The sequence below is a fragment of the Micromonospora sp. NPDC049282 genome, from assembly GCF_043197045.1.
Lineage (GTDB): Bacteria > Actinomycetota > Actinomycetes > Mycobacteriales > Micromonosporaceae > Micromonospora.
Genome location: NZ_JBICSL010000016.1, coordinates 9,077 through 65,507, shown reverse-complemented (window position 1 = coordinate 65,507; position 56,431 = coordinate 9,077). Strand labels below are relative to the sequence as shown.

52 protein-coding genes and 2 pseudogenes (1 of these 54 only partly in view) are annotated in these 56,431 nt (G+C 73.6%); 24 read left to right on the top strand and 30 right to left on the bottom strand.

Annotation, left to right across the window (positions count from 1 at the left end):
• A protein-coding gene (locus ACGFI2_RS23785) for an ATP-binding protein (RefSeq protein WP_393520785.1) crosses the window boundary here: on the bottom strand, positions 1-564 show its 5' end (the start). The gene continues 1,176 nt to the left of window position 1, outside the view; only the first 564 of its 1,740 coding nucleotides appear in the window; it begins with the start codon at positions 562-564; its stop codon lies off the left edge, out of view.
• A 22-nt stretch (positions 565-586) separates the two neighbouring features.
• Positions 587-1,825, bottom strand: a complete 1,239-nt coding sequence (locus ACGFI2_RS23780; RefSeq protein WP_393520783.1) for a PP2C family protein-serine/threonine phosphatase — start codon at positions 1,823-1,825, stop codon at positions 587-589.
• A gap of 264 nt (positions 1,826-2,089) precedes the next feature.
• Between ACGFI2_RS23780 and ACGFI2_RS23775 the strand changes: the two genes are divergently transcribed.
• The 3 genes from ACGFI2_RS23775 (at position 2,090) to ACGFI2_RS23765 (ending at position 5,867) form a co-directional block, all read left to right on the top strand.
• Positions 2,090-4,468 (top strand): M28 family peptidase, encoded by a 2,379-nt coding sequence (locus ACGFI2_RS23775; RefSeq protein WP_393520782.1) that lies wholly within the window; start codon positions 2,090-2,092, stop codon positions 4,466-4,468.
• Between the two features lie 79 nt (positions 4,469-4,547).
• Positions 4,548-5,018, top strand: coding sequence for a dihydrofolate reductase family protein (locus tag ACGFI2_RS23770; RefSeq protein ID WP_393520780.1), 471 nt, complete (start codon positions 4,548-4,550; stop codon positions 5,016-5,018).
• Between the two features lie 114 nt (positions 5,019-5,132).
• On the top strand, positions 5,133-5,867 hold the full coding sequence (locus ACGFI2_RS23765) for a hypothetical protein (protein WP_393520778.1): 735 nt from the start codon (positions 5,133-5,135) through the stop codon (positions 5,865-5,867).
• A gap of 247 nt (positions 5,868-6,114) precedes the next feature.
• On the opposite strand, the pseudogene ACGFI2_RS23760 reads toward ACGFI2_RS23765, so the two are convergent.
• Positions 6,115-6,356: pseudogene (locus tag ACGFI2_RS23760) on the bottom strand (type II toxin-antitoxin system RelE/ParE family toxin).
• Positions 6,353-6,652, bottom strand: coding sequence for a type II toxin-antitoxin system Phd/YefM family antitoxin (locus ACGFI2_RS23755; protein ID WP_393520776.1), 300 nt, complete (start codon positions 6,650-6,652; stop codon positions 6,353-6,355). The pseudogene ACGFI2_RS23760 and the gene ACGFI2_RS23755 overlap by 4 nt, the downstream one beginning before the upstream one ends.
• A 104-nt stretch (positions 6,653-6,756) precedes the next feature.
• On the opposite strand from ACGFI2_RS23755, the gene ACGFI2_RS23750 reads away from it, so the two are divergent.
• Positions 6,757-7,206, top strand: a complete 450-nt coding sequence (locus ACGFI2_RS23750) for a GNAT family N-acetyltransferase (RefSeq protein ID WP_393520774.1) — start codon at positions 6,757-6,759, stop codon at positions 7,204-7,206.
• A gap of 146 nt (positions 7,207-7,352) precedes the next feature.
• On the opposite strand, the gene ACGFI2_RS23745 is transcribed toward ACGFI2_RS23750, so the two are convergent.
• The 3 genes from ACGFI2_RS23745 to ACGFI2_RS23735 all read right to left on the bottom strand — a co-directional run bounded on the left by ACGFI2_RS23745 (position 7,353) and on the right by ACGFI2_RS23735 (position 8,883).
• Entirely contained in the window at positions 7,353-7,607 is a 255-nt protein-coding gene (locus ACGFI2_RS23745) for a Smr/MutS family protein (protein WP_013288724.1), read from the bottom strand.
• Between the two features lie 56 nt (positions 7,608-7,663).
• Positions 7,664-8,026 (bottom strand): M48 family metallopeptidase, encoded by a 363-nt coding sequence (locus ACGFI2_RS23740; protein WP_091065485.1) that lies wholly within the window; start codon positions 8,024-8,026, stop codon positions 7,664-7,666.
• A gap of 86 nt (positions 8,027-8,112) precedes the next feature.
• Complete coding sequence (locus tag ACGFI2_RS23735) at positions 8,113-8,883, bottom strand: ROK family protein (RefSeq protein ID WP_393520772.1); 771 nt, start codon at positions 8,881-8,883, stop codon at positions 8,113-8,115.
• Positions 8,884-8,968: 85 nt separating this feature from the next.
• Between ACGFI2_RS23735 and ACGFI2_RS23730 the strand changes: the two genes are divergently transcribed.
• The 3 genes from ACGFI2_RS23730 to ACGFI2_RS23720 all read left to right on the top strand — a co-directional run bounded on the left by ACGFI2_RS23730 (position 8,969) and on the right by ACGFI2_RS23720 (position 11,955).
• Positions 8,969-10,606 (top strand): ABC-F family ATP-binding cassette domain-containing protein, encoded by a 1,638-nt coding sequence (locus tag ACGFI2_RS23730; RefSeq protein WP_393520770.1) that lies wholly within the window; start codon positions 8,969-8,971, stop codon positions 10,604-10,606.
• Between the two features lie 38 nt (positions 10,607-10,644).
• Positions 10,645-10,953 (top strand): hypothetical protein, encoded by a 309-nt coding sequence (locus ACGFI2_RS23725; RefSeq protein ID WP_393520768.1) that lies wholly within the window; start codon positions 10,645-10,647, stop codon positions 10,951-10,953.
• 276 nt (positions 10,954-11,229) lie between these two features.
• Positions 11,230-11,955 carry a methyltransferase domain-containing protein gene (locus ACGFI2_RS23720; RefSeq protein ID WP_393520766.1) on the top strand — a complete coding sequence of 242 codons (726 nt, stop codon included), beginning with the start codon at positions 11,230-11,232 and terminating at the stop codon, positions 11,953-11,955.
• Between the two features lie 106 nt (positions 11,956-12,061).
• On the opposite strand, the gene ACGFI2_RS23715 is transcribed toward ACGFI2_RS23720, so the two are convergent.
• Positions 12,062-13,063, bottom strand: a complete 1,002-nt coding sequence (locus tag ACGFI2_RS23715; protein ID WP_393520764.1) for a LacI family DNA-binding transcriptional regulator — start codon at positions 13,061-13,063, stop codon at positions 12,062-12,064.
• Positions 13,064-13,215: 152 nt separating this feature from the next.
• Here ACGFI2_RS23715 and ACGFI2_RS23710 point away from each other — a divergent pair, with 152 nt between their 5' ends.
• The 5 genes from ACGFI2_RS23710 to ACGFI2_RS23690 are packed head-to-tail and all read left to right on the top strand — an operon-like array spanning position 13,216 to position 18,932.
• Entirely contained in the window at positions 13,216-14,727 is a 1,512-nt protein-coding gene (locus ACGFI2_RS23710) for an alpha-N-arabinofuranosidase (RefSeq protein WP_393520762.1), read from the top strand.
• Positions 14,728-14,765: 38 nt separating this feature from the next.
• Positions 14,766-16,100: an ABC transporter substrate-binding protein gene (locus ACGFI2_RS23705; protein ID WP_393520760.1), complete on the top strand. Its 1,335-nt coding sequence runs from the start codon at positions 14,766-14,768 to the stop codon at positions 16,098-16,100.
• 6 nt (positions 16,101-16,106) lie between these two features.
• Positions 16,107-17,069 carry a carbohydrate ABC transporter permease gene (locus ACGFI2_RS23700; RefSeq protein ID WP_393520758.1) on the top strand — a complete coding sequence of 321 codons (963 nt, stop codon included), beginning with the start codon at positions 16,107-16,109 and terminating at the stop codon, positions 17,067-17,069.
• A 10-nt stretch (positions 17,070-17,079) separates the two neighbouring features.
• Entirely contained in the window at positions 17,080-17,904 is an 825-nt protein-coding gene (locus ACGFI2_RS23695; RefSeq protein WP_393520756.1) for a carbohydrate ABC transporter permease, read from the top strand.
• Positions 17,901-18,932, top strand: coding sequence for a glycoside hydrolase family 43 protein (locus ACGFI2_RS23690; protein ID WP_393520754.1), 1,032 nt, complete (start codon positions 17,901-17,903; stop codon positions 18,930-18,932). The genes ACGFI2_RS23695 and ACGFI2_RS23690 overlap by 4 nt, the downstream gene beginning before the upstream one ends.
• 90 nt (positions 18,933-19,022) lie before the next feature.
• Here the strand turns inward: ACGFI2_RS23690 and ACGFI2_RS23685 are convergent, their stop codons facing one another.
• Complete coding sequence (locus tag ACGFI2_RS23685) at positions 19,023-20,531, bottom strand: amino acid permease (RefSeq protein ID WP_393520752.1); 1,509 nt, start codon at positions 20,529-20,531, stop codon at positions 19,023-19,025.
• A gap of 244 nt (positions 20,532-20,775) precedes the next feature.
• Between ACGFI2_RS23685 and ACGFI2_RS23680 the strand changes: the two genes are divergently transcribed.
• Positions 20,776-22,434 carry a glycoside hydrolase family 10 protein gene (locus tag ACGFI2_RS23680; protein WP_393520750.1) on the top strand — a complete coding sequence of 553 codons (1,659 nt, stop codon included), beginning with the start codon at positions 20,776-20,778 and terminating at the stop codon, positions 22,432-22,434.
• Between the two features lie 50 nt (positions 22,435-22,484).
• On the opposite strand, the gene ACGFI2_RS23675 is transcribed toward ACGFI2_RS23680, so the two are convergent.
• A complete protein-coding gene (locus tag ACGFI2_RS23675) occupies positions 22,485-23,171 on the bottom strand; it encodes a class I SAM-dependent methyltransferase (RefSeq protein ID WP_393520748.1) in 687 nt (228 codons plus the stop codon).
• A 163-nt stretch (positions 23,172-23,334) separates the two neighbouring features.
• Positions 23,335-23,982: a PadR family transcriptional regulator gene (locus ACGFI2_RS23670; protein ID WP_393520746.1), complete on the bottom strand. Its 648-nt coding sequence runs from the start codon at positions 23,980-23,982 to the stop codon at positions 23,335-23,337.
• Between the two features lie 196 nt (positions 23,983-24,178).
• Here ACGFI2_RS23670 and ACGFI2_RS23665 point away from each other — a divergent pair, with 196 nt between their 5' ends.
• A complete protein-coding gene (locus ACGFI2_RS23665) occupies positions 24,179-24,721 on the top strand; it encodes a phospholipase (RefSeq protein WP_393520744.1) in 543 nt (180 codons plus the stop codon).
• 96 nt (positions 24,722-24,817) lie between these two features.
• Here the strand turns inward: ACGFI2_RS23665 and ACGFI2_RS23660 are convergent, their stop codons facing one another.
• Both ACGFI2_RS23660 and ACGFI2_RS23655 read right to left on the bottom strand, forming a co-directional pair.
• Positions 24,818-27,628: an ATP-binding protein gene (locus ACGFI2_RS23660; RefSeq protein WP_393520742.1), complete on the bottom strand. Its 2,811-nt coding sequence runs from the start codon at positions 27,626-27,628 to the stop codon at positions 24,818-24,820.
• Between the two features lie 128 nt (positions 27,629-27,756).
• Positions 27,757-27,978 (bottom strand): zinc ribbon domain-containing protein, encoded by a 222-nt coding sequence (locus ACGFI2_RS23655; RefSeq protein ID WP_393520740.1) that lies wholly within the window; start codon positions 27,976-27,978, stop codon positions 27,757-27,759.
• A 56-nt stretch (positions 27,979-28,034) separates the two neighbouring features.
• Here ACGFI2_RS23655 and ACGFI2_RS23650 point away from each other — a divergent pair, with 56 nt between their 5' ends.
• The 3 genes from ACGFI2_RS23650 to ACGFI2_RS23640 all read left to right on the top strand — a co-directional run bounded on the left by ACGFI2_RS23650 (position 28,035) and on the right by ACGFI2_RS23640 (position 33,876).
• The gene (locus ACGFI2_RS23650; RefSeq protein ID WP_393520901.1) at positions 28,035-29,420 is read left to right on the top strand and encodes a lytic murein transglycosylase; all 1,386 of its coding nucleotides are present in this window, start codon (positions 28,035-28,037) and stop codon (positions 29,418-29,420) included.
• Between the two features lie 72 nt (positions 29,421-29,492).
• On the top strand, positions 29,493-30,509 hold the full coding sequence (locus ACGFI2_RS23645) for a GNAT family N-acetyltransferase (RefSeq protein WP_393520899.1): 1,017 nt from the start codon (positions 29,493-29,495) through the stop codon (positions 30,507-30,509).
• A 94-nt stretch (positions 30,510-30,603) separates the two neighbouring features.
• The gene (locus ACGFI2_RS23640) at positions 30,604-33,876 is read left to right on the top strand and encodes a lamin tail domain-containing protein (protein ID WP_393520739.1); all 3,273 of its coding nucleotides are present in this window, start codon (positions 30,604-30,606) and stop codon (positions 33,874-33,876) included.
• Positions 33,877-33,908: 32 nt separating this feature from the next.
• On the opposite strand, the gene ACGFI2_RS23635 is transcribed toward ACGFI2_RS23640, so the two are convergent.
• Positions 33,909-34,520, bottom strand: a complete 612-nt coding sequence (locus tag ACGFI2_RS23635; protein ID WP_393520737.1) for a helix-turn-helix transcriptional regulator — start codon at positions 34,518-34,520, stop codon at positions 33,909-33,911.
• Positions 34,521-34,843: 323 nt separating this feature from the next.
• On the opposite strand from ACGFI2_RS23635, the gene ACGFI2_RS23630 reads away from it, so the two are divergent.
• On the top strand, positions 34,844-35,152 hold the full coding sequence (locus ACGFI2_RS23630) for an NADPH-dependent FMN reductase (protein WP_393520735.1): 309 nt from the start codon (positions 34,844-34,846) through the stop codon (positions 35,150-35,152).
• On the opposite strand, the gene hemB is transcribed toward ACGFI2_RS23630, so the two are convergent.
• From hemB to ACGFI2_RS23605, 5 genes are read right to left on the bottom strand one after another with little or no spacing between them, the layout of a single operon-like run.
• Positions 35,146-36,129, bottom strand: coding sequence for a porphobilinogen synthase (hemB, locus tag ACGFI2_RS23625; RefSeq protein WP_393520733.1), 984 nt, complete (start codon positions 36,127-36,129; stop codon positions 35,146-35,148). The genes ACGFI2_RS23630 and hemB overlap by 7 nt on opposite strands.
• A 13-nt stretch (positions 36,130-36,142) precedes the next feature.
• Complete coding sequence (locus ACGFI2_RS23620) at positions 36,143-37,723, bottom strand: uroporphyrinogen-III synthase (RefSeq protein WP_393520731.1); 1,581 nt, start codon at positions 37,721-37,723, stop codon at positions 36,143-36,145.
• Positions 37,720-38,688 (bottom strand): hydroxymethylbilane synthase, encoded by a 969-nt coding sequence (gene hemC / locus ACGFI2_RS23615; protein WP_393520729.1) that lies wholly within the window; start codon positions 38,686-38,688, stop codon positions 37,720-37,722. The genes ACGFI2_RS23620 and hemC overlap by 4 nt, the downstream gene beginning before the upstream one ends.
• Positions 38,685-40,058: a glutamyl-tRNA reductase gene (locus ACGFI2_RS23610; protein ID WP_393520727.1), complete on the bottom strand. Its 1,374-nt coding sequence runs from the start codon at positions 40,056-40,058 to the stop codon at positions 38,685-38,687. Before ACGFI2_RS23610 ends, hemC begins: the two co-directional genes overlap by 4 nt.
• Positions 40,055-40,825: a redox-sensing transcriptional repressor Rex gene (locus tag ACGFI2_RS23605; protein WP_393520725.1), complete on the bottom strand. Its 771-nt coding sequence runs from the start codon at positions 40,823-40,825 to the stop codon at positions 40,055-40,057. The genes ACGFI2_RS23610 and ACGFI2_RS23605 overlap by 4 nt, the downstream gene beginning before the upstream one ends.
• A 391-nt stretch (positions 40,826-41,216) precedes the next feature.
• Here ACGFI2_RS23605 and ACGFI2_RS23600 point away from each other — a divergent pair, with 391 nt between their 5' ends.
• Positions 41,217-42,506, top strand: a complete 1,290-nt coding sequence (locus ACGFI2_RS23600) for a sensor histidine kinase (protein ID WP_393520723.1) — start codon at positions 41,217-41,219, stop codon at positions 42,504-42,506.
• 83 nt (positions 42,507-42,589) lie between these two features.
• Positions 42,590-43,246 (top strand): response regulator, encoded by a 657-nt coding sequence (locus ACGFI2_RS23595; protein WP_393520897.1) that lies wholly within the window; start codon positions 42,590-42,592, stop codon positions 43,244-43,246.
• 9 nt (positions 43,247-43,255) lie between these two features.
• On the opposite strand, the gene ACGFI2_RS23590 is transcribed toward ACGFI2_RS23595, so the two are convergent.
• From ACGFI2_RS23590 to ACGFI2_RS23580, 3 genes are read right to left on the bottom strand one after another with little or no spacing between them, the layout of a single operon-like run.
• Positions 43,256-43,906, bottom strand: a complete 651-nt coding sequence (locus ACGFI2_RS23590) for an HAD family hydrolase (protein WP_393520721.1) — start codon at positions 43,904-43,906, stop codon at positions 43,256-43,258.
• Positions 43,907-43,919: 13 nt separating this feature from the next.
• Positions 43,920-44,174: a glutaredoxin family protein gene (locus tag ACGFI2_RS23585; RefSeq protein ID WP_091065377.1), complete on the bottom strand. Its 255-nt coding sequence runs from the start codon at positions 44,172-44,174 to the stop codon at positions 43,920-43,922.
• Complete coding sequence (locus tag ACGFI2_RS23580) at positions 44,164-44,478, bottom strand: hypothetical protein (RefSeq protein WP_393520718.1); 315 nt, start codon at positions 44,476-44,478, stop codon at positions 44,164-44,166. The genes ACGFI2_RS23585 and ACGFI2_RS23580 overlap by 11 nt, the downstream gene beginning before the upstream one ends.
• Positions 44,479-45,026: 548 nt before the next feature.
• On the opposite strand from ACGFI2_RS23580, the gene ACGFI2_RS23575 reads away from it, so the two are divergent.
• From ACGFI2_RS23575 to ACGFI2_RS23565, 3 genes are all read left to right on the top strand, one after another.
• Positions 45,027-45,998 (top strand): ECF subfamily RNA polymerase sigma factor, BldN family, encoded by a 972-nt coding sequence (locus ACGFI2_RS23575; RefSeq protein ID WP_393520716.1) that lies wholly within the window; start codon positions 45,027-45,029, stop codon positions 45,996-45,998.
• A gap of 292 nt (positions 45,999-46,290) precedes the next feature.
• Positions 46,291-47,133: a DUF5667 domain-containing protein gene (locus ACGFI2_RS23570; protein ID WP_393520714.1), complete on the top strand. Its 843-nt coding sequence runs from the start codon at positions 46,291-46,293 to the stop codon at positions 47,131-47,133.
• A gap of 44 nt (positions 47,134-47,177) precedes the next feature.
• Positions 47,178-48,110 carry an HAD family hydrolase gene (locus ACGFI2_RS23565; protein WP_393520712.1) on the top strand — a complete coding sequence of 311 codons (933 nt, stop codon included), beginning with the start codon at positions 47,178-47,180 and terminating at the stop codon, positions 48,108-48,110.
• A 33-nt stretch (positions 48,111-48,143) separates the two neighbouring features.
• Here ACGFI2_RS23565 and ACGFI2_RS23560 read toward each other — a convergent pair whose 3' ends face one another.
• The 8 genes from ACGFI2_RS23560 to ACGFI2_RS23525 form a co-directional block, all read right to left on the bottom strand.
• On the bottom strand, positions 48,144-49,001 hold the full coding sequence (locus ACGFI2_RS23560; protein WP_393520895.1) for a lysophospholipid acyltransferase family protein: 858 nt from the start codon (positions 48,999-49,001) through the stop codon (positions 48,144-48,146).
• A 311-nt stretch (positions 49,002-49,312) separates the two neighbouring features.
• On the bottom strand, positions 49,313-50,386 hold the full coding sequence (locus ACGFI2_RS23555) for an NAD-dependent epimerase/dehydratase family protein (protein WP_393520710.1): 1,074 nt from the start codon (positions 50,384-50,386) through the stop codon (positions 49,313-49,315).
• 119 nt (positions 50,387-50,505) lie between these two features.
• Positions 50,506-50,607, bottom strand: coding sequence for a 30S ribosomal protein bS22 (locus ACGFI2_RS23550; protein ID WP_007465623.1), 102 nt, complete (start codon positions 50,605-50,607; stop codon positions 50,506-50,508).
• Positions 50,608-50,827: 220 nt separating this feature from the next.
• Positions 50,828-51,037: a helix-turn-helix domain-containing protein gene (locus ACGFI2_RS23545; protein ID WP_013288759.1), complete on the bottom strand. Its 210-nt coding sequence runs from the start codon at positions 51,035-51,037 to the stop codon at positions 50,828-50,830.
• Between the two features lie 215 nt (positions 51,038-51,252).
• Positions 51,253-52,437: an ABC transporter permease gene (locus tag ACGFI2_RS23540; protein WP_393520708.1), complete on the bottom strand. Its 1,185-nt coding sequence runs from the start codon at positions 52,435-52,437 to the stop codon at positions 51,253-51,255.
• Positions 52,434-53,288, bottom strand: coding sequence for an ABC transporter ATP-binding protein (locus ACGFI2_RS23535; protein ID WP_393520706.1), 855 nt, complete (start codon positions 53,286-53,288; stop codon positions 52,434-52,436). The genes ACGFI2_RS23540 and ACGFI2_RS23535 overlap by 4 nt, the downstream gene beginning before the upstream one ends.
• Complete coding sequence (locus ACGFI2_RS23530) at positions 53,285-54,682, bottom strand: efflux RND transporter periplasmic adaptor subunit (RefSeq protein ID WP_393520704.1); 1,398 nt, start codon at positions 54,680-54,682, stop codon at positions 53,285-53,287. The genes ACGFI2_RS23535 and ACGFI2_RS23530 overlap by 4 nt, the downstream gene beginning before the upstream one ends.
• A 62-nt stretch (positions 54,683-54,744) precedes the next feature.
• Positions 54,745-56,061 (bottom strand): hypothetical protein, encoded by a 1,317-nt coding sequence (locus tag ACGFI2_RS23525; RefSeq protein ID WP_393520702.1) that lies wholly within the window; start codon positions 56,059-56,061, stop codon positions 54,745-54,747.
• A gap of 106 nt (positions 56,062-56,167) precedes the next feature.
• On the opposite strand from ACGFI2_RS23525, the pseudogene ACGFI2_RS23520 reads away from it, so the two are divergent.
• Positions 56,168-56,431 (top strand): annotated as a pseudogene (locus tag ACGFI2_RS23520) (hypothetical protein); the annotation flags it as partial.

Genomic DNA, 56,431 nt, shown 5'->3' with positions numbered 1-56,431 from the left:
CAGCGTGTTGCTCGTCGAGTTGACCCGGTCGGCGGTCTGCTTCCGGACGGTGAGGACCTCGTCCTGGAGGGTGGTGATGGAGGCTCTTATCCCGTCGAACTGCTGGCGGGTCTGGTCGGTGATCAGCGCCTGGCCGGCCGTCGGGCCGCCACGGTCGGTGGCGGCGATCACCGGGTCGGCCACCTGGGCCCGCCACTGCGCGGTCTGCTGCTCGACCACGCCCAGCTCCCGACGTACGCCCGGGTAGTCGGCGGAGAGCCCGCGGATCGAGGCGATCAACGCCTGCTCGCGCTTCACGCCCTCCTGGTAGGGACCCAGGTCGTTGCGGTCGCCGTTCACCGCGTAGCCGCGCACCGCGGTCTCCTGGTCCAGCAGGACGCTCATCAGCTCCTGCGCCTGGACCCGCAGCGGACCGGTCTTGAGCAGCACCGCGTCGATGTTCTGCCGGTTCGTGGCGGCGACCGCCGCCTCCGCGGCGGCCAGCCCGAGCAGCAGCGCCAGGACCACGCCGAGCAGCACGACCACCCGCCGCCGCAGCGTCCACCCCTGCTGGTAAGCCTTCATCGCGCCTCTTCCGTTCGAGCCGTCACCGACCGCTGCCCCGCGTCACCAGGAGCATCGCCACGTCGTCGGCGAGCGGGCCGCCGTTGATCTGTTCGGCGCGGCCGACCAGCCAGGCGGGCAGCTCGGACAGCGGCACCGCGCGGTTGGCCGGCTCGGCGAGCAGGCCGGTCAGCCCGGGCACGTCGAGCCGGTCGTCGCCGCCGTCGACCCGACCCTCGATGAGGCCGTCGGTGTACATCAGCAGGGACCAGTCATCGGTGTCGAACTCCAGGTCGAAGGCAACGGAGCGGCGGGGCCGGACGCCGAGCAGCAGCCCGCCCTTGGCCGGTACCGGGGCGACCTTACCGCCGCTGAGCAGCAGCGGGGGCGGGTGACCGGCGAGTCGTACGGTGGCCCGGGCGGACGCCAGGTCGAGCCGGGCGGTGGCCACCGTCGCGAAGATCTCCTGAAGCCGGCGCTCGCTCATCAGCACCTGCTCCAGCGCGGGCAGCACCTCGTCGTCGGGCACCCCGGCCAGCACCAGCGCCCGCCAGGCGACGCGCAGCTCGACGCCGAGCGCGGCCTCGTCCACGCCGTGGCCGCAGACGTCGCCGACGATCAGGTCGATCCGGTCCGGCCGGGTCTGCACCACGTCGTAGAAGTCGCCGCCGATCAGCGCGGCGTGCCGGCCGGGCCGGTAGAACGTGTGCACCGACACCTCGTCGGTGGTCATCAGCGGCTGCGGCAGCAGGCCGCGTTCCAGGCGGGCCGACTCGGCCTGGCGCAGCTCCACCTCACGCAGCCGGCGGGCGTTCTCGTCGGCCCGCTTGCGTTCCACCGCGTAGCGCAGCGCCCGGGTCAGCAGGACGCCGTCGACCTGGCCCTTGACCAGGTAGTCCTGTGCGCCCTCGGCGACCGCCACGATGCCGAGGTGTTCGTCGGAGCGGCCGGTCAGCACGCAGACCGCGGCGCCGCTGGCCATCTCCAGCACCCGGCGGAGCCCGTCCAGGCCCTGCGCGTCGGGCAGGCCCAGGTCGAGCAGGACGCAGTCGACGCCCATCACCCGCTGGCGGGCCTCGCTGAGGCTGGTCGCGACCAGCAGGTCGATCATCGAGTTGGTCTCGGCGAGCAACTCGCCGACCAGGAAGGCGTCGCCCTCGTCGTCCTCGACCAGCAGCACCCGCAGCCGTTCACCGGGCGGGAGGCCGCCGTGCAGCCCCGAGCCGGCGCGGGGCACGGCACGGGGACCCGGCGCGTCGGTCCCCCGGTGCGGTCGGGCCACCGCCGCGAGTCGCGGGAGTTCGCTGGTGATGGCGGGGCTCCTTCCGAATGCCCTTGCTGATCCTGGCGGAGACAACGGTCGCACACAACACGGACCCCACCGTGGCGGCGGGGGCGACCCGTCCTCCCGGACAGCGACGCGGCCGACCCACGATGTTACGCGGGAGCGCTGCCAGCCCGGCAACGCACCGACGGGGAGTGCCGCCGTGCCCGGCGGGGGTGCAGGATGATGCCCACCCCCGTAGATCCACCCCGAGGAGTTCCCGTGGGCGCACCCCCCACCCGCCCCGCCGACCGCGCGTTCGCCAAGCCCCGCCGCCGGCTGCCCGCCGCCGTCGCGGCTCTGGTCGTGCTGCTCGCCGTCGGGGCGGGCGTCCTGGTCGGCCTCGCCACCCCGACGCCGCGCCCGGCGAGCGCGCCGGCCGGCGAGTTCAGCGCCGCCCGGGCGTACCGGAACGTCGAGGTGATCGCGGCCCGACCGCACGTCGCCGGCAGCGAGGCCAACGACCGGGTACGCGAACACCTGGTCGGCGCGCTGCGCGGGCTGGGCCTGGAAACCGAGGTGCAGGACGCGGTCGCGCCCGAGGCCGGTCAGCTCAGCGGCGCGGCCGGTGGGGCGACGCTGGCCCGGGTCCGCAACGTGGTGGCCCGGCTTCCCGGCACCGACCCGACCGGCAAGGTCTTCCTGGTCGCGCACTACGACTCGGTGCAGACCGGTCCGGGCGGCAACGACGACGCCGCCGGCACCGCCACCATCCTGGAGGTGGCCCGGGCGCTGAGCACCGGCCCGCGCCCCCGCAACGACGTGGTCTTCGTGCTCACCGACGCGGAGGAGGCGTGCCTGTGCGGCGCCGCCGGCTTCGCCGCCGACCACCCGCTCGCCGCCGACGGCGGGGTGGTGCTCAACCTGGAGGCGCGCGGCTCCACCGGTCCCGTGATCATGTTCGAGACGTCGCGGAACAACGCGAAGCTGGTGGACGTGTTCGGCCGGGCCGCGCCGCACCCGGTGGGCACCTCGTTCGCGGTGGAGATCTACCGGGCGCTGCCCAACGACACCGACTTCACCGCGTTCCTCGACCAGAAGTTCGTGGGCCTCAACTCGGCCTACATCGACGGCGGCGCGATCTACCACACCCCGCTGGACGTGCCGGCCCGGATGGACCGGGGCAGCTTGCAGATGCACGGCGACAACGCGCTCGGCCTGGCCCGCGAGTTCGGTCGCACCGACCTCGGCGACCTGCGGTCCGGCCACGACGACACCTACTTCCCGGTGCTCGGCGGGCTGGTCCGCTACCCCGGTGGGCTGACCCTGCCGCTGGCGGTGGCCGCGCTGCTCGCGGTGGGCGCGCTGGGCTGGCTGCTGCGTCGCCGGGGCCGGGCCACCGTCGGCACGCTCGCCGCCGGCTTCGGGCTGGCCCTGGCGCCGGTCGTCGTGGCCCCGCTGGGCGCGTGGCTGCTCTGGGCCGCGATCACCACGATCCGTCCCGGGTACGCCGAGCTGCTCGACCCGTACCGTCCGGTCTGGTACCGCCTCGCCGTGGTGGCGCTCGCCGCCGCGGTGCTCCTCTGCTGGTACGCGCTGTCCCGCCGCCGGGTCGGCCCGGCCGCGCTGGCGTTCGGCGGCCTGCTCTGGCTGGCCCTGTTCGGCGTGCTGCTCGCCGTGCTGGTGCCCGGCGGGGCGTACCTGACCACCCTGCCGGCGCTGGCCGGCGCGGTGGCCGGTCTCGCGGCGCTGGCCACCCGGCTGGACGGCCCGTGGCCGGTGGTCGCGGTGACGCTCGCCGGCGCGATGGCCGTGGTGGTTCTGCTGCCCCCGGTGGTGCTGCTCTTCCCGGCGCTCGGCATGGGCATGGGCGCGGTCGCCGCGCTGGTCGCGGTGCTGCTCGGCCTGGCCGTGCTGCCCGTGGTGGATCTGCTGCACCCGCGCGCGGGCGGCCAGCGCGGCCTGCTGGCGCTGCGCGCCCGCCGCCTCGGCGCGCTGCCCGCCGGGGCCGCCGCGCTCGCGGCGGTGGTGCTCGCCGGGGTCGGCCTGGCCGTCGACCGGTTCGACGCCGCGCACCCCGTGCCCACCCACTTGATGTACGCGCTGGACGCCGGCACCCGGAAGGCCGCCTGGCTCAGCCACGAGGACATTCCGCGGCCCTGGACCGACCACTACGTCGACCGGAACATCTCGGTGGCCGACGACTTTCCCGGCCTGGGCGACGGCGAGCTACGGGCCGGCCCGGCTGCGGCGGCTTCGTTGCCGGCCCCGAAGGTGGAGACGCTCTCCGACACCCGCGACGGCGACCAGCGGATGCTGCGGGTGCGGGTGACGCCGCAGCGACCGGTACGGCTGCTGACGCTGCACGTCGACACCGGCACCGCCACCGTGCGGGCCGCCTCGGTGGCCGGGCGGAACGTGCCGGTGAAGGCGCGCGCGGGCCGGTGGGGCTTCGGCATCGTGTTCCACGCCCCGCCGCCGGAGGGTGTCGAGGTGACGCTGACGCTGGTGCCGTCTTCCGACGCGGTGACCCTGCGCGCGATGGACGCCAGCGACGGCCTGTCCGGGCTGCCCGGCTTCCGGCCCCGGCCGGCGAACGTCGGCGTGGTCGGCTCGCACAGCTCGGAGATGTTGGCGGTGGCGCGCACGTACACGCTCTAGATTTTCTTCCCGGCGGATGTCGAGGGGATGCCGGACAGCTTCCACCCCCGGCTGAAAGGTGCCGACGGCGAACCCGGAGATGACGTTCCGGACCTCGGCGGCCAGCGCCGCGCACCTCCGCGCGCTGGTCGAGCGCACCGGGGCGCTCGTGGTCGGCCGCACGCTGTTCGACCTCACCAACGGCTGGGGCGGGCGGCACCCGCTGGACATGCCGGTGGTCGTGGTGACCCACCGCGTGCCGGAGGGCTGGGACGCCGAGGGCGAGTCGTTCGTCTTCGTCACCGACGGCATCGAGCGGGCGATCGAGCGGGCCCATGCTCTCGCCGGCGGGAAGCAGGTCGGGGTGAACGGCGGGACGATCGCGCGGCAGGTGCTGGAGGCCGGGTTGCTCGACGAGGTGCACGTGGACCTGGTGCCGGTGCTGCTCGGCGACGGGATCCCGTTCTTCTCCGGGCTGGGGATCGCGCCGGTGCAGTTGGAGGGGCCGTTCCGGGTGGTCGAGGGCAAGGAGGTCACCCACCTGGTCTACCGGGTGCCCCGCCGCGCCTGATCCACACCAGCTCGCCGAGGTGGCGGCATCCCGACCACTCGGACACCGCCACCTCGGCGAAGCGGAGTTGATCAAGAACCAGCGGGGTGGACCCCGTCCGCTACGGTCGCCTGCGTGATCGACGCGATCTCGGCCGCCGCGGTTCGGCATCGACGTACCGTCCTGATGGTGGGCCTGCTGGTGGCGACCGGGAACGCCGTCGCGATGGGATACGCGCCGGCCGTGGCGCGGGCGTTGTTCCTCCCACTCCTCCTTCTCACCCTGACCGCCCTGCTCCTGGCGATCATCAGCCTGGGGAGCCGGCCCGCCGTCCTGGTGGTGCTGCCGCAGACCCCGGCCTTCGCCCCGCCGGTCCCGGCGTGGCGTGTCCTCCTCACCCTGGGTCTCCTCGGACAGTCCTCCGCCACCGTCGGCGCATACCTGCGTTCCACCGAGACGGGCATCGCGACCACGTTCGACGCCGTCGTGGGCGTGCTCTGGCTCGGGGTGATCGCGCTGCTGGTCGCCGCGGCCTGGCGCGGGCACGACCTGTGGCTGAGCCCGGACGGCGTACGCACGATCGGGCTCCTCGGATCGCGGACGGTCCCGTGGGACGCCGGGCCGGACGTCGAGGCGCCCCGCGATGTCGACCGACCGCCGTTGCGGCTCCCGCTGACGGTCGCGAAGCCCGCGCTGGTGCGACGTCGTGGTCTGGTGGGCCGCGCCACCGTGCCCGTCGACAGCGTCGACGCCCGTTTCCTCGCCGCCGTGGTCAGCCACTACGTCGCCCACCCCCAGCACCGGGCCGCAGTCGGCACGCCGGACGAACACCGTCGACTGGTCGCCCACCTGCGCGGCGCGACCGGTTGAACCGACCGGCGCGGCGGGGTCATGGTCGACGGGACGAGGAGCTGACGAACGACTACGCCACCAGCACCGGAACCGCCGACTTCGCGATGGCGTGCGGATGCGGTTCGGCGCGGTGCCGCAGGCTGGTCACCGGCGACGACTGGCGGCTGGCGGACCTTCAGCACCGGTACGGGAACCACTGGGTCCCCGCTCTTCTAGCTCGGATTCAGGGGCCGCACACCGACAGCTCATTCAGGCCGGCGCGAACTCAGGAGTAGACGTCTTTCCGGTGCCCAACATCGTGGATGGTCAACTCGTCGCCGTCGAGGCGATAGAGCACCCGGTAGTCGCCGACGCGTAGTCGACGCCCAGATCCATCGCGCATCTCGGTGGAGTTCTGTGGCGCGGGGTCGAAACCAGGCCGAGGATCGCGCTCAGAACAGTGAGGAAGACGTTTCGCGGCTGTTTGTGCAGCCAGACCAGCACATCCCGATCGATCTGAACCTTCACGCCGCCTCACCGTTGGCCCGGTCGGCCAGCAGGGCCTCCACCTCCTTCGGATCGACCCCGAGCGACTCCAGGGCCGCCGACAGCGGTACGAACTGCCCATCGGCGCGGGACCGGGCGATCACCGCGGCGTCTCGGCGGTCTCGATATGCCTCGATCTCTTCCCACTCGTCGATGCCGATCAGCACGGCGACGGGCCGTTCGTACTTGGTGATGATGACCGGCTCGCCGGTGCGCTCGACCGCCTCCAGCACCCGGCCCGCGCCATCGCGAAACTCCCGCAGGGTCATCGTCGTCATGTACCGGACCGTACCGCACGGTACCGTTCGGCTGCTGGTGCGCCTGCAGAGACGGGAACTAACCTCCTCGCTTGGCCCCCCCCCCGCTCGCTACGCTGCGGCGCATGCGCCTAGAGAAGGTCACCCCGGACAACTACGAGCGGGCTCTCGCGCTGTCGGTGCGCCCCGACCAGGACGATCTGGTGGCACCGGTGGTCAAGTCGCTGGCCGAGGCGTACGTCTTCCCGGAGCACGCCTGGCCGAGGCTGATCTACGACGGTGACCGGCTCGTCGGCTTTCTCATGGCGTTCTTCGACATCCGGTGGGGCGACGACCCGGACGACGTGCGCGCCGGCATCTGGCGGCTGAACATCGCCGCCGACGCGCAGGGCCACGGCTACGGCCGCTTCGCCGTCGAGGCGGTGTGCGACGAGATCCGGACTCGGGGCGGCGACCTGGCGTACGTCACCTGGGAGCCCCGGCCGGGCGGGCCGGAACCGTTCTACCTGAAGCTGGGCTTCCGGCCGACCGGAGAGCGGAGCGAGGGCCAGACGGTAGCCGTGCTGGACCTGTAGGCGCCTCCCCGGTGTCGGTCCTCGCTGGCATGATCCATGCCGTGGCTTGATCGACACCAGTTCGAGGAGGTGGCTGGATCCGAGCGACCGGGATACCGCCACCTCGGCGTAGTGGAGTGGATCAAGCGCCGAACGGGCCGAGCGGGCTACTTCCAGCGGAAGTGGACGAAGAGGCGGCCGAAGTTCTTCGAGTCCTTCTCGACCCGGTGGTAGAGCTGCTTGACGTCCTTCTGGTCGAGGAAGCGCAGCACCTTCTTCTTGAGCGCGCCGGAGCCCTTGCCCGGGATGATCTCCACGAGCGTGGCCTTCTTCGCCACCGCCTCGTCCATGATCCCGCGCAGCGCGCGGTCGATGTCGTGGCCCTTGTTGTAGATGTCGTGGAGGTCGAGCTTGAGCTTCACGATCCCATCCTAGATACGGCGAAGGGCAGCCCACCCGGGCTGCCCTTCGACGGAACCTAACGACCGACCCGACCCTCCACCCGCTTGAGGGCGGTGGCGTAGTCGGTGTTGGTGGAGTGCATGGCCGCGGCGATGCGCAGGTGCCGCAGCGCGTCCGCCGGCCGGTTCATCCGCTCCAGCGTGCGACCGAGCACGTGGTGCGCGTAGTGGTCGCTCGGGTCCCGGTCGACCAGCTCACGCAGGTGCTCCTCGGCCCGGTTGAGCTGGGCCGACTGGAAGTAGGCCCGGGCCAGCAGCTGCCGCACCGAGGAGTTGTCGGGCTCCGCCTCGATGATCGGCTCGAGCAGCCGGGCCGCCCCGGTCGGGTCCCCGGAGTCGAAGAACATGGTCGCCCGCCGGTACTCCGCCAGAAGGTCCACTCGACCCACCTCCTCGTGTCGCGTCAGCCCTTTGTCCGACGCTGGCACAACACCGGAGGAACCGCGAGTGTTCCACCGGGTAAAGATCAGGGCGTGGGGTCGTACCGGTCACCCACCAGTTCCCAGGCGCGGACACCACCGACGATTCCGGCCGTGTTCGGGACGACCACGACGTCGTCCCCCATCCGGGCCACCTGCTCCGACCGGATCAGCCGCGAGTTGCCGCCGCCGAGGTAGAGCCGGTCCCAGCGGAACACCGGCCGCAGGCCGTCCACCACCTGCCGGATCCGCCGGGACCAGAACGCGTCGCCCAGGCGCCGCCGTTCCGGCTCCCCGACGTACGTGTCGTAGGTGGTGTTCCACCGCACCGGCGCGTGCGACAGCTCCAGGTGCGGGGCGAGCACCCCGCCGTCGAAGAGCGCGCTGCCCAGCCCGGTGCCGAGCGTCAGCACCAGTTCGCAGCCGGTGCCGGCGACCACGCCGGCGCCGTGCACCTCGGCGTCGTTGAGGACCAGCGCGGGCACGCCGAACGCCTCGGCCAGCGCGCCGCGCGCGTCGTACCCGGACCATTCCGCGACCAGGTCCGCATCGACGCGGCTGCGCGGCCCGGCGCGGGTCACGTAGTGCGGGGTGGCCACCACCACGCCGTGCCGGATCATGCCGGGCATGCCGACGGTGAGCCGGTCCGCCGCGGGCAGCCGGGTGGCGAGATCCCGCAGCGTGGCCACGAACAAGGACGGGGGCAGGGGGTACGGCGTGGGCACGCGCAACGGGCGGGCCCGCATGGTGCCGGCGGCGTCCAGCACGGAGGCCTTGATCCCACCGCCTCCGCAGTCGATCGCCAACGTGGTCACCACGGCTGTGAGTCTCCCTCAGAGGTGTACCTTCCCGAGCGCGGGTCACGGTAATCCGGATGCGCGCGCCGGTAGGCTCGGTGACCTGATGAGCGCCACGTTGATCGCCAAGGATCTCACCGCCGGCCACGGTGACCGCCTCCTCTTCTCCGACCTCGGCCTGGTCGTCGCGCCCGGCGACGTGGTCGGCCTGGTCGGGGTGAACGGCGCCGGCAAGTCCACGCTGCTGCGGACACTCGCCGGCCTCCAACCCCGGGAGCAGGGGTCGGTGGCGTTGAACCCGCCCACCGCCACGGTCGGCTACCTGCCCCAGGAGCCGGAACGCCGGCCGGGTGAGACGATCCGCGACTTCCTGGCCCGGCGTACCGGCGTGACCGCCGCGCAGGCCGCGCTGGACGCCGCCACCGAGGCGCTAACCGCCGGGGCGGCCGGCGCCGACGACGCGTACGCCATCGCCCTGGAACGGTGGTTGGACCTGGGCGGCGCGGACCTGGACGAGCGGGCCGAGCAGGTCGCCGCGGAGCTGGGCCTCGACGTGGGCCTGGACCACCCGACGGTGGGGCTGTCCGGCGGGCAGGCGGCCCGTGCCGGGCTGGCCTCGCTGCTGCTCAGCCGCTACGACATCTTCCTGCTCGACGAGCCCACGAACGACCTCGACCTGGCCGGGCTGGACCGGCTGGAGCGCTTCGTCACCGGGCTGCGCGCCGGCACCGTGCTGGTCAGCCACGACCGGGAGTTCCTCACCCGCACGGTCAACCGGATCGTCGAACTGGACCTGCACCAGCATCAGGTCAACCACTACGGCGGCGGCTACGCGGCCTACCTGGAGGAGCGCGCCGTGGCGCGCCGGCACGCCCGCGAGGAGTTCGAGGAGTACGCCGACACGAAGGCCGGCCTGGAGGCGCGCGCCCGGACCCAGCGGGCCTGGATGGAGAAGGGCGTGAAGAACGCCCGGCGCAAGGCCACCGACAACGACAAGATCGGCCGGAAGTTCCGGACCGAGTCGACCGAGAAGCAGGCGGCGAAGGCCAAGCAGACCGCCCGGCTGATCGAGCGGCTGGACGTGGTCGAGGAGCCGCGCAAGGAGTGGGAGCTGCGGATGGAGATCGCCGCCGCGCCCCGCGCCGGCGCCGTCGTGGCCTCGCTCCGAGGTGCCGTGGTACGCCGGGGCGGCTTCGCGCTCGGCCCGGTGGACCTGCAGGTCGACTGGGCCGACCGGGTGGCGATCACCGGGGCGAACGGCTCCGGCAAGAGCACCCTGCTGGCCGCGCTGCTGGGCCGGTTGCCCCTGGACGAGGGGCACGCCGCGCTCGGCCCGGGCGTGGTGGTGGGCGAGGTGGACCAGGCCCGCGGGCTCTTCCTCGGCGACCAGCCACTGCTCGACGCGTTCGCCGCCGCCGTACCCCAGCTCAACCCGGCGGACCTACGGACGCTGCTGGCCAAGTTCGGCCTGCGCGCCGACCACGTGCTGCGCCCGGCGGCGACGTTGTCCCCCGGCGAGCGGACCCGGGCCGCGCTGGCCCTGCTCCAGGGTCGTGGAGTCAACCTGCTGGTGCTCGACGAGCCGACCAACCACCTCGACCTGACCGCGATCGAGCAGCTGGAGTCGGCGCTGGCCGGCTACCCCGGCACGCTGCTGCTGGTGACCCACGACCGGCGGATGCTCGACGCGGTGAGCGTGAACCGGCGGCTGCGCGTGACGGACGGACGGATCGCCGAGGACTGATCCGTGCCGACCCGCCGGCCCGGGGTCACAATGACCTCATGCTCAAGTGGGAGTACGCGCTGCTGGTCCGCCGCCGCCAGCCCGCCGCCAACGACGCCGGCTGGGAGATCGTCTTCTCCTGGTACGGCCCGGACGGCTCCATGGTCGACGTCACGCCCTACGGCGACACCGCGCTGGCCCACCTGAACCGGGCCGGCGACCAGGGCTGGGAGCTGGTGGCGATGAGCGAGGACCCGTCCCTGGCCGGCAACAACGAGCTGCACCGCTATCACCTCAAGCGTCCGAAGCCGGCAGCCCCGCAGCCCCGCCAGCGTATGCGCCCCTCCCGCCGAACCCTCTCCACCTGAGTTCAGGGGCGCGGTGGAAACACCGCGTGCGCCCTCGGGCCCCGGGTCGACGCCGATGGCGCACCAGGGTTGATCCACACTTCTTCGCCGAGGTGGCGGCGTCAACCGCACTCGGATGTCTCCACCTCGGCGAGGTGGAGTCGATCAAGTCCGCACGCCCGCCCCCGACGCGACCCCTGGTCGGGATCGGCCGTCCCGGCCCTCAAGGACGGGTGGGCCGGGTGGGTGGGCGTGTATCGGGGCGGAATGGGGGTAACGCGCCGCCGGAGGTGGCGCATGGTGGCGATGGGGCAGGCCGCGCTCTCGGGTGAGCGGCTCCGGCAGGCCGACGGCTTCCTCGCCGAGGCGTGGGTCGACCTGGCGCGGCACGACGAGCGGCTGCGCGGCACGACCGTGGAGGTGCGCTTCGACCGGGGCGTGGCCCACCTGACCGGCGAGGTCGCCGACCCGGCGCAGCTCCGGCTGGTACGGGAGCTGATCGGCCGGTTGGCCGGGGTGCTCGGGGTCTGGTGCCGGGTGGGCGTGGCCGGTCGACCGCCGGTGGTGGTGGACCTGGGCTGCGGGGCGACCAAGCAGTGGCCGGGCAACCTGGGGCTGGACATCTATCCGGCGCCGGGGGTGGACGCGGTCGCCAACCTCTCCGGTTCACTGCCGCTGCGCGACGACTCGGTGGACGTCTTCTTCGCGGTGCACATCGTCGAGCACCTGATCGACTTCCTGACGCTGTTCGACGAGTGCCACCGGGTGCTGCGGCCCGGCGGGGTGCTGCACGTGATGAGCCCGTGGTGGCGGCATGTCAACGCGGTGGCCGACCCGACCCACGTCCGCCTGCTCGACGTGCAGACGTTCAAGGGCATCTGCGGTCAACGCCCGCCCGGCGCCCCGCGCTGGTATCCGCTGCACGTGGGCTGCGACGGCGCCTCCATCTTCGCCGACCTGACTCCGCTGCCCCCCGACGCCCCCGCCCCGCCCCCGTCCCACCTGGCCCGCTTCTTCGACTGACCCGCCGCCCACCTCGCCGGTCTTGCACTTTGGGCCCCGTCGGGGGACAGCCCCGCGATGTCGGGGCACCAACTGCAGGATCGCCGAGGACGGGGTGCGGGGTGGGTCAGGGGGCGGATTCGCGGAGGGAGAGGCGGTGCGGGGCGACCAGTTCGCGGGGTGGGGCGTCGCGGTCGGCGGTGAGGCGGCCGGCGAGCAGTTCCACGGCGAGGCGGGCGATGCGTTCCTTGTCCGGCGCGACCGTGCTCAGGGTGGGGATCGAGAAGCGGCCGTCCTCGATGTCGTCGAAGCCGGCCACCGCTACGTCCTCCGGCACGCGCAGGCCGGCCTCGTGCAGGGCCCGCAGCGCGCCGAGGGCGAGCGTGTCGTTGAAGCAGAAGACGGCGTCGGGGCGTACCCCGGAGGTGAGCAGGTGCCGCATGGCGGCCGCGCCGTCCGCGCGGTGCCAGGCCGGCGCGGGCGCCACCAGGCGTTCGTCGTACCCGATGCCGGCCTCGGCCAGCGCGGCGGCGTAGCCCGCCAGGCGCAGCCGGGCGCTGGCGCCCTCGGGGGTGCGCTGCGAGCCGATCGCGGCGATCCGGCGGCGGCCGAGCCCGACCAGGTGGGTGGTGACCTCCTGGGCGGCGGCCACATTGTCGATCATGACGTGGTCGGCGGGGCCGTGGTCGACCCGTTCGCCGAGCAACACCATGGGCAGGCCGGCGAGGCCGGCGAGGTCGTCGGCGGTGAGCGCGAGCGGGCTGAGGATCAAGCCGTCGATCATGTGGTCACCGATCCCGCTGGCGGCCTTGCGTTCCTGCTCGGGGCCGCCGCTGGTCTGGTCGATCAGCACCGTCCAGCCCTGGTCGGCGGCGGCGGTGACGACGTGCCGGGCCAGCTCGGCGAAGTAGGGAATGTCGAGTTCGGGGACGGCCAACGCGATCACGCCGGTGCGCCCCTTGCGCAGGTTGCGGGCCGACAGGTTGGGTCGGTAGTGGAGTTCGGCGATGGCCTCCTCGACCCGGGCCCGGGTGTCGGCGCGGACGTGCTGGTAGCCGTTGACGACGTTCGAGACGGTCTTCACCGACACGCCGGCCCGCTCCGCCACGTCCTTGAGCCTGTGCCGCACTGAACTTCCTCCCCGCCGAGCACTCCGGGCGCACTCTACCGCGTCACGACGACGTAACGACCTCTTTACAGCAACCGTTACAACGTTGTAGAAAACCAGGGACACGGTGACCACGGTCACCGGGAAGCGACCCCGAGGGAAAGGTGGCATCCGTGCCGAACGCGCAGCTCACGGTCGACCCGGCGTTTCGGGTCGGTGAGGCCGACCGTCGCATCTTCGGCTCCTTCGTCGAGCACATGGGGCGGTGCGTCTACGGCGGGATCTACGAACCCGGGCACCCGAGCGCCGACCCGCGCGGCTTCCGCCGCGACGTGCTGGACCTGACCCGCGAGATGGGCGTCTCGGTGGTCCGCTATCCCGGCGGCAACTTCGTCTCCGGCTACCGCTGGGAGGACGGCGTCGGCCCGGTCGGTGACCGGCCGCGCCGGCTCGACCTGGCCTGGAAGACCATCGAGACCAACGCCTTCGGGTTGGACGAGTTCATGACCTGGGCCGCCGAGGCCGGGGTCGAGCCGATGATGGCGGTCAACCTCGGCACCCGCGGCGTCACCGAGGCGCTCGACCTGCTGGAGTACGCCAACCACCCCGGCGGCACCCAGCTCTCCGACCTGCGCCGCAAGCACGGCGCCGAGCAGCCGTACGGGGTGCGGCTGTGGTGCCTCGGCAACGAGATGGACGGGCCGTGGCAGGTCGGGCACAAGACCGCCGACGAGTACGGCCGGCTGGCCGCCGAGACCGCCCGCGCCATGAAGATGACCGACCCGTCGATCAGCCTGGTCGCCTGCGGCAGCTCCGGCCGGGGGATGCCCACGTTCGCCTCGTGGGAGGCGACGGTGCTGGAGCACACCTACGAGCACGTCGACTACATCTCCGCCCACACCTACTACGACCCCTCCGACGGCGACCGGGCCAGTATCCTGGCCTCCGCGGTCGACATGGACGCCTTCATCACCGAGGTCGTCGCCACCGCCGACCACGTCGGCGCCAAGCTGCGGCAGAAGCGCAAGCTCAAGGTCTCCTTCGACGAGTGGAACGTCTGGTACCAGTCCCGCCTGCAGGCCGATCTGGACCGGCGCGGCTGGGTCGAGGCGCCGGCGTTGATCGAGGACGACTACACCGCGGACGACGCGGTGGTGGTCGGCGACCTGCTGATCACCCTGCTGCGGCACGCCGACCGGGTCGGGGTGGCCTGCCAGGCGCAGCTCGCCAACGTGATCGCCCCGATCCGCACCCGCAACGGCGGTCCCGCCTGGCGGCAGAGCATCTTCCACCCGTTCGCCCTCACCGCCCGGTACGCACGCGGCACCGTGCTGCGCACCGAGCCGGTCGGCCCCACGTACCCGACGAAGCGGTACGGCGACGTGCCGGTGCTGGACACCGTCGCCGTGCACGACGAGGAGACCGGCGGCCTGGCCGTCTTCGCGGTCAACCGGGGCCCGGACGACCTCCCGCTCGACCTGGACCTGCGTGGCCTGCGCGGGCTGCGCGGCGAGGCGCACACCACCCTCGCGGCCGGGGCCGACCCGTCCGCCACGAACACCGAGGCCGACCCGGAGCGGGTCGCGCCCCGGCAGCTCACCACCCCCACCCTCGACGGCGGCCGCTGCACCGTGGCGCTGCCCGCCACCTCCTGGAACCTGCTGCGCTTCGTACCTCAGCCGTGACCAGGCCATACTCCATTTCCGTCCCCCAAGGAGTTCGCATGATCCAGAACGAGATGAGCCGGCGGCGCCTGCTCGGCCTCGGCGTCGGCCTCGGCGCGGCGGCCTCGCTGACGCTGGCCGGATGCGGTGGCGGCAGCAGCAGCCCCGACAAGTCCGGCGCGGCCGGGAACGGCGGCAAGGACTACACCGGTCCGAAGGTCGACCTGAAGCTGTGGAACGGCTTCACCGGCGGCGACGGTGACATCTTCAAGACCCTGGTGCAGCAGTTCAACAGCGAGCACCAGAACATCGCGGTCAGCGTGGTCACCTACCAGTGGGAGGACTACTACAGCAAGCTCCCCGGCGCGGTCTCCAGCGGCAACGGCCCGGACATCGCGGTGATGCACATGGACCAGCTCGCCACGTTCGCCGCCCGGGGCACGATCAGCGAGCTGGACGACGTGGCCAAGAACCTGGAACTCAGCGAGGGCGACTTCGCCCCCACCGTGTGGAAGGGCGGCCTCTACCACGACAAGCGGTTCGGCATCCCGCTGGACATGCACCCGCTGGGCTTCTACTACAACAAGGCCGTCATGCAGAAGGCCGGCCTGGACCCGAACAAGCCGCCGGCGACGAAGGACGAGTACACCGCGGCGCTGACCGAGCTGAAGAAGTCGGGCGTGCAGGGCTTCTGGGTCAGCCCGTTCCAGTTCACCGGCGGCATGACGTTCTACAGCCTGCTGCACCAGTGGGGCGGGAAGCTCTTCGACGACGAGGTGGCGAAGGCGACCTTCAACTCCGACCCGGCGGTCGAGGCGTGCACCTGGCTGGTGGACCTGATCAAGCAGGGCCACTCGCCGGCCAACGTCGGCCAGGACGCCGACTACCTGGCGTTCAAGAGCGGCAAGAACGCCTTCAACTGGAACGGCATCTGGCAGATCAACGACCTGAAGAAGAGCGCGAACGTGCAGTGGGGCGTGGCGCCGCTGCCGCAGATCGGCAGCCAGCAGGCCGCCTGGGCGAACTCGCACAACTTCACCATCGTCAAGCAGCGCTCGTCGAACGAGAACAAGGTCTCCGGCGCGAAGGTCTTCATCAACTGGCTCAGCCAGCACTCCCTGGACTGGGCCAAGGGCGGCCAGGTGCCGGCCCGCAAGGCGGTCCGGGAGAGCGCCGAGTTCAAGGCCCTCACCGAGGTCAACGCGCTCGCCCCCGAGCTGGAGTACGCGGCGTTCCCGCCGGCCGCCCCGGGCCTCGGCGAGACCATGCTGACCTTCTACAGCGCCTTCAACGAGGCGGCGCTGGGCAAGAAGTCGCCGAAGCAGGCGCTTGACGACGGCGTGGCCAAGGCGAACAAGCAGCTCGAGGACAACCGCAAGAAGTACGGGAACTGATCCGTCGTGGCGGACGTGATCGAGGTCGGGGCGGCGCGTGACGGCGCGCCGCCCCCGGCGGGGCGTACCCGTCGCCGGGGCGCGACGGAACGCGGCCACCGGGCGACGCCGTACCTCTTCCTCGCGCCGTACCTGATCCTGTTCGGCGTCTTCGGTCTGGCGCCGATCGTGTTCGGGCTCTGGATCAGCCTGCACCAGTGGGACCTGCAGCTGCCCAACCGGCCGTTCATCGGGCTCGGCAACTACCAGGACCTGTTCTCCAGCGACTCGGCCATCTACGGCGACTGGTGGTCCAGCGTCCGGGCCACCGGCATCTTCACGCTGTTCTCGGTGCCGCTGCTGGTGGTCGTCCCGCTGGGGCTGGCGCTGCTGCTGAACCGTTCCTTCCCCGGCCGCACGTTCTTCCGGGCCGCGTTCTTCGCCCCGTACGTGCTGGGCGTGGCGGTGATCGGCCTGCTCTGGCGGTTCCTGCTGGACGCCAACCTGGGCCTGGTCAACCGGCTGCTCGGCGCCGCCGGGCTGCCCGCGGACACGCCGTGGGTCACCGACGTGCCGTGGGCCTACGTCTCGCTGGTCGGCGTGACCGTCTGGTGGACCTGCGGCTTCAACGCGGTGATCTACCTGGCCGGTTTGCAGGACATCCCGGCCGAGCTGTACGAGGCGGCGAAGGTCGACGGGGCCGGCGGGTGGGACCGGTTCCGCCACGTGACGATCCCCGGCCTGCGCCCGGTCATGCTCTTCGTCTTCACCACCACGATCCTCGCCTCGGCGAACGTCTTCGGGCAGGCATTCCTGATCACGCAGGGCGCGCCGGGCGAGCAGACCCGGACCGTGGTCTGGCGGATCGTCGACGAGGGCCTGCGCGACTACGACGCCGGTCGGGCCGCCGCGATGAGCGTGTTCTTCGCGCTGATGCTGGCGGTGGTGAGCATCGTCAACTTCCGGCTGTTCCGCTACCGGGAAGACTGAGGGGACGACCATGTCGAATGTGCGTCAGGTGGTGCGCTACGCCGTACTGCTCCTGATCACCGCGATCTTCGTGACGCCCCTGGTGTGGATGCTGCTGACGTCGGTGAAGACCTACGACGACGCCCAGCAGGATCCGCCGAGCTGGCTGCCGAACCCGTTCTCCACCTACGGCTACGACCAGATCGTCAACAACGCCGCCAACCCGGTGCTGCGCTGGTTCCTCAACAGCATGCTGGCGGCCAGCCTGCACACACTGCTGGTGCTGGTGACCGCGTCGATGGCCGCGTACGCCCTGGCCCGGATGCGGTTCCGTGGTCGTAAGGTGCTGTTCGCGCTGATCGTGGGCACGCTCTTCCTGCCGCCCACCTCGCTGATCATCCCGAACTTCCTGATCGCCGAGAAGCTGAGCTGGATCGACACGCTGACCGTGGTGATCGTGCCCGGCGCGGCGAGCGCGTTCGGGGTGTTCTTCCTGCGTCAGTTCTTCCTCTCCATCCCGGCCGAGCTGGAGGAGGCCGCGGTGCTGGACGGGGCGAACCAGTGGCAGATCTTCCGCCAGGTGCTGCTGCCACTGTCGAAGCCGGCCCTGGCCACCCTGGCGGTGCTGTCGTTCCTGACCAACTGGAACGACTTCCTCTGGCCGGTGTACGTGCTGTTCAGCCCGGAGCGGCTGACCCTGCCGGCGGGCCTGGGCCTGCTCCAGGGCGCGTACGTGACCGACTATCCGGTGATCATGGCGGGTGCGATGCTGGCCAGCGTGCCGGTGCTGATCCTGTTCGTGTTCGCCCAGCGCCACGTCATCCAGGGCGTCTCCCGCAGCGGCCTGAAGGGATGACCGGCCCGTTCACCAGGCGTCGCGGCGCGGTGGCCCTGGCCACCGCGCCGCTGCTCGCCGCGCTCATCGCCGGGTCGCTCGCCGGTTGCGCCAGCGGACCCGCCCCATCCAGTACGCCGGAGGACGCGCGCGTGTTCACCAACCCGGTGGTCCGGACCGACGCCCCCGACTCGCAGGCGATCCGGGTCGGCGACACCTGGTACCTGTTCCACACCAATGCCGGCGGCCAGAACGTCCCGGTGCTGACCTCACCCGATCTGGTCGAGTGGACGCCGGCCGGGGACGCGCTGCCGGAGTTGCCGGACTGGGCGGACGCGGGGAAGACCTGGGCGCCGGAGGCGATCCAGCTCGCCGCGGACCGCTTCGTCCTCTACTACACCGTCGCCGACCGCGCGTCCGGCCGGCAGTGCCTGGGCCGGGCGGTGGCCGACACCCCGCTGGGGCCGTACGCGGACGACTCCGACAAGCCGCTGGTCTGCCAGCCGGACCTGGGCGGCTCGATCGACGCCAGCCCGTTCCGGGACACCGACGGCAGCCTGTGGTTGCTGTGGAAGAACGACGGCAACGCGATCGGGGTGGACACCTGGCTCTGGTCGCAACGCCTCTCGCCGGACGGGCTGCGGTTGACCGGCCCGGCGACGAAGCTGCTGCGGCAGACCGAGCCGTGGGAGGGCACCCTGATCGAGGGCCCGTTCTTCCACCGGCACGACGGGAAGCTGTTCCTGTTCTTCGCCGCCAACGCCTACGACAAGGACACGTACGCCGAGGGCTACGCGGTCTGCGAGGGCCCGACCGGGCCGTGCGTGAAGGCGCCGGAGAACCCGATCCTGAAGAGCAACGACGTGGCCACCGGTCCGGGTCACGCCTCGATCGTCGAGCAGGACGGTCGCACCTGGCTGCTCTACCACGCCTGGCCGCCGGGCCAGGAGGGCACCACCGACCCGGGCCGCCAGGTGTGGCTGAACGAGCTGGTCTGGACCGACGGCAAGCCGTCCCTACGCGGCCCGCTCCGCGAGGTGCAGCGGTAAGGAGGGGCCCCTTCTTGACGCCTCCGGTATAGAAGGGGCCCCTCTCGACACCGAGTGTTGAGAGGGGGCCCTTCCTTCTGTCAGGCCGGGTCAGGGGGTGGGGGTGGGGGTGGGGGCGGGCTCGGGGGTGTCCTCGGCGTGCTCGCGGCGGGCCAGCCGGTTCTTGCGGTGCCCGTAGCCGAAGTAGATGATCCCGCCGAGCGCCATCCAGACCAGGAACCGCACCCAGGTCTCCACCGACAGGTTGAGGCTGAGGTAGAGGCAGGCCAGCGCGGTGAGGATCGGCAGCACCGGCGAGAACGGCACCTTGAACGGCCGCTCCAGGTCGGGGCGCTTCCTGCGCAGGATCGGCACCGCGATCGCGACCAGCATGAACGCGCAGAGCGCGCCGATGCTGACCAGGTCGGCCAGCGCGGACAATGGCAGGAAGCCGGCGAGCAGCGCCACCGCCACCGTCATGATCGCGGCGATCCGGTACGGGGTGCCCCAGCGCGGGTGCACCTTGGCGATCGACGGCGGGATGAGCCCGTCCCGGGCGATGGCGAAGCCGATCCGGCCCATGGCCACCAGGTCGACCAGGATCACGCTGGTCAGGCCGGCGACGGCGGCGATGGAGACGAGCGTCGCGGCCCAGCCGGCGCCGACCGCCCGGAACGCGGACGCGATCGGCGCGCCCTCGTCGATCTCGGTGTACTTGACCATGCCGACCACGACCAGCGAGACGCCGATGTAGAGCACGGTGGAGATGACGAGCGTGCCGAGCAGGCCCAGCGGCAGGTCGCGCTTGGGCTTGCGGGTCTCCTCACCCAGGTTCGCCACGGCCTCGAACCCGGTGTACGCGAAGAACACCACCGCGGCGGCGGTGAGCACCCCGACGAAGCCGAAGACGGAGGGCTCCAGCCCGAACAGGGCCTGGGTGACCGGCTGCTTGATGCCGTCGTCACCGGCGCCGGCCGGCTCGCTGGACGGGATGAACGGGGTGAGGTTGGCCGCCTTCACGAAGAACAGTCCGGCGATGACCACGAAGGCACAGATCGCCACCTTCACCAGCACCAGCACGTTTGTGACCCGGGCGGACTCGCGGATGCCGACGATGGCGACCACGCCGAGCAGCAGCACGATGCCGATCGCGCCGAGGTTGACGATGCTGCCCTCCTCGGCGAACCAGGCGCTGGGCAGGCCGAACAGGTCGGCGAGGTAGCCGGACCAGCCCCGGGCCACCACCGCCGCGCCGAGCGCGAACTCCAGCAGCAGGTCCCAGCCGATGATCCAGGCGACGATCTCGCCCATGGTGGCGTACGCGTAGGTGTAGGCGCTGCCGGCGGTCGGCACGCTGGAGGCCAGCTCGGCGTAGCAGAGCGCGGCGAGCAGCGCGACCACGCCGGCGATGCCGAAGGAGATCACCACGCCCGGGCCGGCGCTGTTCTTCGCCTCGACGCCGGTCAGCGTGAAGATCCCGGTGCCGATCACGATCCCGATGCCGAAGCCCATCAGGTCGACCGGGCCGAGCCGGCGCCGAAGCCCCGGCTTGCCGTCCTCGCCGTCGGCGTCGCCCTGGGCGAGTACGTCCTTGATCGGCTTGGTCCGCAGGACTGACATGGATCACCTCCGCCAACGGTGTGACCACCGCGTCGGCGGTCCGTGGTCGGCCAAGCTACCCACCCCTCCGCTTCCCCAATCCAGTACACCGGGTGTCGGAATGGTCACGATCCGGGGTGTGGCCCGGGGGGCTTGCGCCGGATCGGGATTGATGAAAGTTTCCTACCGGTGGCGTAATTATCGCGGCGAATGTTGCCGAAGACGCCACCGTCCGCCCCCGGACCCGACGAAGGGACCGCACCGCATGAAGGCAACTCCGCTCAGGGCAGCCGCGCTGGCCGTGGCGCTGCTCGGCGCGCTTGTCGCCGGCGCCCCGGCACAGGCCGCGCCGAACGCGACGACTACCACCGACACCACCGACTGCGTCACGAACCCGGCCATCCCCAAGCGGCAGTTCCGGGCCATGTGGATCGCCTCGGTGACGAACATCGACTGGCCCAGCAAGGACTCCTGGACCGCGCCGGACCAGGTGGCCAAGCAGAAGGCCGAATACCTGGGCTGGCTCGACCTGGCCCGGAAGCTCAACCACAACGCCGTCGTGGTCCAGGTCCGCCCGACCGCGGACGCGTTCTGGCCCTCGCCGTACGAGCCGTGGTCGGAGTACCTGACCGGCGTACGCGGCAAGGACCCGGGCTGGGACCCGCTGGCCTTCCTGGTCGCCGAGTCGCACAAGCGGAACCTGGAGTTCCACGCCTGGTTCAACCCGTACCGCGTCTCCATGCCGGCCCCCGGCGGCGCCGGCGCCGACCTGTCCCAGCTCGCGCCGGACAGCCCGGCCCGGGCGCACCCGGACTGGGTCTTCGCCTACCCGCCGGCCGGCGTCGCCGGCAGCCGGCTCTACTACAACCCCGGCATCCCGGCGGTCCGCGAGTTCGTCCAGACCGCGATGATGGACGCGGTCAACCGGTACGACGTGGACGGCGTGCACTTCGACGACTACTTCTACCCGTACCCGAGCGGCACCCACCAGGTGCCCGACGACGCCACCTTCGCCCAGTACAACCGGGGCTTCACGGACAAGGCCGACTGGCGGCGGGACAACATCAACCTGCTGATGCAGGAGATGAACACCAAGATCAAGGCGGCCAAGCCGTGGGTCAAGTTCGGGGCCAGCCCGTTCGGCATCTGGCGTAACGCGTCGGCCGACCCGAACGGCTCGGACACCACCGGCTCGCAGTCGTACGACATCATCTCCGCCGACACCCGCAAGTGGATCAAGGAGGAGTGGATCGACTACGTCGTGCCGCAGCTCTACTGGTACATCGGCCAGTACCCGGCCGCCGACTACGCCCGCCTGGTGCCGTGGTGGGCGGAGCAGGTGCGCGGCACCCGGGTCCAGCTCTACATCGGCCAGGCCGACTACAAGAGCGGCGACCCGGCGTACGGGTCGTACTGGATGAACCCGCAGGAGCTGTCGAACCACCTGACGTTGAACCGGTCGTACCCGGAGGTGCTCGGCAACGTGCACTTCTCGGCCGTGCAGGTACGGGCGAACCGGCTCGGCGCCACCGACATCTACGCGGCCGAGCACTACTCGCGGCCGGCGCTGGTGCCGACCATGACGCACCTGCCGCACAAGCCGCTGCTCTTCCCGGTGGTCACCAAGGCCCAGCGGGAGGCGGACGGGGTGCGGCTGAGCTGGCGGCAGCCCGCCGACGGCAAGGGCCCGCTCGGCACCGCCACCTCGTACGCGATCTACCGGTTCGACGGCCTCGGCCTGGCCGGACGCTGCGACTTCGCCGACGCGTCCCACCTGGTCGGCACCGTGCGGGCCACCGACGGCGCCACCCGGTCCTGGGTGGACAGCACGGCGGTCGCCGGTAACCGCTACACCTACTACGTGACGGCGCTGGACCGGCTGGCGAACGAGAGCCCGGCGAGCCCGCCGCGCTTCGTCCGCTGACCGGTGACGCCCGGGGCTCCCGCCGTGGAGCCCCGGGCGTTCCGCACGGCTCAGCCGGCCCGGGTGAGCCGGACCTCCAGGCCGATCCCCCCGTCCCGGTCCACCTCGGCGCCGCCGAACGCGCTCGCCCCGGCGAGCCGGGCGAAGGTGTCGGCGGTGACCGCCCGCCGGCGCAGCATCCGCAGCGCCGAGCGGGTCCAGAAGGCGTCCAGCCGACCCAACCCCATCCCGGCCACCTCCCGCTCGATGTCCGCCGCCGACACGTCGGCCCGCAGGTCGTGGATCACCGCCCGGCCGCCCGGCCGCAGCACCCGGTGCAGCTCGTCCAGCGCCCGCACCGGGCGGACGAAGTTCTTGAACGCCGCCTGGCAGACCACCAGGTCGAACGCGCCCGCCGGGAACGGCAGGTCGTGGACGTCGCCCTGGCGGAAGTCGACCGCCACGCCCGCCTGCCGGGCGGCCTCGCCGGCCAGCGCCACGAACGTCCGGCTGACGTCCAACCCGGTGATCCGGTACGCCCCGAGCCGGGCCAGCTCGATCGCCAGGTAACCGGGGCCGGGCGCGACCTCCAGCACGGCCGCCCCGTCCGGCAGCCCGGCGGCCAACCCGGCGGCCTGCCGGCGGTACTCGGCCAACTGGGCCGCCGAGCCGCGGTTGCGGGCGTACCAGCGGGCCGCCGCCCCCTCCATCTCGGGCATCATCTTGCGCTTGGGCGCGCGCAGGTCCTTCGTACCCATCTCTTCCTCCGTCTCGATTCGTGCGGGCACGAACCGACCCGGGGACGGACGCCCGGTTATCGTTGCGGTTGCCACCTTGCGGCCGGGTTGCCGTTCCCGCGGTATCGGTTCGCAGGTCAGGGCCCCGGCGGCGGTGTTACCGCACCCCGCCGGGGTCCGTGGGTCAGTGCGCTTCGGTCCCCCTCTCCGCCGGCTCCGCCCACTCGGGCGGCATGGCGCCGGTCTCGTGCCAGGCCCGCCAGGCGGCCAGCCCGGGCAACGAACCGGTGGTCAACTCGTCGAGCAGCCCGCGCACCCAGGTCGCCTCGGCCTCGCGGACGGCCAGGTCGTACTCGGCCTCGACGAGGAAGAGCCGGGGCACCTCGCGGGCGTGCCGGGCCAGCGCGGCCCGCTGCGCGGCGAGCTGCTCGGTCAGCCGGTCGAGGCGCTGCCGCAGCAACTCGGTCGCCTCGGCCGGGGTGAGCGCGCCGAGCACGGACAGGCCGGCCTCGAACCGGGGGTGCTCCCGCTCCGGCACGGCGACCAGCTCCCGGGTCCAGTCCACGAGCTCCGCCCGCCCGGCGTCGGTGATCCGGTAGACGGTCCGCTCCGGACGCCGCCCCTGCCGCCCGCTCTCCACCGCCGCGAGCAGGCCGTGCCGCTCCAGGTTCGCCACCACCGTGTAGAGCGAGCCCCACTTGATCGGCATGTCCTGGTCCTTGCCGCGCTCGCGGAGCACGGTGGCGATCTCGTACGGGTGGCGCGGGCGCTCGACCAGCACGGAGAGCACGGCGAGCGCGAGCAGGTTGCCGACCCGGCGCCGCTTCGCCACGACCGACCTCCTCGCCGCCGATTACTCGTAAGCGAGCATAGGCGGCTCGGCCCCCGGGAGTCATTCGTCTGTTTGGGCGGATGTCAGCAAGTGACCGCCCGAGCCATCCCCCGGCGTCACCGCATTGATCGACAATCTTCGAAATCCGGAGATCCCCGGAGCGCCCGTTCCGACGCCGACCACGCGGAGGTCCGCCTTGTCCCGACGCCTCGCCACCACCCTCGCCGCTGGCCTGATCGCCCTGCTCACCGTGCTCGGCCTGGCCTCACCGGCCGCCGCCGCGGTGAGCACCGACCAGAAGCTCTCGGTGCTCTCCTCCTGGACCCAGACCAGCGCCTCCAGCTACAACGCCTGGAACAGCGCCCGGCTGAACCGGGCGCCCTGGACCGAGTACGGCTTCGACTGGTCCACCGACTACTGCTCGTCCAGCCCGGACAACCCGCTCGGCTTCTCCTTCAACCTCTCCTGCTACCGGCACGACTTCGGCTACCGCAACCACAAGGCGATGGGCATCTTCCCGGCCAACAAGTCCCGCCTGGACAGCGCGTTCTACGAGGACCTGAAGCGGGTCTGCGCCACCTACAACGCGGTCGTCCGGCCCGCCTGCTACAGCCTCGCCTGGACCTACTACCAGGCGGTCAGCGTCTTCGGTTCGGTCGCCGCGGTGAAGCAGGCCGACATCGACCGCGCCGCGCGGATGAAGGCCGACGCCGAGCGCCGCGCCGCCGTCCGCGGCTGACCCCACCCGACCCACCCGGTTTCCCGGAAAGAGTGGCTGCCCGGGCCTGGACAGCCACTCTTTCCGGGAATTCGCGCAGGTTGGGGTGAGGTGCGCTCAGCCCGCGGTGCTGCGCGGCTCGGCCGCCGGGCGCGACCCGGACGGGCCGAACCAGAACGAGTCGGCCGTCAGGTCCGGATGCTCCACGTGCAGCGCCAGCGCCGCCGCCTCGTCCAGCCGCAGCCCGGCCCCCGCGCCGTACGCCGCGTCGAACGCCTCGTCGCCCAGGTTTCGTCGCAGCTCCGCCTGCCGGGCCAGCCAGTACGGCTCGAAGATGCCCGGGGTTGCCCGTAGGCTCGCCCGGGTGGCCTGCGCCGCGCCGAAGAGCCGGGCCGCGGCCACCGCGTCCCCGGCCAGCGCGCACCGCACCGCGATCGCGTTGATCGTGTCGCAGGCCTGGCCCAGATAGCCGTGGCTCATCCGGGACCGCAACGCCACCAACAGGTGCTCGTGCGCCGCGACCAGGTCACCCCGGCCCAACGCCACCAGGCCCAGCAACATGTCCACCGACCGGCGACCCCGCTCCACCGGGCGCGCCGCCTCCACCGGACGGGCCGCGCCGAGCACCTCGGCCGCCTCCTCCAGCGCACCCCGCCGCCAGAGCAGCTCGGCCAGGTTGTAGACGGCGAGCAGCGCGTCGCCGACCACGTCCTGCGCGTACGCCCAGTCGAGCACCTCACGGCAGACCCGCTCCGCCTCGGCGAACTGGCCCATGTCGACGAGCGGCGCGGCGCGGCCGGCCAGCACCCGGGCCAGCAGCCCCAGGTCGCCGGCCTGCCGGGCGGCCGCCTCGGCCCGCTGCGAGTAGCGCAGCTCCTCGGCGAACTCCCCGTCCGCGCCCGCGTGCAGCGAATGCATGTGGTAGGCGGCGGCCAGCTCGGCCTCCGGGATCTCCTCGCCGGTCTCGGCGATCCGGCCGTAGAGCCGGAACAACCACAGCCGCCCCTCCCGGGCCAGCCCACGCTCGCGCCACCACTGGTCCAACCCGCCGGCCAGGTACAGCCCTGACCGGGCGCTGCCGCCGGTGGCGCACCACCGCAACGCGGCCCGCAACTCGCCGGCCAGCGGGTCCAACGCGTAGAGGGAGAGCGTCACCGGCCGGCCGTCCGGGCCCAGGTGCGCCCGGTCCAGCGCGTGCCGGGACCAGGCGACGTGCCGGTCCCGGGCGGCCTGCTCCTCGCCCGCGGAGATCAACCGGCGCGCCGCGTACGCCCGGATCGGGTCCAGCATCCGGTAGGTGCTGCCCGAGGCGTGCGGCTCGGCCAGCACCATCGACTTGTCCACCAACACCGACAGCGGATCCAGCGGGTCCTCGTCGAGCAACCACTGCACGGTCGGCAGGTCCACCGGGCCGGCGAAGACCGCCATCCAGCGCAGCAGCCGGGACGAGCGGGCGCCGAGCGTCCGGTAGGACCAGGTCACCGTGGCCTGGATGGTCAGGTGCCGCTCGCTGGCCGACCGCTGCACCGCCCGGGACGCCGGGGTGGGTGGCGCGGAACCGGTCGCGGCGGCCACCAGATCGACCGTGTCCTGCTGGTTGCCGCTCCAGCCGGCCTCCACCGGCGGCGGCTCCGCGGAGTCGCGCCCCGCGTCCAGGGTGCCCAGCATGTCGTCGAGCCGCTCGGCCAACTGCCCGGCGGAGAGCACCCGCAGCCGCGCCGCGGCCAGCTCGATGGCGAGCGGCAACCCGTCCAGCCGGCGCACCACCCGGCGCAGGTCGTCCTGCTCGGTCGGGTGCGGCGGCCGGCCACCCCGGGCCGCGGCCGTACGGTCCAGCAGCAGGGCCACCGCGTCGCTCCCGCCGCCCCCCGGGCCCTCGTCCACCGAGAGCGGCGGGATCCGCCACACCACCTCGCCCGGCACCCCGAACGACTCCCGGCTGGTCGCCAGCACCCGCACCCCCCGGCCGCCGGCCAGCAGCCGGGAGATCACCTCGGCCGACGCGGCCGGCTGGGCGTCGCAGGTGTCCAGCACCACCAGCATCCGGCGCGGCGCCGCGTACTCGACCAGGGTGTCGACCATCGGCCGGCCCGGCTCCGGGCGGAGGCCCAGCACGGCGGCGATCTCGAACGCGACCAGCCCCGGGTCGGTCACCGCGGCGATGTCGACGAACCACACCCCGTCCGGATAGTTCTCGACGATCCCGGAGGCCAGCTCCACGGCCAGCCGGGTCTTGCCCGCGCCGCCCGCGCCCAGCACGGTCACCAGCCGGTACGCCTCCACCAGCCGACCCAGCTCGGCCCGCTCGAAGTGCCGGCCGACGAACGAGGTGACCTGGGTGGGCAGGTTGTGCGCCGCCGCGTCGGCGGTACGCGGGCGCGGGAACCGCCGCTCCAGGCCGGGCGCGACGAGCTGGAACAACCGCTCCCGGTCGTCGAAGCCGCGCAGCCGGTGCAGGCCGAGATCGAGCAGGGAGGCGCCGTCGGGCAACGGGTCGGCGTGGCGGGCGGTGGCGGCCGAGCAGAGCACCTGACCGCCGTGCGCGGCGGCGGCCACCCGGGCCGCCCGGTGCACCTCCGGGCTGGCGTACTCACCGTCGCGCGGCTCGGCGTAACCGGTGTGCAGCCCCATCCGCACCCGGGGCGTGGCATCGGGGTTCGGCCACTCGTGGGCGGCGAGCGCGCGCTGCGCGGCCAGGCAGGCGTGCACCGCGGCGGCCGCGTCCGGGAAGGCGAGGAAGAACGAGTCGCCCTCGGTCAGCAGCTCGGCCCCGTCGGTGCCGGTGAGCGTGTCGCGCAGCAGCCGGCGGTGCTCCGTCAGCACCGGCCGGTAGACCGGGCCGAGCATGCGGGCCAACCGCGTCGAACCCTCGATGTCGGTGAACACGAAGGTCACCCACCCGCTCGGGAGGTGGATCCGTGGCGACATACGTCGAACCTCCGCCCGCTGACGTCGGGTTCATGCTGCCCTATGATCGCGTCGTCACGCATCGTGAGAACGGTCGGGCAGATTCCGACCAAACGTTCCCACCGGCGACGCGACGCCCGCAGCCCCGGTCAGCAGCCGCAGGCACCGCCGCAGCAGCCACCGCCGGCCGGCGCGGGCGCCCCGCCGGCCGAACCGGCGCCGCCCCGGCCGGTGAAGGCCACCGTGGAGAGCAGCTTCACCGTGTCGGCGTGGCCCTGCGGGCAGGTGGCGGGCCGACCGGCCTCCGCCATCGGACGGTTGACCTCGAAGGTGTCGCCGCAGGCGCGGCAACGGAACTCGTACCGGGGCATGCCGCCAGCGTACGGCCGGGCCTGACGCCGTCGCACGGATGGGTGATACTCGTCGGGTGGTGGACGGCGAACGGCGACCTACGATCCGGCCCCTGCGACCCGCCGCGCCGCCCGACGGCGACGCCGCGCCGGTCCCCCGCCCCAGACGGGGCCTGCCCGCCCCTCCTGCGCCCAGGTCCACTCCGGAGTCCGCGGCCGAGCCGGCCGCCGCGCCCGGCACCGGCGTGCAGGAACAGCCCGGAGCCGGCGCGACCACCACCGACGCGAAGCCGGACCGGAAGACGGACGCCAGCACCGGCGCGAAGCCGGCGACCGGCCCGAAGCCGGACCGGAAGACGGACGCCAGCACCGGCGCGAAGCCGGACCCGGAGGCGAGGGACAACGTCGACGGGAAGCCGGACCCGAAGGCAAAGGACAGCGCGGAGGCAAAGGACAGCGCGGACGCGAAGCCGGACCCGGAGGCGGCCGCCGTCGACGCCGCCGCCCCCGCGGCCGGTCGACGGCGGCGGATACCGTTCGCGCACGCCGGTCGGGTGCGGCCGCGACAGCTCGCCGTCGGCGCCGCCCGGGCCACCCGCGCCTGGTCGCGCCGGCCCAGCGGGCGGACGACCCTCCCGGCGCTGTTCCTGCTCGTCCTGGTCGGGGCCGCCGTCGCGGTCGGCGCGGTGCTCGTGCCGGCGGCCGTCCGCAAGCCGGAGCCGGTCGCGGTCGAGGCCACCAGCGCCGCGCCGGTCTCGGGCGTGCCGCAGACCGGCGCCGTGCCGGGGCTGACCGCGGTGCCCGGCCCGACCGGCCTGCCCGGCGCCGTCGGCCCGACCGGCACCCCGCCGGCCGGTGGCACGACCGCCAACCCGATCCTGCCGACCGGCCGACCGGCCGACGCACTCGGCGGGTGGGCGCAGCGGGTCGGCACGACCACCGGGATCCCGGCGGTGGCGGTGCAGGCGTACGGCTACGCCGAGCTGGTGCTGGCGCAGACCCACCGGGGCTGCCAGCTGAGCTGGACCACGCTGGCCGCGATCGGCTTCGTGGAGTCCCGGCACGGCTCGGCCGGCGGGGCGTCCCTGCTGACCACCGGCCTGACCTCGAAGGAGATCCTCGGGGCACCGCTGGACGGGCAGGGCGGTCGCTCCCGGATCCTCGACACCGACCAGGGCCGGCTCGACGGCGACAAGACCTACGACCGGGCGCTCGGTCCGATGCAGTTCATCCCGAGCACCTGGCAGGAGATCGGCGCGGACGCCGACAACGACGGCGTGAAGAACCCGCACGACATCGACGACGCGGCGCTGGCCGCGGGCGAATACCTGTGCAAGGGCGGCCGGAACCTGACCATCCCCGGCGACTGGTGGGGCGCGATCCTCTCCTACAACGATGTGCGGCGCTACGCTCAGGAGGTCTTCACGAAGGCCGACGAGTACGGGCGCCGGAGCGGCACGTGATGTGACGGCGCGCGCACATTCGCGGACTCAACCCTTCCCCCGAGCTGCGGTTGACGGCAAGCTAGACGGGTGATGGTGCGCGAGTGGGACCCTCGGACCGCGTCGTCCGCCGAGATCGCGTCGCTGCTGGACACGCTGAACGCGGTCCTGGCGACTGATCTTCCGCAGGATCCTCCCTGGCGGGCGAACTCCCTGCGGGAATACCTCTGCGAGGTGATGCCCGGCGAACGACGGATCTCCTGGGTCGCCCAGGACGACCCGGCGCCGGACGGCGCCCCCGGCGCGATCGTCGGGCACGTGCACGTGCTGCTGCTCGGCGGCATCGGCGTGCTCGAGGTGATGACGCACCCGGCGCGCCGGCGCACCGGGGTCGGTCGCGAGCTGGTGCGGGTGGCCGCCCGCCGGGTCTGGGACGAGGGCTTCCAGTCGATCGGCGTCGAGGTGGTCGGCGACACCCCGGCCGTCGGGTTCTACGAGGCGCTGGGCTTCACCCGGGAATACGTCGAGACCCGCAGCGTGCTCGACCTCGGCGCGGTGGACTGGCCGGCGCTGACCGAGATGGCCACCGAGGTGGGCGCGGGCTACCACGTCGAGTTCTGCCCGGGCGGGCCGCCGGACGAGCTCATCGAGGCGTACGCGCGGGCGAAGGCCGAGGTGCGCGACATGGAGGACGGCGAGCTGCGCCCCAGCTCCTACGATCCCGAGCGGCTCCGCGACAGCCTCGCCACGCTGCACCGGCGGGGCATGAAGCCGTACATCGTGCTGGCCCTGCACGAGCAGACCGGCGAGGTGGCCGGGTTGACCGAGGTGGTGGTGCCGGCGCAGCACCCGACCCGGGCCGACCAGTACGACACCATCGTGGTCCGCGAACACCGCGGCTACGGCATCGACCGGGCCATCAAGGCGCGGATGCTGCTGGAGCTGCGCTCGACCGAGCCCGAGGTAGCCGAGGTGCAGACCTGGAACGCGCAGGCCAACGAGTCGATGCTCAAGGTCAACGCGGAGTTGGGCTACCGGCCCGACCGCGACTGGTGCGAATACGGCGTGGACGTCGCCGAGCTGGTGCACCGGCTGGACAGTCATCGCTGAGCCCTGTTCACCAAACGGCTGCCCGGGGGATGGACGACGGACCGCCGCGACCCTTAACGTGCGTTAGTTCCCGCCCACCCATCGTGGAGGCTCCATGCGCCCGCGCCGCACACTGGCCGCGCTCGCGACCACCGCCGCCGTCACCGTCACGGCGATCGGTGTCGCACCCCTCGCGGCCAGTGCCGCGCCCACCGACCTGCTCATCTCCGAGTACGTCGAGGGGTCGTCCAACAACAAGGCCGTCGAGCTGTTCAACGGCACCGGAGCCCCGGTCGACCTGGCCGCCGGCGGCTACCAGCTCCAGCTCTTCTTCAACGGCGCCACCACCTCGACCAACGTGGCGCTGAGCGGCACGGTCGCCGCCGGGGACGTGTTCGTCTTCGCCGCCGCGTCGGCCGCGCCGGCGATCCTCGCCCAGGCCGACCAGACGTACGGCGGCGCGCTGTTCAACGGCGACGACGCGATCGTGCTGCGCAGGGGCGAGACGGTGGTCGACTCCATCGGTCAGGTCGGCGTCGACCCGGGCACCGAGTGGGGCAGCGGGCTCACCAGCACGGCCGACAACACGCTGCGCCGGCTGTCCTCGGTGAGCGCCGGCGACACCGACCCGGCGGACCCGTTCGACCCGGCCGCCCAGTGGGCCGGTTTCGCCACCGACACGTTCGACGGGCTGGGCAGCCACACCATCGACGGCGGCGGCCCGGTCGACCAGCCGCCGACGCTGACCTGCGGCGGCGCGCTGACCCTGGAGGCGGGCGCCACCGCGACCCGTGAGGTGACCGCGTCCGACCCCGACGACACGATCACCGATCTCGCGGTCACCTCGGTCGTCCCGGCGCCGGCGAGCGGCTCGATCAGCCGTACCGCGTTCACCCCGGCGGCCGGGGCCGGCGGCACGGCCAGGGCGACGCTGACCGCGACCGGCCTGCCGGCCGGCGGCTACACCGTCACGGTGACCTCGACGGACGCCGACGGCGGCACCGCCACCTGCCCGCTCGCGGTGCAGGCGACGAGCGTGCTGTCGGTCGGCGAGGTGCAGGGCCGCACCGGCGACGACGAGAGCGGCCGCACCGACCGGTCGCCGCTCGCCCCGACCACCGGCAACGGCACCAGCTCGACGCTGTACGACGTCCGCGGCGTGATCACCGGCAAGTCGCTGACCCGCACCTCGGCCGGGGCCGACCAGTGGGGCTTCTACCTGCAGAGCCGGCTCGGCAGCGAGGACGGCGACCCGCTCACCTCGGACGGCATCTTCGTCTTCACCGGCTCGTTCACCACGCTCATCGGCGGCTATGCCCCGACCGTCGGCGACGAGGTGGTGCTCCGCGGCCGGGTCTCGGAATACTTCAACCAGACCCAGCTCTCCAGCGCCTCGCTGGTCCGCAAGCTCGACTCCGGGCTCGACGTGGACACCGCGGTCCGGACGGACGACGCGGTTCCGCCGGCCGAGGCGGACGCCGCCGACCTGTTCTGGGAGCGGCACGAGGGTGAACGGATGCGGGTCCGGGCCGGCAGCGGCGTCTCCGCGCCCCGGCACATCTACGCCTCCACCGCGGACTCCGAGATCTACGTGCTGGACCGCGAGGACCCGGTCATGAAGCGGTCCGACCCGTACGCCCGCCGGGTGTTCCGGGACGCGCACCCGCTCGACGACATCCCGGGCACGCTCTTCGACAACGGCAACAACCAGCGGATCCTGCTGGGGGCCGGCGGCGTGAAGGCGACCGTCGGTGACTCCGGCGCGCTGCTGCCCGAGGCGCGCACCTTCGACACGCTGACCGAGGACGCCTTCGGCTCCGTCTCGTACGCGTTCAGCAAGTACAGCGTGCAGCCCGAGCAGCTCACCCTGACCGGTGGCGCGGACCCGGCCGAGAACCACCCGCCGCGGCCGGCCGACCGCACCAGCGAGGTCGCGGTCGCCACCTACAACGTGGAGAACCTGTACGACTACCGGGACGACCCGTTCGACGGCTGCGACTTCGCCGGCAACAGCGGCTGCCCCGGCGTCAGCCCGCCGTTCGACTACGTGCCGGCCAGCCCGGAGGCGTACGCCGCCAAGCTGGCCGCGCAGGCGCGGCAGATCGTCAACTCGCTGCACAGCCCGGATCTGATCCTGGTGCAGGAGGCCGAGGACCAGGACATCTGCTCGGTGGTCGACGGCAGCCTGGCCTGCGGCGACACCAACGACGCCGACGGCGCGCCGGACACGGTGCAGGAGTTGGCGCTCGCCGTCGCGGCGGCCGGCGGCCCGGCCTACCGCGCCGCGTACGACCGGACCGGCGCTGACGCCCGGGGCATCGCCTCGGCCTTCCTCTACCGCACCGACCGGCTGACGCTGGCCCAGGCCACCGCCGCCGACCCGCTGCTGGGTTCCGCGCCGACCGTCCAGTACCGCTCGGCCGCGTTGCCGTCCAACGCGGACGTGCAGAACCCGAAGGCGTTCAACGCGGTGCTGCCGGCCGACGTGGACCGGTCGACCGGGGTGGACGGCAGCAACGTCTACACCCGGGCGGCGCAGTTGGCCCGGTTCACCGTCCGGGCGGCTCCCGGGTCGAGCGAGCAGTTCACGCTCTGGGCGGTGGCCAACCACTTCTCGTCGGGGCCGGACAGCCGGGTCGGGCAGCGCCGCGAGCAGGCCGCGTACGGCGCCGCGCTGGTGCGGGCGGTCGAGGCGACCGACCAGGACGCGCGGGTGGTCTACGGCGGCGACCTGAACGTCTTCCCGCGCCCCGACGACCCGATCGCGACCCGGCAGAACCCGACCCCGTCGGACCAGCTCGCCCCGCTCTACCAGGCCGGCCTGCACAACCTCTGGGACGACCTGGTCGCGGACGCCCCGGCGGCGGCCTACTCGTACACCTTCAGCGGGCAGGCGCAGACGCTGGACAACATGTTCGTCAACGACCCGATGCACGAGGACCTGGTGCAGGTGCGGACGGCGCACATCAACGCCGACTACCCCACCGACGCGGTGGATCTGGGCGACCGGGGCGCCAGCGACCACGACCCGACGGTGGCCCGGTTCCGCTCCCGCGCCGCGTTGCGGGTGGCCGACACCTCGGTGACCGAGGGCGACAAGGGCGCCACCACGATGACGTTCACGGTCACCGTGTCCCGGCCGCTCTCCGAGCCGGCCCTGCTCTGCGCGGCCACCTACGGCACCACGGCGCAGGCCGGCTCCGACTACGACCCGTACGTGGGCTGCCGGGTGCTGGCCGCGGGCCGGACGTCGCTGGCCTTCCCGGTCACCGTGCGCGGGGACCGCAAGCGGGAGGCGGACGAGCGGCTGACGTTGTACGTGGCCGGCGTGCCGGGGCTCCGGCTGGCCGACCCGTCCGGCGTCGGGACGATCCTGAACGACGACTGACCGGCTGACCGCCCAGCGGCCCGTCGCTCCGCTCACCAGCGGATCGGCGGGCCGCCGCGGTATCCGCAGCGCTGCGGATCCTTCGGTGGTGGCACGTTGCGGTACTTGGCCACCCGGACCTCCCACTGGCTACGCCGCCGCAGCGCGTCCCGCACGGCCCGGTCCCGGTAGAACGTCTCCGGCGGCCGGGCCAGCCCGTAGATGTCGGCCCACCACTCCCCCGGCTGCGGGTCGGTGATGACGTCGAGGTGGGACGGGTATCGCCGCTCCGCGCCGTCACGCAGGTCGGCCCGGTCACGCATCGGCTTGAGCACCGTGCCGGACTCGTCGACGACGACGAGCCGGAAACCGGCCACGCCGACGATCCGGGACAGCATGGCGAGGCTGGGCGCCAGGGCGCCGGCCTCGATCCGCCCGACCGTGGTCGGGTGCACCCGGGCGAACCGGGCCAGTTCCCGTTGGCTGGCGTCGGCGCGGCGGCGGACCGCGCGGACGATCCCGGCGGCCGGGAAGGGAACGTCGAAGGGCTCGGTGAGCAGCGCGGGCCGCTCGTCGTCCTCGGGCCCGGTGGCGCCGCCGGGTGGGGCGGCCCGGCCGGGCGTGCTGGTCGCGTCGATCGCCGCGTCGTCGGTGGGGCCGGTCATCCCGTCACCCTTGCGCTTCCCGGTCCGGCCGCCAACCCCACCCGCCCCGGCTGTGGAAAACCCGGCGTACGGCGGTTCGCCCGCTCCCGCCGAACCGCCATGCGCTCCCCAGGGAGTCACGGAGCGTGAGATTCACGGTGGGTGACGCCTTGGTGGGCGTGTGCAGCGCACTTCGGGTACGCATAGACCGCCCAACGGGCAAATGTGTCCCGTCGGGCCGGGCTGCCCGGCTATCCGCCAGCGCCTTTGCTCTGCAGCCACGGAAGCAGCGGTGACTGATCGTGTCTGCTGCGCCGATGGCTGCAGAGCAAAGGCGGCGGGAGGTGAGGGCTGCGGAGCACGCCAATATCACGCTCCGCTACGAAGCCAAGCCGGTCGGGTTCGTCTCGTACGGCGCCGGCTCGGGTGGGCTCCGCGCGGTCGAGCAGCTCCGGCTGGTCTTCGCCGAACTGCACGCCACCACCACCCGCACCGGCGTGGTGCTCACCGCGCCGTGGGAACGCCTCGACCAGCACGGCCGGCTGGTCGACGACGGCCCGCTGGGGCGGGCCGCCGACGCGACGCTCGACGAGCTGAGCTGGTGGGGCGAGGCGCTGCGGGCCGCCCGCCGGCACCGGCCTTACGGTCAGTAGCGCTCGCGGAGCATCTGGGCCGCCTCGACCGCCCAGTAGGTGAGGATGATCTGCGCGCCCGCCCGGCGGATCGAGGTGAGCGTCTCCAGCATCGTCCGCTCCCGGTCGATCCAACCGTTCGCGGCGGCGGCCTCGACCATCGCGTACTCGCCGGAGACCTGGTAGGCGGCGACCGGGACGTCGACCGCGGCCCGGACCGCCGACACCACGTCGAGGTAGGGCAGCGCCGGCTTGACCATCACCATGTCGGCGCCCTCGGCGACGTCCAGCTCGACCTCGCGCAGCGACTCCCGCAGGTTCGCCGGGTCCTGCTGGTAGGCACGCCGGTCGCCGTCCAGCGCCGACTCCACCGCGTCGCGGAACGGGCCGAAGAACGCGGAGGCGTACTTGGCGGCGTACGCGAGCACCGCGACGTCCTGGTGCCCGGCGGCGTCCAGCGCTCTGCGGACCACGCCGACCTGGCCGTCCATCATCCCGGACGGCCCGACCACGTGGACCCCGGCGTCGGCCTGGGCGACCGCCATCTCGGCGTACGCGGCGAGCGTGGCGTCGTTGTCCACGCCGCCGTCGGGGGTGAGCAGGCCGCAGTGCCCGTGCGAGGTGAACTCGTCCAGGCAGAGGTCGCTCATCACCACGGTCGCGTCACCGACCTCGGCGATCACGTCCCGGATGGCCACGTTGAGGATGCCGGCCGGGTCGAGGCCGCCGGAGCCGATCTCGTCCCGGGTGGCCGGCACCCCGAACAGCATGATCCCGCCGACCCCGGCCTGGACCGCCTCGACGGCCGCCTTGCGCAGCGAGTCCCGGGAGTGCTGGAGCACCCCCGGCAGCGACGCGACGGCCCGCGGCTCGGTCAGCCCCTCCTTGACGAACATCGGCACGACCAGCTCGGCCGGCGCGACGCGGGTCTCGGAGACCAGCCGCCGCACGGCCGCGTTGCGGCGCAGCCGGCGGGGCCGGATCTCGGGGTACGGCATGAGGAGCCTCCTGTCAGCGGAACCTCAGGGCGGTCGGGCCCTGCACCTTCGAGCCGCGGCGCTGCTTCGCCGGCATGGCGGCGAGCTTCTCGCGCAGCTCGACGGCGTAGGCGGCGAGCGCCTCCACCAGGTCGGACACCGAGGCGTGCGGCGGCTGCACGTCGACCCGCAGGCCGAACTCCGTCGCGGTCTCCGCCGTCTTGGGCCCGATGACGGCAACAACGGTACGCGCGTGCGGCTTCCCGGCGATGCCGACCAGATTCCGGACGGTGGAGGACGAGGTGAACAGCACCGCGTCGAACCCGCCCGACTTGATCGCGTCGCGGATCTCGGCCGGCGGCGGCGCCGCCCGCACGGTCCGGTACGCGGTCACGTCGTCGACCTCCCAGCCGCGCTCGGTGAGGCCGGCGGCCAGCGTCTCGGTGGCGATGTCGGCGCGGGGCAGCAGCACCCGGCCGACCGGGTCGAGGATCTCGTCGTGCGGCGAGAACTCGGCCAGCAGGCCATCCGAGGACTGCTCCCCGGCCGGGACCAGCTCCGGCTGGATGCCGAACGCGCGGACCGCGTCCGCGGTCGCCTCGCCGATACACGCGATCTTGACGCCACCGAAGTGCCGGGCGTCCAGGCCGTGCTCGGCGAACTTCTCCCAGACCGCCCGGACCGCGTTCACCGAGGTGAAGATCACCCAGGCGTACCGGCCGTCGACCAGACCCTTGACCGCCCGCTCCATCTGGGCCGGGGTGCGCGGCGGCTCGACCGCGATGGTCGGCACCTCGCACGGGATCGCTCCGTACGCGCGCAGCCGCGCGCTCATCACGCCGGCCTGCTCCTTGGTGCGGGGCACCAGCACCTTCCAGCCGTACAGCGGGCGGTTCTCCCACCAGCTCAGCTTGTCGCGGTCGGTGACGCCGGCGCCGACGGTGAGCACGACGCGGCCGGTGAAGCCGAGCGCCGCCGCGACGAAGGAGTCCACGCTCGACGTGGTGGTGTACTGCGTCTCGCCGGTGCCGTCGCCGGTCACCCCGACCGCGGTGGCGCCGTCGACCCCGGCGGCCAGCAGCCCGTCCCGCACGGCGGCCAGGTCACCGGCGTCCACCGCGAGCGCCAGCGAGCCCCGGCCCACGGCCGCGGCGAGCGCGTCGAAGTCCAGCGTGGCGACGTCCTCGACGTCGGCGGCGGTGCGTACGCCCGGCAGCGGGACGCCCGCGTAGGTGGCGACGCCCTCGGCCTGGCCGACGCCCGGCACCACCTCGAAGTGCGCGGCGGTGCGCGCCACCGCCTGCACCTCCTTGACCACCGAGTCGTGGCCGAACGGGTCACCGGAGACCAGGTGCACGGCGTTCTGGCCGGAGCGGGCCGCGGAGATCAGCACCTTCGCCACGTCCCCCGGCACGCCCTCGGCGGGGCTGAACTCGGCGTCGGACCTGGCCTGGGCGCGGACGTGGGTGAGCAGCGACTCGGGGACTCCCCGGTCGTACACCACATGGTCGGCCTCGACCAGGGCGTCGAGCGCCCGGCGGGTCAGCAGGCCCGGGTCGCCGGGGCCGGCCCCGACGAAAGCGATCCGGCCTACGGGCTTACGGGTGCGGGTCATTCTGTGCTCCCAAGTTGCTGGGTCCCCGGGCCGGCGTGTCCTTCTGGGCCGAGGATCGAGTCGGCGCCGAGTTCGAGGAGTTCGGCGGCGAGTGCCTTGCCGATCTCCGCCGCGTCGGCGGGCGTTCCGGTGCGGGACAGTCGGAGGTCACGGGAACCGTCCGGGCTGATCACCGCACCGCGCAGGTAGATCTCCTCACCGGTCTCACCCTCGGCGAGTTCGCCGTAGGCGGCCACGGGTGCGCTGCACCCGGCCTCCAGGGTGGCCAGCAGCGCCCGTTCCGCGGTGACCGCGGCGCGGGACGGCGCGTGATCGAGCCGCGCGAGCAGCTCGACCAGGTCGTGGTCGTCGGCCCGGCACTCGACGGCCAGCGCGCCCTGGGCGGGCGCGGGCAGCATGAGCATCGGGTCGAGCGTCTCGGTGATGACGTCGGCGCGACCGATCCGGGTGAGCCCGGCCCGGGCCAGCACGACGGCGTCGAGGTCGGCGTCCGGGCCGAGCACCCGGCCGAGCCGGGTGTCGATGTTGCCCCGGATCGGGCTCACCTCGAACTGCATGCCCAGCGCGTTCAGCTGGGCGATCCGGCGCAGCGCGCCGGTGCCGATCCGCGCGCCGGGCGGCAGCTCGGCGAGCGTACGGCCGCCGGTGGCGACCAGCGCGTCCCGCGGGTCCTGCCGGGGCGGCACGGCCGGGATGTGCAGGCCGGACGCCGCCGCGGTGGGCAGGTCCTTGTACGAGTGGACGGCGAAGTCGATCTCACCAGCGTTCAACGCGTCGCGCAGCGCGGAGACGAAGACACCGACGCCGAGCCGCTGCACCGGGGCGGTGGAGCGGTCCCCGGCGGTCACCACCTCGACCAGCTCGACCGGGCGGCCGGTGGCCGCGGTCAGGGCCTCGGCGACGTGGCCGGACTGGGCCAGCGCCAGGACGCTGCCCCGGGTGCCGAGGCGCAGGGGGGCGGTCATCGCGCACCTCCGGTGGTCGGGACGTCGGCGGCGTCGAACGACGGCCGGCCGTCGGTGTCGGTGGCGACCACGTCGGGGACGGTGTCGACCGGGGACGTCTGCGGCACTTCCAGGTCGAACAGCTCGCGCAGCAGGGCCGCGTACTGGTCGCCGCCGGGCTCGGCGGCGAGCTGGCGGACCCGTACGGTCGGCTGGTGCAGCAGCCGCTGCACGACCCGGTGCACGGTGCGGGCCACCTCGGCGCGCTGGTCGTCGCTGAGGTCGGGACGGCGCTGCCCGAGGCGGCGCAGCTCGGCGGTCACCACGTCGTCGGCCCGGCCGCGCAGGGCGGCCACGGTCGGCGCCACGTCGGCCCCGCGCAGCCAGTTCAGGAATGCCTCGACCTCACCGGCGACGATCCGGCCGACCTCGGCGGCGTCGGCCGCGGCCGGCCCGTCGGCGAGGACGGCGGCCATCCGGTCGATGTCGATCACCTCGACGCCGGGCAGCTCGGCGACGCCTGCCTCGACGTCGCGCGGGACGGCCAGGTCGAGCAGGACCAGCGGGCCCCGGTCGGCGTCCCGGTGGGCCAGCGCCCGGGTCACCACCTCACGGGTGAGCACGGCCTCGGAGGCGGCGGTGGCGGCGACCACGACGTCCACCGCGGAGAGCGCCTCGACCAGGTCGGCCATCGGCACGGCGGTCGCGCCGTACGACTCGGCGAGCCGGACGGCGCGGGCGGCGCCCCGGTTGGTGACGGTGAGCGGGCCGGCGCCCAGCCGGGACAGGGTGGCCACGCCCAGCGAGCCCATCGCCCCGGCGCCGACCACCATGGCGGGTCGTCCGGCCAGGTCGCCGTGGAGCAGGTCGGCGGCAAGGTCGAGCGCGGCGGTGACCACGCTCTGCCCGGCCCGGTCGATGTCGGTCTCGGCGTGGGCGCGCTTGCCGACCCGCAGCGCCTGCTGCATCAGCTCGTGCAGCAGCCGGCCGGCGGAGTCCGCGCCGCCGGCCGAGTGGTAGGCGTCACGCAGCTGGCCGAGGATCTGCGCCTCGCCGACCACCATGGAGTCCAGCCCGGCGGCGACCCGGAAGACGTGGTCCACGGCGGCGGCGTCGTAGTGCACGTAGAGGTGCGGGGCGAGCGCCGACGGCGGGCAGTCGGCCTGCTCGGCCAGGACCGCGCAGATGTCACCGAGCCCACCGTGGAACCCGGACACGGCGGCGTAGACCTCCACCCGGTTGCAGGTGGAGACGAGGACGGCCTCGGCGACGTACGGCTGGGCGACGAGCCGGTCCAGCGTGCGGGTGAGGTCCGCGGGCGGGACGGCCAGTCGCTCCAGGGCGGCGACCGGGGCGGTGCGGTAGGACGCGCCGACGACGAGCAGTTTCACGTGCCGATCGCCTCCTGGGTATCGGGGGTCGCGAGCCCGCCGGGCAGGGCGGTGAGAGCGGACCCGCCGGTGGCGGGCAGCGCGGTCAGTGACGCCTTGCGGTGCTCGTGGAAGGACAGGATCTGCAGCTCGATCGCGAGGTCGACCTTGCGCACGTCGACCCCGTCCGGAACCGAGAGTACGCACGGCGCGAAGTTGAGGATGCTCGTCACGCCGACGGCGACGAGTTGGTCGGCGACCGCCTGGGCGGCCGGCGCCGGGGTGGCGATCACGCCTATCGAGATCGACTCCTCGGCGGCCACCCGGGGCAGCTCGTCGACGTGCCGGACGACCAGCCCGTTGATCTCCTCGCCCACCCGGGACCGGTCGGCGTCGAGGAGCGCGGCGATCCGAAAGCCGCGGCTGGCGAAGCCGTCGTAGCCGGCCAGGGCGTGACCGAGATTACCCACGCCGACCAGCGCGACGGCCCGGCACTGGGTGAGCCCGAGCACCGACTCGATCTGGTCGATCAGCAGCGCGACGTCGTAGCCGACGCCCCGGGTGCCGTACGAGCCGAGGTGGGAGAGGTCCTTGCGGAGCTTCGCGGAGTTGACCCCGACGGCGCTGGCCAGGCCCTCGCTGGACACGGTCTCGTGACCGGCGTCGGCGAGCGCGTGCAGCGCGCGCAGGTATTCCGGGAGCCGGGACACGGTCGCCTCGGGCAGGTCCGGAAGCGCCGGTACGGCACCGGTGCGGCCGGGCGCGCCAGAAGGACGGTGCTGACTCATGAGACTCCGTGCGGTGCGATCCTCGACCGGCGACGGGGGCCGGCCGTTTCGGGACTCCCGCTGGCGACCGATGTTGCCGGCTGTGCTAGCAGGGCGCGTCGGAACTACAGAGTAGGCGCTTGTGAACAGGTGCACAAATCGCGATCTTGATGATTCGCGACGCGGCTCCACCTGCCCCTCCATTCCTACAAGATCGATCAACCGCGCTTCCTCGGCGGTGCGTGGCGATTATTGCTCAATCCAGACTTCTCTGACCAATCGCGCGCGGCCGGTAGCGCTCCGTGATCGGCGCGGCGAGGCGCGGCTCACGTGGCGGAGTAGGGAGAACCCCACCCGGGAGAGGCCGGCGCGCGGGATGGGCCGGGCCGATCCGCGCCCATAGCCTCGACTCATGACCGCCGTACCCGCCAGCTTCTCGCCCCTCCGGGGCCTCCTCCGCCGACTCGCCCACGACTCCGGCTACGTGCTCTTCAGCCTCCCGCTGGCGGTGATCGGCTTCGTGCTCGCCGTGGCGGGGATCTCACTCACCGCCGGGTTGCTGGTCACCACGCTCGGCCTGCCGGTCCTCGCCGGCGTGCTGTACGCCGCCCGAGGGCTGGCCGACCTGGAACGGCTCCGGCTCCCCGGCGTGCTCGGCCGGCCCCGGGTCCGCCCGGTCTACCTGACGCCCCAGCGTGGCGCCCGGTTCTGGCGGCGGGTGTTCACCCCGATGCGCGACCCGCAGTCCTGGCTCGACCTGCTGCACGCGTTCATCCGGCTCGTGGTGGCGTTGCCCACGTTCGTGCTGATGCTGGTGTGGTGGGCGCTGGCGCTGGCCGGCCCGCTCTACGGCGCGTACGACGCCGCCATCCCGCGCGGACCGGACGACCAGGACCTGAGCCAGCTCCTCGGGATGGGCGACGGGACCGGCGCGCGGATCGCGCTGAACACCGCGATCGGGCTGTTCGCCCTGCTCACCCTCCCCCTGATGGCCCGCGCTCTGGCCCGGATCCAGGCCGCCGTGGCGTACTCCCTGCTCACCGGCGTGGCCGAGATGCGGCAACGGATCACCACGCTGGAGGAGCAGAAGCGGGCCGCCGCCTCCGCCGAGGCGTCCGCGTTGCGCCGGCTGGAGCGCGACATCCACGACGGGCCGCAGCAACGCCTGGTCCGACTCGCCATGGACCTGGGGCGGGCCCGCCAGCAGCTCGCCGCCGACCCGGAGGCGGCCCGGCGCACCCTGGACGAGGCGGTCGCACAGACCCGGGAGACGCTCGACGAGCTGCGCGCCCTCTCCCGGGGCATCGCGCCGCCGATCCTGGTCGACCGAGGGCTGCCCAGCGCGCTCGCCGCGCTCGCCGCCCGGGCCCTGGCGCCGACCGAGCTGGTGGTCGACGACGAACTGGGCCGGGCCGGCGGCCGGCTCGACCCGGGCCTGGAGAGCACCGCCTACTTCGTGGTCGCCGAGGCGCTGACCAACGTGGCCAAGCACAGCCGGGCCAGCGCCTGCCGGGTGGAGGTGGCCCGGAAGGTGGGCCGGCTGGAGATCACCGTCGGCGACGACGGAATCGGCGGCGCGCACCTGGCCAAGGGGCACGGGCTCAGCGGCATCGCCGACCGGGTCCGGGCGGTCGGCGGCACGCTGGAGGTGACCAGCCCGGCTGGCGGGCCGACCCGGATCCACGCCGAGGTGCCCTGGTGACGACGGCCGGCGACGAACCCGCCGGCGTTCCGGACCCGCCGGGGACCACGCGGTGGGACCCGGACGTGATAGACACCGGACCCATGCGGGTGGTGATCGCGGACGACGCCGTACTGCTCCGGGAGGGGCTGATCCGGCTGCTGACCGAGTCCGGGCACGAGGTGGTGGCGGCCGTCGGCGACGGGGACGCCCTGGTCGAGGCGGTGGTCGCGCACCGGCCGGACATCTCGGTGGTGGACGTCCGGATGCCGCCGTCGCACACCGACGAGGGGCTGCGCGCGGCGGTGGAGGCCCGCCGCCGGGTGCCGGGCACGCCGATCCTGGTGTTGTCCCAGTACGTCGAGGTGTCGTACGCCGACGATCTGCTGGACACCGCGGGCGGCGCCGGTGGCGGCATCGGCTACCTGCTCAAGGACCGGGTGGCCGCCATCGACGAGTTCCTGGACGGGCTGGCCCGGGTCGCCGGCGGCGGCACGGTCCTCGACCCGGAGGTGATCAGCCAGTTGCTGGTGCGGCGGCGGCGCGACGACCCGCTGGCGGCGCTGACCCCGCGCGAGCGGGAGGTGCTGGCGCTGATGGCCGAGGGCCGGTCCAACACCGCCATCGCCCGCACCCTCGTGGTGAGCGACGGCGCGGTCGAGAAGCACGTGCGCAACATCTTCACCAAGCTCGACCTGCCCCCGGACGCCACCACCCACCACCGCCGGGTGCTGGCCGTCCTGGCCCACCTCCGCGCCTGACGGATCGGCTCAGCGCAGGGCGCGGGCCAGGGTCACCGCCTCGGTCAGGGTGTCGGCCACCGGGTGGCCGCTGGCCCGCAGCCGGGTCGGGTCGGAGAGCCCGCCGGTGTAGAGCACGGCGGCGCCACCGACCGAGGTGGCCGCGTCCGCGTCGTCAAGCGAGTCGCCGATCAGCACCACGTCGGAGCCGTCGAGCCCCAGCTCGGCCAGGTGCTTCTCCAGCCACTCCGCCTTCGGGCCGCCGCCGACCGCGGCGCGCAGCCCGTCCACCCGGCGGAAGTGCGCGGTCAAGCCGTAGGTGTGCACGGTGGGCACCAGCTCGTCGTGGAACCACATGGACAGCAGCGACTGGCTGCCCGGCCAGGCGGCGATCGCGGCGGTGGCGTCGGCGGCCAGGGCGCAACTGGTCAGCCCGGCCCGGTACGCGTCGTGAAAGATCCGGTCGAGCGCGCCGAACGCCTCGGCGTCGACCGCCCGGCCGAGCATCTCGGCGTAGTAGTCGGCGATCGGCCGGCGGAACCGCACCCGGTGCTCGTCGGTGCTGACCGCCGGACCGCCGGCGCTGGCGAACGCCACGTTGGTGGCCCGGACCACCAGGTCCAGGTCGTCGAGCAGGGTTCCGTTCCAGTCCCACACCAGGTGGCGCCGTGTCCTCGTCACCCGAGCACCATAGCTAGAGCTGGGGGGTGGTCAGGTCCCGCAACAGCCGGTCCTCCTCGACCCGCCAGTAGCCGTGCTCCTTGCCGTCGAGCAGCACCACCGGCAGCCGGTCGCCGTAGTCGCGCTCCAGCTCGACGTCGCCGGTCACGTCCTTCTCCACCCAGCGGTCCCCGGTCACCGCCACCACCCGGTCGAGCGCCGCCTTCGCGTCGTCGCAGAGGTGACAGCCGGGCCGGGTGATCAGGATGAGCCGCGGGTCACTGGACATCGGGTACCTCCGTGCGGATCTCGGTCGACGGCGACGGCACCACGGGCGCCGGGCGCAGCTCGGTCCTGCGTACCTTCCCGATCGCCGAGTACGGCAGGGCGTCGACGAACTCGACGGCGGTCGGGCACTTGAACCGGGCCAGGTTACGCGCGCAGTGGGCGAGCGGTTCGTCCGCCGACGCCCCGGCGGCCCGCACCACGTACGCCCGGACAGTCTCGCCGGTCCGCGGGTGCGGCACCTCCAGGACGGCCGACTCGGCCACCCCGGGGTGCGCCCGGAGAGGGCTGTCGGCGGCGTCCTGCACGGTGGCTGAGTCTGGCACAGCCGGGTCCGCCGGACCATGCCCCGCCGACCGGCCGGGGTCCACCGCACGGGACCGCAATTGATATAACGTGGGATTCCCGAGAGTGGGATCCGGATCTTCACCGGCCGGCGGACGAGCCACCGAACCGGTCCGCCCGGATCACCGCCGCGACACGCCGAGCGGAAAGAAAATCCGCCCCGACCTGGACTTCCATTCGCAACCAGGTTCCGGCGCGAAAGTCAACCACACGCGACGGACAACGGGTCCGCCGGTAGTGCCACCGCACGGGAAATACTTCCGCTCTGTGTAACGGACTTGCCACGCGCGGGTGACGTTGGGCCTATCATCACTCGGGTCGGCTCACCCCATTTGCCGTGAGTCGACACCCCTCAGCCCGAGGAGGCCCCCGTGCCCGTGAGCGCATTGGACCAGCACCTCAAGGGGATCTGCCGCCCGCCGGCACGTCCCGGACCGGCCGTGCCCGACCGGGTCGTACCCGGCCCCGCGGCGCCGGCGCGGTCGCTGTCCACCTGGATCGGGGAGGCACGGTGACCACCTTCGGTTACGCGGACCGGCCGGCCGGACTGACCGGCCCGACCCAGCGGAACCCGCTCAACGAGCGCGTCGACCCGGCCCCACGCGTCGACGGCCTGCTCACGGCACGCAGCGAGGCGGCCCGGCGGACGCGCAGCCGCACGCACCACAGCAACGAGGCGCCCCTGCGCCCGGCGCTGCCCGGCAACAACGCGAAACCGGCCGGCGGACGGCTCGGCGCCCCGCCCCGCCCCGGCCCACCGACCCAGGTCCGGCGGGGCGAGGCGGCGACCAGCGCCGAGCCGTCCGCCGCCGAGACCGCGGTGCTGCCGGCGGTGACCGCCGGCGACACCGCGGTGCTTCCGGCCGTGCCGGCCGACACCACGGCCACCGGCTTCCCGAGCCGCCCCGACCCGTCCGACCCGGCCACCGAGGTCTGGGGGCTCGTCGAACGGGCGCAGGCCGGCGAGGCCGAGGCGTTCGGCCTGATCTACGACCGGTACGTCGACACCGTCTTCCGGTTCGTCTACTTCCGGGTCGGCAACCGGCAGCTCGCCGAGGACCTCACCTCCGACACCTTCCTGCGGGCGCTCAAGCGGATCGGCAGCTTCACCTGGCAGGGTCGCGACCTGGGCGCCTGGCTGGTCACCATCGCCCGCAACCTGGTCGCCGACCACTTCAAGTCCGGCCGCTACCGGCTGGAGGTGACCACCGGCGACGTCCTCGACGCCGACCGGGAGGACCGCGGGCCGGAAGGCAGCCCGGAGGCGGCGGTGGTCGAGCACATCACCAACGTCGCCCTGCTCACCGCCGTGAAGCAGCTCAACCCGGAGCAGCAGGAGTGCATCGTGCTCCGGTTCCTGCAGGGTTTCTCGGTGGCGGAGACGGCCCGTTCCATGGGCAAGAACGAGGGCGCCATCAAGGCCCTGCAGTACCGGGCGGTCCGGGCCCTGGCCCGCCTGCTGCCCGACGGCTTCCACGGCTGACCCGTCCCGTCCCGTCCGCACCACCGGCGCACGCGCCGGTGGTCGGCGTGTGTCCGACACCCTCGGCGGCATCCGACTACACCCGGCTATTTCGCCGCCGATCGGGCCGTAACCGGCGACCGGCGCGAACCGTTTCTCCGGGTGCGACCAGTGGTTGTCCCGGCGTCCCCCGGGCCACCCGGTCCGGCGGGTCAGGTCGGCCGTCCCGGTCGGCCCTCGGCCACACGCTGCCACAGGTCGCTGGTGACGATGACGGCCGCCCGGCCGTGACCAGCGGAAGGGGGTGCCCGCGGTGGACAGCGACCTCTTCTCCGGTCGGCGAGCCGAGCGCTTCGCGCAACTCCTCGACGAGGCCAACGGCGGACGCCGACACCACGTCCGGTCCCGGGCCGACGGCGAGCTCACCGCGCTCGTCGAGGTGGGCCGGCGGCTCACCGTCGAACGGCCCACCGTCGACGTCGACCCCGAGTTCCGCGTCGGCCTGCGGGCGATGCTCGTGGCCACCGTCGAGCGTGAGGGCGTCACCGCCGGCGCCGGCATCCGCGCCGCGTTGCTGCCCGCCATCACCGGCCGGCGGGCCCGGGCCCGGGGCGCGATCCTGGTCGGCGTGGCCGCCGGCGCCATTGCGCTCTCCGGCATCTCCGCCGCCAGCGAGAACGCGCTGCCCGGTGACGCGCTGTACGGCATGAAGCGTTCCACCGAACGCGCCCAGCTCGCGCTGGCCAACTCGGACATCAGCCGTGGTCAGCTCTTCCTCGACTTCGCCCGGACCCGGCTCGACGAGGCCGCCTCGGTCCGCCACGACCGGCTCGGCTTCAGCGCCGTCCTGGACGACATGGACGCGGACACCCGCCAGGGCGTACGCCTGCTCACCACGGTGGCCGCGCAGCGTTCCGACCCGACCGCGCTGGACGCCGTGGACACCTTCCTCGCCGGCCAGCGCCGGGTGGTCAGCGGCCTGCTCGACCGGCCCGACCACGCCGACCGGGACCGCACCCGCCGCTCGCTGGCGCTGCTCGACGCGGCCGGCCGGCGCGCCGACGCGCTGCGCGAGGCGATCGCCTGCGGGCTGCCCGCGCCGGCGGCGAGCGACACGCTCGGACCCGCGCCGAGCACCTGCCCCGGCGACCGCTGAGCCCGCGGCCACACTTCTCCCGCCGGACACCCGACCGTCACGGCGTGCCGGATACGCTCGACGCGGAGCGCGTACGCGGTCGTCGAGGGAGGGAGGTCGCCGTGGCCGAGTCCCGCAGGGTGACGGTCAGCACCGACCTCCACGGGCACACCGCCGGCTGGGCGGAGACCCCGGCGGCGCCCGCGACCAGGGTCACGCCCGACCCGACCGCCGCCGCCTTCTTCGACGTGGACAACACGATGATGCAGGGCGCGTCGATCTACTGGTTCGCCCGCGGGCTGGCCGCCCGCAACTACTTCACCGCCGGTGACCTGGCCCGGTTCGCCTGGCAGCAGGCCCGGTTCCGGCTGCTCGCCACCGAGCACGTGGGCACCATGTCGCAGGCGAAGGAGGCCGCGCTCGCCTTCGTGCAGGGCTGGCGGATCGACGACGTGGAGCGCCTCACCGAGGAGATCTTCGACGAGCTGATGGCGCCGCGCATCTGGGCCGGCACCCGCCGGCTGGCCCAGCGTCACCTCGACGCGGGCGAGCGGGTCTGGCTGGTCAGCGCCGCCCCGGTGGAGATCGGCCGGGTGATCGCGGCCCGGCTCGGCCTGACCGGCGCGATCGGCACGGTGGCCGAGGTGGTCGACGGCGCCTACACCGGCCGGCTGGTCGGCGACCTGATGCACGGGCCGGCGAAGGCCGAGGCGGTCACCCAGCTCGCCGCGGTGGAGGGGCTGGACCTGGCCCGGTGCGCGGCGTACAGCGACTCCGTCAACGACCTGCCGATGCTGTCCGCCGTGGGCCGCGCGGTCGCGGTCAATCCCGATCCGGCGCTGCTGCGGCGGGCCCGGGAGCGGGGTTGGGACGTCCGTGACTTCCGCACCGGTCGCCGGGCCGCACGCATCGCGGTGCCCTCGACCGCCGCCGTCGGCCTGCTCGCCGGCGCGGTCACCGCCGGCCTGGCGCTGCACCGCCGTCGCCAGCGCGCCTGAGCGGGCCCCGCCGGACGGCCCGGGCCGCGCCGGTCAGGGGCCGAACGGGTCGGGTCGGCGTTCGAGCAGCTTGTGCAGCGTCTGCTGGATGGTCTCCCGCACCTGGTCGGCGAGGTTGAACACGACAAGCGGGTCGTCCGCCGAGTCACGCAGGTGCGCGGTCGGGATCGGCGGGCAGAACTCGATCAACCACTTGCTCGGCAACGGCACCATGCCCAGCGGACCCAGCCAGGGGAACGTCGGCGTCACCGGGAAGTAGGGCAGCTTGAGCAGCCGGGCGAGCGGCTTGATGTCGGCGAGCATCGGATAGATCTCCTCGCCACCGACGATCGCCACCGGCACGATCGGCGTGCCGGTGCGCAGCGCGGCGGAGACGAAGCCGCCCCGGCCGAACCGCTGAAGTTTGTAGCGGTCGGAGTAGAGCTTGCCGACGCCCTTGAAGCCCTCCGGGAACACGCCGACCAGCTCGCCGTTGCCGAGCAGACGTTCCGCGTCCGGGTTGCAGGCGACCGTGCCGCCGGTCTTGCGGGCCAGCTCGGAGACCACCGGCATCCGGAAGACCAGATCGGCGCCGAGCAGTCGCAGGTAGCGGTGGGCCGGGTGCCGGTCGTGCAGCGCGGTGGAGAGGATCAGCGCGTCCAGCGCCACGGTGCCGGAGTGGTTGCCGACCACCAGGCCGGCGCCCTCGGCCGGCACGTGCTCCATGCCGCCGACCTCGGTGCGGAACCAGTCCTGGTAGAGCAGCCGGACCAGCGGGTGGAAGACGGCGTCGGTGAGGTCGGGGTCGAAGCCGAACTCGTCCACCTCGTAGTCACCGGCGAGCCGGCGCCGCAGGAAGGCGAGCCCCTGCGCGACGCGGCGGTCCCAGTGGTCCCCCGGCCGGTCGGTCACCGCCGGCCCGGGCGGCGCCGCCTTCTTCGCGACCGCCTTCTTGGCGACCGCCTTCTTGGCGACCGCCTTCTTGGCGACCGCCTTCTTCGCGACCGCCTTCTTCGCGACGGCCTTCGGGGCGTGCTCGTCGGCTGCCGGCTTCGTCGCGGCGGGCTCGTCGGCGGCGGCGCCCGGTTCGTCGGCCGGTGCCGCCGGGCGGGCGGCCGGCGCGGTGACCGGCCGGTGTCCGTTGCGCGGCGCCGGCTCCGCGTCCGGCCCGGGCCCGGCCGGGGGTACGCCGAACCGCGCCACACGGCGCTCCGGCGAGGTGCTCACGAGCGCTCCCGGACGGTCGAACGGACCTGGCGGATGCTCTCCAGCACCAGTTGCTCGGCGGCGGCGAGCTGATCCCGGGTCACCACCACCCCGCCGTGGTGGGCGCGGACGAAGTCGTCGAAGGCGGCGGCGGTCGAGCGGGGGGTGAACCCGAACTCGCGCTCCAGCCGGGTGGTGTCCACCACCCGACCGTGCACGAAGAGGTCGACCTGGTCCAAGCCGTACCGGCCGAAACCCAGGGTGCGGGCGATCGCGGCCACCCCGGCCAGGCCCGGCTCCAGCACCGGCACGGCCACCCGGCCGGCCCGGCGGATGGCCTGCGACAGCGACAGTACGCCCGGCCCGGCCACGTTGTAGGTCCCCGGGTGTTCCTCGGCGACCGCGCGGTGCAGCACCGTCAGCGCGTCGTCGATGTGCAGGAACTGCAGGCGCGGGTCGCGGCCGAAGATGGTCGGCACCAGCGGTTGCGAGAAGTAGCGGGTGAGCGTGGTGTCGGCGGTGTAGCCGAGGAACGGCGCGAAGCGCAGCACGGTCGCGGTGACGTCGGGGCGGCGGCGGCGGAAACCGCGGACGTATCCCTCGATGTCGAGGATGTCGCGGCCGAACCCGCCCCGCGGCACCTCGCGGGGCTCGGTCTCCTCGGTGAAGACGGCCGGGTCGCGGAACGACACCCCGTACGCGGCGGTCGACGAGCGGACCACGAGCCGGCGCAGCCGGGGCGCGCGCTGGCAGGCGGCGAGCAGCTGCATGGTGCCGATGACGTTCTGTTCCTTCATCGCCGCCCGGCCGCCGTGCTGCGGGTCGGGGGCGGTGACCAGTGCCAGGTGCACCACGGCGTCGACGTCGAGGTCGATCAGGAGGCCGCCGAGCGAGTCCAGGTCGAGACGGACCAGCTCGACGTCGGAGAGCAGGTCGGCCAACTCGGGGTTGGGTGGGGCCGTGTCGATCCCGATGACGCGTTCGATGCCCGGGTCGGCGGCGAGCCGGGCGGCGACGTTGGCGCCGAGGAACCGGCCGACCCCGGTGACGACGACGACCCCCGGGGCACCGGAGGTGCCACCGGGGGTCATGTCGTGCGCCTTGCGCGGCAGGCAGGATCGAGCCGGGACGTCCGCGGCCTGATCACCTGAGCCTCCGAGGGTCGACAGTTGGCAAGTGGTGCCGGTGCCGGGTCAGCGCCCGGCCCCGGTCACTTGCCGAGACGGCGACGCTGGACGCGGGTCTTGCGCAGCAGCTTGCGGTGCTTCTTCTTAGCCATGCGCTTGCGGCGCTTCTTGACCACCGAGCCCATACGACAGCCTTTCGATGCAACGTGCGGGGCGGACCGGCAGGCACCACCGCACGGTGGCACCGTGCCCGCTTGCGGACAACGGACCGGACCAGCGAGGTGGGCAGGGCACACCAGGGTGCGATCTCGGTCGGGCTCCAGGGTAACCGGAGTGCGTCAGCAGGACCAACGCGCCCCCGTCGATGCCCCTTTTCGTCGCACTCGGCGGAGCACGACCGAGAGGTCAGGCGGACTCCTGGAAGGCGCCTCGGAGGTATTCGTGCACGGCATGCTCGGGCACCCGGAACGAGCGACCGACCCGCACCGCGGTCAGCTCACCGCTGTGCACGAGACGGTAGACCGTCATCTTGGAGACCCGCATGACCGTCGCCACCTCGGCGACGGTCAGGAACCTGACATCCGACAGCCGTGCGTCGGACTGCGACCCGGCCATGGCTCACCGACCCATTCCCGTGCCCGGCGCGTGCCACCGGGCAGGTGCTTCCGCCTCGACGAGCGACGCGCGTGTAACCAGTACGGTAGCGGGACGGTTGTGACCTGCGCGATCCCTTCCCACCTTTGATCATGGCGAGGCAGCCGCTCACTCCGCGTCCACCAGGGCTTTTTCGCCCGGACGGGTGGCTCGTCCCGTTCCCGCGACCGGTACGCCTACTCGGCGCGCAACGCCACCACCGGATCGAGCCGCCCGGCCCGCTGCGCCGGCACCACCCCGAACACGATGCCGACCGCCGCCGACACCCCGAAGGCGAGCGCCAGCGACCACCAGGTGATCGCGGCCGGGATCGGCGAGAACGCGTCCACCAGCAGCGCGGTGCCCACGCCGAGCGCCATCCCGGTCAGGCCACCGATCGAGGTGAGCAGCACCGCCTCCAGCAGGAACTGCACCCCGATGTCCCGGGGCCGGGCGCCGACCGCCTTGCGCAGACCGATCTCGCGGGTCCGTTCGCGCACCGAGACCAGCATGATGTTGGAGACGCCGACGCCGCCGACCAGCAGCGAGATGCCGGCGATGGCGGCCAGCACGCCGGTGAGCACGCCCAGGATGTCGCCGAGCACGCCGAGGATCTGCTGCTGGGTCACGGCGCTGAACTCGGTGTCCGGGTGCCGGCGGGACAGCTCCGCCACGATCCGCTCGCCGAGCTGGTCGATCCGCTCCCGGTCGGGCGCCTTGACCGCGATGCCGTCGATCCGCTGCGTGCCCCACAGCCGCTGCGCGGCGGTCACCGGGATGTGCACCTCGTCGTCCCGGTCCACGCCGAGGCTCTGCCCCAGCGGGGCGAAGACCCCGATCACCCGGAACCGCACGCCGGCCAGCGTGACCTGCTGGCCGAGCGGATCCCGGTCGGGGAAGAGCGCCCGGGCCACCGAGGCGCCGAGCACCGCCACCCGGCGGCTGGTGTCCACGTCGGCCCCGGTCAGGTAGCGGCCCCGCTGAAGCGACCGGGTGAACACCGACGGGGTGGTCTCCAGCACGCCCTGCACGGTGGTGAAGTCGGACCGGTTGCCGGCCCGCGCCGTCGCGCCGGACGCCACCGTCACGGCCACCCGACCGGGATCGCCGACCACCCGGGAGACGGCGTCGACGTCCTTGAGGTCCAGCGGGGACACCACCGGCGCGGTGCCCACCTCGATCTTCCCCGGCACCACCAGGAGCAGGTTCGAGCCGAGCCCCTCGACCTGCCGCTCCACCTGCTGCTTGGTGCCGGTGCCGATGGCCACCAGGATGACCACCGAGGCGACCCCGATGATCACGCCGAGCATGGTCAGCAGGCTGCGCATCCGGTTGGCCCGCAGTGCGTCGAGCGCCACCCGCCAGGCCTCGGCCACCCTCATCCGGCGCCCCCGGCGGCGTGCGGAAGGCGTCCGGTGGCTCCGGTGGCGCCACCGGAGCCACCGGACGGGTGCCCCGGGCCGCTTCCGGACGCGGACCGGGGCTCCGCGCTGGGAGCGGCGTCCAGTGTCGCAGGTCCGCCGGCGCGGTCCGACCCCGGTCGATCATGAAGGGTGTCGGACCTGATCAACCCGTCCCGGACCGCGATCCGCCGACGTGCGCGGGCCGCCACCTCCTGGTCGTGCGTCACCATCACCAACGCCACCCCGGACTCGGCGTTCAGCCGTTCCAGCAGCTCCAGCACCGCCTCGCCGGTCACGCTGTCCAGGTTGCCGGTGGGCTCGTCGGCGAGCAGCACCGCCGGTTCGGTGACCAGTGCCCGGGCGATCGCCACCCGCTGCTGCTCCCCACCGGAGAGCTGGTTGGGCCGGTGGTGCAGGCGGTGCTCCAGCCCGACCCGGCCGAGCATCGCCGCCGCCCGCTCCCGCCGCTGCCGCGCCCCGACGCCCCGGTAGACCAGCGGCAGCGCGACGTTGTCCACGGCGGACGTCCGGGCCAGCAGGTGGAACGCCTGGAAGACGAAGCCGATGGTCTCGTTGCGCAACGTCGCCAGCTCCGGGGCGGTCAGCGAGGCCACGTCCCGGCCGCCGATCACCAGCCGGCCGCCGCTGGGCCGGTCCAGCCCGCCGAGCAGGTGCATCAGCGTGGACTTGCCCGAACCGGAGGGGCCGATCACCGCCACGTACTCGCCCTGGTCGATGGTGAGCGACACCCCGCGCAGCGCGGACACCGACACCCCGTCCAACTCGTACGTGCGGGATACGTCGACCGCCTCGATCGCGGCGACGGTCACGGCAGTTCCTGGCCGTCGCGGACCCGGTCGGCGCCGCGCACCACGACCCGGTCGCCGGCCCGTACCCCGTCGACGATCTGCACCAGGTCCTGCCCCTGCACGCCGACCGTCACCGGCACCCGGTCCGCCCGGCCGTCGCGCAGCACCCAGACCGCGTCCCGCCCGTCGGCGGAGAAGACCGCCGAGGCCGGCACGGCCACCGCGTCGGCCGCCTCCCGCACCCGGAGCCGGACCACGGCGTTCATGCCGGGGCGGGGCGCCGGGGCGGCCTCCGCCTCGCCGAGCCGGCCCGCGCCCAGGTCGAGCCGGACCCGGTAGGTGACCCCGCCCCGGGCCGAACTGGTGGGCAGCACGTCGACCGAGCGCACGGTCGCGTCGTACGTCGCGCCGGTCACCGCGTCCAGCTCCACCGAGGCGGGCACCCCGGCGCGGACCAGCAGCACGTCGGTCTCGTCCACCTCGGCGAGCAGGCCGAGCCGGCCGGTGTCCACCACGGTGAGCACCGGCGTGCCGGCGGTGACCCGGCCACCGGCCGGCACGGCGTCGTCGACCCCGGCCGGCGGTCCGCCCGAGCCGGTCCCGCCCAACGCCGACGGGTCGAGGCCGGGCGGCACCCCGCCGCCGGCCGCGCCGAACAGCCCGGCCAGGTCGGTCGACGCCGCCGCCCGGGTGCCGCCCGGCTGCACCACGCCGGCGATCGGGGCGCGCAGCGTCAACGCGTCGACCGTCGCCTTCGCCAGGTCGTACGCCTGCTGGGCCTGGAGGCGCTGCGCCGCCGACAGCGCGCCGACGGCGCTGTTCAGGCCGGCCACGCCGCGCTGCACGGCGGTGACCGCGCGGTCGGCGGCGCGGGCGGCCGACGCGTACTGCCGCTGCGCCGACTCGACCTGGAGCAGCAACGCGGCGCGTGCCTGCGGGTCGCCGACCTTGCCGGCGGCGGCCCGGGCGGCGGCGAACGCCTCGTCGGCGGCCCGGTCGGTGCCGCGACGGTTGCCGCCCAGGTCGCCGACGCCCACGCCGCGACCGGCCCGCTTCGCCGCGCGCAGCGCGTCGCGCGCCTGTGCCAGGCGGTCCCGCGCGGACGGTGAGTCGATCACCGCGAGCACCTGCCCCTTCGCGACCCGCTGTCCGGGTTGGACGCGCAGGCCGGCCAGGGTGCCGTCGGCGGGGGCGGTGAGGGTCGCCGCGGCCCGCGCGGTCACCGTGGCCGGCGCGTCGACGACCTCGGTGACCGGTGCGCGGCCGACCGGGGCGACGGTGACCGCCGGGGCGTCGTCGCCGCAGCTGGCGGCCGTGGTGCCGGTCAGCGCGACGGCGGCGAGGAGGGCGGTGAGCAGGCGGGGCCGCGTGGCTGCGCGCAGCCGCGGCGAGGGAGTGCGGGCCACCCGGCCCATGCTACGACCCGTCGACCGGCGTCGACGCCGTCGGCGTCCACGCCGCCCGGGTCACGGGTCGCTCAGCCGACGGCCGACCGGACGTAGGCGACGCAGTCGTCGTGCAGCATCGACCACGGGTCGCCGAACACCTCGTCGGCGGCCTCGGCCGGGGACCGGCGCTGGTGCACCACGGCCCGGAAGAAGTCCAGCACCCGCTGCTCGCCGTACCGGTCGACCAGGTGCCGCACCGCCAGGTAGCCGACGCCGTAGGCGCCACCGACCCGGTCGTCGGTGGCGTCGTCGGCCGGGGCCACCGTGTCGAGCCGGCCGGCCCAGTCGCCGCGGACCAGCTTGCGCACCTCGGCCAGCCCCTCGTAGCGGTCCACCGGCTGGCCGTCGGTGCCGGCGTACTCGGCCAGCCCCTCCACCAGCCACCAGTCCGCGTGGTCCGCGTAGCCCTGGTCGGGCAACGAGGCGGCGTGGGTCAGCTCGTGCCGGAGCAGGTCGTCGACGCTGCCCGGGGCGAGGCTCTGCGCGTTGAGCACGACGTCGTGGCGTCCACCGCCGACACCGACCGCGTACCCCGCGGTCCACTTCGGCCGGCCACCGCCGTACCAGCGTTGCCACTCGGCCCTGCCGGCGTAGTAGACCAGATACCGGTCCGGCGGCGGGCCGACCGCGTACCGGTCGGCGACCCGGGCGGCGGCCTCGGCCTGGGCGAGCAGGCCGGGCAGCTTGGCCCGCTGGGCCGGCGTGGTGGCCACCAGCGCACGCTTCCCGACCGCCACGGTCAGGTCGTTCACCGCCCAGGGGCGTACCCCGGTCGGGTCGGTCCGGGACGGCTCGACCGCGAGCAGCCGCGGCTGCTCCCCGACCAGCCGCCACCGGGTGCCCAGCCCGGTCGTGCTCGGCGCGCAACCCGGCACCACGAAGCAGTAGCCCACCGTCACGGTCAGCCGCCACTCCCCGGGCCGCCCGTCGACGGCCACCGGCACACCGTCGGCGGCGGGCCGCCACACGGTGACCCGGAGCGCCCGCAGCGCCGCGTACCGCTTGGTCAGCGCCGGCCGGGCGGCCGGCTCCGCGACCGCGAGGAAGGCGGTGCGGTCGCCGCCGAGCAGCGCGGCGGCCTGCCGGTCGAGCTGCCCGACCATCCGCTCGGCGAGCTGCCGCTCGGCGGCCGTCCCCCGTTCGGCCGAGCCCGCCGCCGGCCGCCCGGCCGCGTCCGGCGCCAGCCCTCGCAGGAGTACGCCGGGCACCGCGCCCGCCACCAGGCCGAGCGCGAGCCCGAGCGCGGTCCAGAGCGGCCACCGCCGCTTCCGTGCCGGCCCAACGGGTACGGACAACTCCGGCACCGGGGCGACGGCCGCCGGTGGGAACGCGTGAGCCACGGTCACGCTCGATCCCGGCGCGCTCGGAGCCGGCGCGCTCGGAGCCGGCGCGCTCGGAGCCGGCGCGCTCGATGCCGGGGTGGGGTCGGCTGGGCCGCTGAGGAAGGAGGGCGTGCCCGTTTCGAGAGCGTCGGACGGGGTCACCTCGGGACCGTCGGCAGGGTCGGGCTCAGGAACAGCCGCGATCGGCTCGGGCGCGGGGCGCAGCTCGGGCACGACCAGGCGCGGCGGGGGCGCGGGGGCGACCGGCGCGGGCACGCTCGGCTCCGACACGGCCGCAACCGGCGCGGGCACGCTCGGCTCCGACACGGCCGCAACCGGCGCGGGCACGCTCGGCTCCGACACGGCCGCAACCGGCGCGGGCACGCTCGGCTCC

Excerpts from the sequence above, each read along its gene's own strand:
- ACGFI2_RS23540 (WP_393520708.1), bottom strand. The coding sequence starts at position 52,437 with ATGAGGGTGGCCGAGGCCTGGCGGGTGGCGCTCGACGCACTGCGGGCC.
- ACGFI2_RS23595 (WP_393520897.1), top strand. The coding sequence starts at position 42,590 with ATGCGGGTGGTGATCGCGGACGACGCCGTACTGCTCCGGGAGGGGCTG.
- hemC (WP_393520729.1), bottom strand. The coding sequence starts at position 38,688 with ATGACCGCCCCCCTGCGCCTCGGCACCCGGGGCAGCGTCCTGGCGCTG.
- ACGFI2_RS23755 (WP_393520776.1), bottom strand. The coding sequence starts at position 6,652 with ATGACGACGATGACCCTGCGGGAGTTTCGCGATGGCGCGGGCCGGGTG.
- ACGFI2_RS23725 (WP_393520768.1), top strand. The coding sequence starts at position 10,645 with ATGCTCAAGTGGGAGTACGCGCTGCTGGTCCGCCGCCGCCAGCCCGCC.
- ACGFI2_RS23555 (WP_393520710.1), bottom strand. The coding sequence starts at position 50,386 with ATGACCCCCGGTGGCACCTCCGGTGCCCCGGGGGTCGTCGTCGTCACC.
- ACGFI2_RS23695 (WP_393520756.1), top strand. The coding sequence starts at position 17,080 with ATGTCGAATGTGCGTCAGGTGGTGCGCTACGCCGTACTGCTCCTGATC.
- ACGFI2_RS23645 (WP_393520899.1), top strand. The coding sequence starts at position 29,493 with ATGGTGCGCGAGTGGGACCCTCGGACCGCGTCGTCCGCCGAGATCGCG.
- ACGFI2_RS23770 (WP_393520780.1), top strand. The coding sequence starts at position 4,548 with ATGACGTTCCGGACCTCGGCGGCCAGCGCCGCGCACCTCCGCGCGCTG.
- ACGFI2_RS23730 (WP_393520770.1), top strand. The coding sequence starts at position 8,969 with ATGAGCGCCACGTTGATCGCCAAGGATCTCACCGCCGGCCACGGTGAC.
- ACGFI2_RS23600 (WP_393520723.1), top strand. The coding sequence starts at position 41,217 with ATGACCGCCGTACCCGCCAGCTTCTCGCCCCTCCGGGGCCTCCTCCGC.
- ACGFI2_RS23705 (WP_393520760.1), top strand. The coding sequence starts at position 14,766 with ATGATCCAGAACGAGATGAGCCGGCGGCGCCTGCTCGGCCTCGGCGTC.
- ACGFI2_RS23550 (WP_007465623.1), bottom strand. The coding sequence starts at position 50,607 with ATGGGCTCGGTGGTCAAGAAGCGCCGCAAGCGCATGGCTAAGAAGAAG.
- ACGFI2_RS23545 (WP_013288759.1), bottom strand. The coding sequence starts at position 51,037 with ATGGCCGGGTCGCAGTCCGACGCACGGCTGTCGGATGTCAGGTTCCTG.
- ACGFI2_RS23635 (WP_393520737.1), bottom strand. The coding sequence starts at position 34,520 with ATGACCGGCCCCACCGACGACGCGGCGATCGACGCGACCAGCACGCCC.
- ACGFI2_RS23640 (WP_393520739.1), top strand. The coding sequence starts at position 30,604 with ATGCGCCCGCGCCGCACACTGGCCGCGCTCGCGACCACCGCCGCCGTC.
- ACGFI2_RS23685 (WP_393520752.1), bottom strand. The coding sequence starts at position 20,531 with ATGTCAGTCCTGCGGACCAAGCCGATCAAGGACGTACTCGCCCAGGGC.
- ACGFI2_RS23585 (WP_091065377.1), bottom strand. The coding sequence starts at position 44,174 with ATGTCCAGTGACCCGCGGCTCATCCTGATCACCCGGCCCGGCTGTCAC.
- ACGFI2_RS23660 (WP_393520742.1), bottom strand. The coding sequence starts at position 27,628 with ATGTCGCCACGGATCCACCTCCCGAGCGGGTGGGTGACCTTCGTGTTC.
- hemB (WP_393520733.1), bottom strand. The coding sequence starts at position 36,129 with ATGCCGTACCCCGAGATCCGGCCCCGCCGGCTGCGCCGCAACGCGGCC.
- ACGFI2_RS23675 (WP_393520748.1), bottom strand. The coding sequence starts at position 23,171 with ATGGGTACGAAGGACCTGCGCGCGCCCAAGCGCAAGATGATGCCCGAG.
- ACGFI2_RS23655 (WP_393520740.1), bottom strand. The coding sequence starts at position 27,978 with ATGCCCCGGTACGAGTTCCGTTGCCGCGCCTGCGGCGACACCTTCGAG.
- ACGFI2_RS23680 (WP_393520750.1), top strand. The coding sequence starts at position 20,776 with ATGAAGGCAACTCCGCTCAGGGCAGCCGCGCTGGCCGTGGCGCTGCTC.
- ACGFI2_RS23690 (WP_393520754.1), top strand. The coding sequence starts at position 17,901 with ATGACCGGCCCGTTCACCAGGCGTCGCGGCGCGGTGGCCCTGGCCACC.
- ACGFI2_RS23720 (WP_393520766.1), top strand. The coding sequence starts at position 11,230 with ATGGTGGCGATGGGGCAGGCCGCGCTCTCGGGTGAGCGGCTCCGGCAG.
- ACGFI2_RS23605 (WP_393520725.1), bottom strand. The coding sequence starts at position 40,825 with ATGAGTCAGCACCGTCCTTCTGGCGCGCCCGGCCGCACCGGTGCCGTA.
- ACGFI2_RS23750 (WP_393520774.1), top strand. The coding sequence starts at position 6,757 with ATGCGCCTAGAGAAGGTCACCCCGGACAACTACGAGCGGGCTCTCGCG.
- ACGFI2_RS23530 (WP_393520704.1), bottom strand. The coding sequence starts at position 54,682 with ATGGGCCGGGTGGCCCGCACTCCCTCGCCGCGGCTGCGCGCAGCCACG.
- ACGFI2_RS23620 (WP_393520731.1), bottom strand. The coding sequence starts at position 37,723 with ATGACCCGCACCCGTAAGCCCGTAGGCCGGATCGCTTTCGTCGGGGCC.